The organism is Oerskovia sp. PE-21s (assembly GCF_056158145.1).
In genome coordinates this window covers 114,672-171,572 of the sequence record NZ_JBUXJM010000009.1, presented here as the reverse complement: position 1 = coordinate 171,572, position 56,901 = coordinate 114,672, and the positions used below count along the sequence as shown (strand labels likewise).

The window sequence follows — 56,901 nt, the reverse complement described above, 5'->3', positions numbered from 1 at the left end:
GGAAAAGGAACGAACCGGACGAGCGCGTCAGCGCGCGAGCTCGGCCCGCATCCGACGGGTCGCCCGACGGTTGCGGAAGAACCCTGAGACCAGGGCCCCCGCCCCGCGGAAGAAGTGGCCGTTGACGATCGTGAGCAGGCCCTCGGCCATGTACATGCTCATCGCGCCGTTCGTCATCTTCGCGATCGCCCTGAACGGCATGCCGCGCAGGAACAGGAGGTTCAGGTCCGGGGTGCCCTTGGCCTCGGCCCGCGCGATCCGTCGAGCGAGCTCGCGGTAGGCGAACCGGGCCAGCGGGCTCCGTGCGTGCTCCATGTCCGACAACGGGCTGTTGACGCCGAGCGGCCCGGTCCCTCGGCCTCGCAGGGCGAGCGGACGGCCCAGGAGCGCGGCGAACGCCTCGTCGGACACGTCGGTCACGCGGCCGGTCCGGTACTCCGCGGGCAACGCCGGGACCGCGCTCGCGGCAGTGCCCGCGACGACGTGATCGGCCTCCAGGAGAACGGTCTCCACGTCGGAGGCCACGGCGAGCGTCCAGGCACCCCCCTCGGTCTCCCAGGTGCCCGACGTCGTCGAGAAGTGCCGGAACGTGAACCGGTCGAAGTCGATGCGCACACGTCGGGACTCGCCCGGCGCGAGGTGCACCTTCGCGAAGCCCTTGAGCTCGCGCACGGGACGGTGCACGCCGTCGGCGTCCTGACGCCCGACGTAGAGCTGGGCGACCTCGGCCCCCGCGACGTCACCCGTGTTGGTCAGGGTGAACGTCACGCCGTCGGCGTCGACCGCGAGGTCGGCGTAGTCGAACGTCGTGTAGCTCAGCCCGAACCCGAAGGGGAACGTGACCGGGACGCCGACCGTCGAGTAGTAGCGGTAGCCCACGTAGGGCCCTTCGCGGTACTCGGCGTCGACCCCTTCGCCCGGGTAGTACCGCACGTTGGGGACGTCCTCGAGCCGGACGGGGTACGTCTCCGCGAGACGGCCCGACGGGTTCACGGCCCCCGTGAGGACGCGCACCACCGCCTCTGCGCCGCCCTGACCGCCCAGGTAGCCGTGGACCAGGGCGCCGCACTGCGACAGCCAGGGCACCTCCACGACGGACCCGGCGCTCAGGACGACCACGATCCGGCTCGTGACCGAGGAGAGCCGCGCCAGCAGCTCGACCTGGCTCTGCGGCAGCCGCAGGTGGCTCCGGTCCTGCCCCTCCGACTCGCTGATCTCGTCCAGGCCCAGGTACAGCAGGACCACGTCCGCGGTGCGCGCCGCGTCGACGGCCTCCGCGACGAGCGCGGGGTCCGAGGACCCGCCGCGCGTGAAGCCCTGCGCGGTCGCCACGACCTGCAGGTCCGAGGCGCTCAGGGCATCCAGGGCCGTCGTGAGCCGGGTCGGGTTGACGACCGAGGAGCCGGCGCCCTGGTAGCGGGGCGTCTCGGCGAAGTCTCCGACGACCGCGACCCGGGTCCCCGACGCCAACGGCAGGAGGTGGTCCTCGTTGCGCAGCAGCACCACGCTCTGCTCGGCGACGGTGCGCGCCAGCTCGTGGTGGGCGTCGAGGTCGACCTCACGTCCCGCCCCGCCGATCCGGCTCGCGAGGACCTTCATCTCCTCGACGCGCGCGTCGAGGTCGGCCACGTCCAGGTCGCCGCGCTCGACGGCGGCGACGATCTGCGCCGCCGAGTCCAGGCCCGGCGAGGGCATCTCGAGCGTCCCGCCGCGGCGGACCGCCTCGACCGCGTCGTTGCCGCCGCCCCAGTCCGTCACGACCGCACCGTCGAAGCCCCACTCGTCCCGCAGCACCTGCTGGAGCAGGAACGGGTTCTCGTTGGCGTACGTGCCGTTGATCAGGTTGTAGCTCGACATGATCGAGAAGGGCGAGGACTCACGGACCACGACCTCGAAGCCGGTCAGGTAGATCTCACGCAGCGTCCGCTCGTCCACGACGGAGTCGCTCGTCATGCGGCGCAGCTCCTGGCTGTTCGCCGCGAAGTGCTTGGGGCAGGCCGCGACGCCCCGCGACTGGATGCCCCGCACGTAGCCGGCAGCGAGACGCCCGGACAGAAGCGGGTCCTCGGAGAAGTACTCGAAGTTGCGCCCGCACAGCGGGCTGCGCTTGACGTTGAGACCAGGGCCGAGCAAGACGTCCACACCCTGGTGCGCGGCCTCGGCGCCGAGCGCCTCCCCGACCGACAGCGCCAGCTCGGGGTCCCAGCTGTTCGCGAGCGTGGCCGCCGTCGGGAAGCAGGTCGCGGGCTGCGACGCACCCAGGCCGAGGTGGTCGGCCGAGCCCGTCTGCTTGCGGATGCCGTGCGGACCGTCGGACAGCCACAACGTCCGGATGCCGTGCCGAGGTACCGCCCGCGTCTCCCAGACGCTCTCCCCGCTGAGGAGTGCGGCCTTCTCGAGCGTGGTCAGTTCTTCCGTCATGGTTCTGCTTCCGTTCCCCCACGGAGGTCGTCTCTCATGGGTGCACTGGTGTGGTTCTGCACGCCCGACCGGTACGACGGGCTGCGTTGCTCTGAGGCCAGGTGTCGCGGTCTAGCGCGCCGCCTCGGCGAGGGGCTCGGTCGGCGCGACGGCGACGTCGGCCGGTCCGGCACCCGCACCCCCGTCGGTCCCGGGCGTCTGCCTGAAGATGATCTTGAGGATCGGGAAGTACACGACGACCGAGATCAGCGCGTTGATGATCATCGTGACGAGGTCCGCCCCGACCTCCCCGGTGCTGCCCCAGCGCTCGACCATCCACTGGTAGATCGGTTCCTTGTAGAAGCCCTGCAGCGCTGCGGCCGCGAAGGTGATCACCACGTAGGCGACGAAGTACCAGGCGGCAGCACGCCAGATGTTCGTGTCCGACTTGAACGTGACGTTGCGCTGGAGGAAGAAGTTGATGACCTGGGCGATGAGCAGCGTGACCTGCACCGCGAGGAAGTACGCCAGTCCCCCGCCGCCGCCGGGAAGGGCACCCGCCGCGTAGTCGAAGAGGTAGAACGGCGAGCCGTCCGCGTTCGTGCTCACGGCGAGCGCCTGGAACGTCTGGTCCACGAGGGGCGTCAGGTTGAAGATCCCCTTGAACAACGGCATGAGCGCCAGCTGGAGCACCGTCATCCCTGTGCTCAGGAGCGAGAACATGATGAACTGCGCGACCGTGGGCCGACGCTCGGAGAGATCAGCCCAGAACGAGCGCACGATCGCCTCCCCGGTGTCCTCGGGCCCGCGTCCGCGCGAGCCGGGGGCTCGCCCCGGAGCTCGCCGGGGAGTGGTCGCTGGACACGGCGTCGGCCCCGGGAGGGGCGGGATGCCTGCGTGGGTCCACTGGTGTGTCTCCTTCGACTGTCCACGAGCTGCCGCGTGGTGGGATCGCCCCGCCTACGCCGTCGACCGGGCGGACTCGGGCGACGTCGGAGTCAGTACCCACCTCCGCGGAGGGCTGCGACGTCCAGGTGGCCAGCGACGTTGGTGCCGCTGGTCGGTTGATAACGAACTCATCACAGCGCACACCCGACGGGGCGGGCCGTCGGTTTGCATAACCTGTCGGTTCTGACGCACAACCTGTCGCCGGGCCTGCCCGCGACGTCGCGCGTCGGCCGTCGGCGAACCCGGCCGCGAGCGCACGCCGACCACACCTTTCCACCGCGGGACGGGACCTTGTGCCCTGGCGAGCAGGGCGGGGCAGGTGTGGACTGGAGGGTCCCCCACCCCCTGAGGAGTGCCACACCCATGCCCGACGCCGACCGTCCCGATCACGCTCCTCTCGCTGCGGGCTCACCCGGGGACCTCGGCGCCACGGGGAGCCCGGTACGCACCGTCGTCTACTTCTACTCGTCGGCGTCGGGCATGGTGCGCTCGTTCGCGCACCGCCTGGGCCGCGAGGTCCTCGACCTGGGTGACCGCGAGGTCCGCCGCTCCGTCCCGGACGGGCCCTGGGTGCTGCTCACGCCGTCGTACAAAACGGGGAACGTCGACAACGACACCATCCCCGAACCGGTGCGCCGCTTCCTCGCGAGCCCGCTCACGCGGCGCCGTCTGGTGGGGGTCATGGGGTCGGGCAACAGGAACTTCGGCGAGCACTACCAGGCCGCGTGCCGTCAGATCGCCCGGACGTCGGGGCGCCCCGTGCTCTTCGAGTTCGAGCTGCAGGGGACGACGTGGGACGTCGAGGAGGCCCGGCGCGTCCTCGACGACCTGGACAGGGCGCTCGGCGTCGAGCACGCGAGGCGCGAGGCGGCTGCACAGGCCTAGCCGGGAGCGGTCCGACCGGGGGAAGGCCGCGGGGCAGCACGGCACCGGCGCCCTCCGGGGACCCCCTGCTCCCCCGGAGGCGCCGGGCGGTCGCACTCGGACGGGACGCACGACCCCCAAGGCCTCGACCGTCACGAGCGCGACATCCGTACTCTACTGAGAGCACTGCGACGCGGGAGGCGAAGTTCCCGTAGATGAGAGAGCTCTCATGTGAACTGCACCACACGTGCGCAGGGGCCGCACGATGCCGTCACGAGCGGGCTCCCGCCCACCGCCTCGACGCCGGCCTTCCACCGGACGGTTCGACGCCACGTCCCGCCGTCGAGCCCACCTGGTCCCGCCCGCTACCACCACACCGCTGCTCCTGGGACAATCGACTCGTGACGACACAGGAGACACCCCCGGGCGAGCGGCTCAGCCGCGCGTTCCAGCACCGGCTGAACGAGCTGTTCGCGAACAGGCAGCGCGCCGGACGCGGCGCGACCAACCGCGAGGTCGCGACCTGGATGACCGAGCACGGCTACGCCGTGAAGGAGGCCTACCTGAGCGCGCTGCGCGGTGGCCACCGGACCTCGCCCTCGCTGCGCATCATCGAGGGCCTCGCGGCGTACTTCGGTGTCGAGCCCAAGGACCTGCTCGACACGGGAGAAGACCCCAAGAAGGAGCTGCGCCTCGCCCTCACCGACCACGGCGTCGAGGCCTTCGCGATGCGCGCCGAAGGGCTCTCGGCGGAGAACGTCCGCGCGGTGACCCAGCTCCTCGACCAGATGCGACGCATGCAGTCCCTGCCGGCGGTCGACCCCGACGACGAACCGTGACCGACCATCGCGCCTGGCTCACCGACGCCGGCCTCGACCGCGCACGCAGCATCGACGAGGCGCGCGCGATCGTCGCGACCCGGCGCGGGCGACCCGTCGACGTCGTCGACGGCCCGCTCGGCGAAGGCGTCTCGGGGATGTGGCTCAGCCTGCCGGACGGCGAGAAGATCCTCGTCAGCTCCGAGGCCGCCCTGTCCGCGCGCCACCGCCGGCACATCATCGCCCACGAGCTCGTCCACATCCTCGACGCGTGCGAGGACCCCACGGCCCCGCCCCCCGGCCCGCAGCGGCGCAACCGCTACGAGGACCCCGTCGAGCACCGTGCCGAGTCCCTCGCGAGCGAGCTCATGATGTCGATCGAGGCGACGGGTGGTGTCGCCCACCGGCTCGCCGGCATGGAGCGCTACCGGTGACCTACCTCGCCTTCCTGCTCTTCGCCGGGGCCGCGGTGTGGACCGCCCTGCGGCACCGCTCCCACCTCGACGGCGACCGCGCGCTCACCTGGGGCCTGGGCCTCGTGGCTGCGGCGTCCGCGCTGCGGATCGACGCCGTGGAGTCCTTCGTGCTGACCAGCGCCCCCGCCGGGCTGCACGAGCTCGCCAAGCACGCGCTGCTCGTCGCCGGCTGCCTGTGCATCGCGGCCTGGGTCCAGGGGACCCAGGGCCGGCGTCCTCGTCCCCGCTTCGTCGTCACGGGCGTGGTCGGCGTCGTGAGCGTGCTCGTCGTGGTCTTCGTCCTCAACGGGCCGTGGGAACGACGGGACTTCGACTTCCAGACCGCGGGCAAGCCATGGATGGCCCTCTACTGGGCCGCCTACTACGGCGCGTTCCTGTGGGCCACGGCCACGTTCGGCGTCTCGACCCTCCGGGCCCGGGGCGAGCGACCGCGCGGTGGCCGGTGGGGCATGGACCTGGCCGCGGCCGGCGCGTTCGTCGGCGTCCTGTGGGCGCTGCTCAGCGCCGTCAACATCGTCCTGCAGGAACCCGACGGCGTCGAGCAGTTCCGCGTCCTGGGCATCCGCACCCGGTACCTCATCGCGACGTCGAGCGTCCTGCTCACGATCGGGATCATGGGACACCTGCTCACGGCCGCCCGGACCCGGCGCCGTCGGCGCGCGGACCTCAGCGCGCTGCACGCCCACCTCGTCGACACGGTCGCCGAGTCCCGGCTGCCCGCCGTCCGGCCGGAGGTCGCGGAGTACCACCGCACGATCGAGATCATGGACGCGCTCGCGACCCTCGCCCGGTACTCCGAGCCGCAGGACGCGGCGCGGGTCCGCTCCCTCGTCGGCGAGGCTCCCGAGCCCGTCCTGCGCGCCCTGCAGATCGACGTCGCCGCGACCCGCCGGGGGATGGACGAACGCCCACCTGTCCCCGCCGACTGGAGCGACTGGGTCACCGACGACGACGCGCTGCGAGACCTCGGCCGGGCGTTCCGGGAGCAGACCAGCGAGCGGCGCGAGAGCGTCCTCGTGTCCGTGCTCGGGTACGACGGGCGCGAGGGCTCGCCGCTCCCGCGGAGCAACGAGCGCGACGACCACCACTGACCGCGACCGCACACCGCCCGCACACCGGAGAGCCATGCCCCACCCCGTCCCCACCGCGCCGTCGGCCGAGCCGGCCTCGGACGCCACGGCGCGCGTCCCCCGCTGGGCCGTCCTCGTGACCGAGGTGCTCGCCCCCGGCTACACGGTCGCCGCGCTCGTGCTCGCGACCGCGCTGTACGCCTCCCCCGGCATCTCGGGCCTCCGCCACGTCGCCCTCGCCGTGCTCCTGTGCGGCGGGCTGCCCTACCTGTTCGTCCACGGCCTGGCCCGCCTGCGGGTCCTCGAGTCGCGACACGTGCGTCCCCGCGCCCAGCGCCTGGTCGTCTTCGCCGGGCTGATCGTCATCGAGGTCACCGCGATCCTCGTGCTGCACGCCACCGGGGCGCCTGCTCTGCTGACCCAGCTCCTCACGGCGTACCTCGCGGGGGTCGTCGCGCTCGCCCTCGTGACCCCGGTCGTGCGGGCGTCGGTGCACACGGGCGTCTTCTCCGTGGCGGCGGGCGTGGCGACCGCGCTGTCGTGGTGGCTCACGGCCGGCCTGCTGGTCGTCGCAGCGGTCGTGGGCCTCGCCCGGCTCGGCGTGCGCGACCACTCCCGCGCGGAGGTCGTCACGGGACTCGTGCTCGGCATGCTGGTGGGCGCGGTCGCCGCGGCCCTGCTCGTCGGCTGACGACCGACCCGTCCCTTCACCCGGGGGCGAGCGGCGCCGTCGGGCAGGAGGACGGGACGCCACCGAAGGACGCTTGACGGCCCGGCCCTCAGGGGTGATCCTCGTTCCATGCCGACGACGCCCGCTCCCCGCCCGCACGCCGCTCCCGCGCGACCTGCCCGGCGACAGCAGGGCCTCCCGTCGCGGCGACCTCACCCGGACCGATGACGGCCGCGCTCGTCGCGGGCCTCGTCGCCGGGTACGCGATCGCGATCCCCGTCGGCGCCATCGCGGTCTACCTCGTGACGCTCACGGCGCGCACGCGTTTCACCGTGGGCGCGGCGGCGGGCCTGGGCACGGCGACCGCGGACGGCGTCTACGCGACGATCGCCGTGGTCGCGGGCGCGGTCGTCGCGCCGTTCGTCGCGTCGATCCGCACGCCGCTCACGTGGGCGTCGGTCGCGGTCCTCGGGCTCCTCGCGTGGCGCACGTTCCGCCCTGCTCTCCAGCGCGTCGTGCCCGACGGCGCCACGCCCCGCCCGGCGACCGGCGACACCACGCCGGTGCGCGCCTACGCGACGCTGCTCGGGCTGACCCTCGTCAACCCGGCGACCGTCGTCTACTTCGCCGTGCTCGTCGCGGGCGGGGCTCTCAGTCCCGACGCGACCGGCCCCGAGCGAGCGGTGTTCGTCGTCGCGGCGTTCTTCGCCTCCGCGAGCTGGCAGCTCGTCGTCGCGGGCGGCGGCGCGGTGCTCGGACGCGCGCTGACCGACGACACGGGCCAACGGGTCACCGCGGCCGTCGGCGGGCTCGTGATCCTCGGCCTCGCGGTGCACCTCGCGCTCGGGGCCTGACGGTTCGTGAGCCGCCAGCGCGCGCCGGTCCGCACCGGGCGTACCGCCCGACCGCCCAGGGCGAGCGCCGCGTCGGGCAGGAACGACGAGGCCCCGGTGGCCGGACGCGCGAGGAGCGCGTCCGGCCACCGGGGCCCTGCGTCGACCAGAGGTCAGCGCGGATCAGACGTCCGTGCTGTCACCGATCCGGTGCACGAGGATCGAGTTCGTCGTGCCCGGCTGGCCCACAGGGGCGCCGGAGACGACGACCACGAGGTCGCCCACCTCTGCCAGGCCGTTGGCCTGCAGGGTCGTGTCGACCTGGCCGACCATCGCGTCGGTGTTGTGCACCTCGGGCACCTGGTACGTCTGGGTGCCCCACGTGAGCGACAGGACGTTGCGCACGTGCTCGCGCGGCGTGAACGCGAGCAGCGGGATCGACGAACGCAGACGAGACATGCGGCGAGCCGAGTCCCCCGACTGCGTGAACGTCGCGAGGTACTTCGCCCCGAGGATCTCACCGATCTCCGCAGCGGCGCGCGTGATGGCGCCACCACGCGTGTGCGGCGTCGAGCCGAGCGGAGCCATGCGCTCACGGCCCGCCTCCTCGGTCGCCTCGATGATGCGGGCCATCGTCTCGACCGTGAGGATCGGGAACTCGCCCACGCTCGTCTCGCCCGAGAGCATGACGGCGTCGGCCCCGTCGAGGACGGCGTTCGCGCAGTCCGACGCCTCGGCGCGCGTGGGGCGCGGCGAGTTCGTCATGGACTCGAGCACCTGCGTCGCGACGATGACGGGCTTCGCGTTGCGGCGAGCCATCTCGACGATGCGCTTCTGCACGAGCGGGACCTGCTCGAGCGGGAGCTCGACCGCGAGGTCACCACGAGCGACCATCACGCCGTCGAACGCGTCGACGATCTCGGCGAGGTTCTCGACGGCCTGCGGCTTCTCGATCTTCGCGACGACGGGGACCGTGCGGCCCTCCTCGTCCATGATCGCCTTGACGTCGTCGAAGTCCGCCGCGGAGCGGACGAACGACAGCGCGATGATGTCGGCGCCCAGGCGGAGCGCCCAGCGCAGGTCGTCGCGGTCCTTCTCGGACAGCGCCGGCACGGAGACCGCGACGCCCGGGAGGTTCAGGCCCTTGTTGTTCGACACGGGGCCTGCGACCTCGACGCGCGTCACGACGCGCGGGCCCTCGACGGCGGTGACGCGGACGAGCACCTTGCCGTCGTCGATGAGGATCGGGTCACCGACGCGAGCGTCGCCCGGCAGACCCTTGTGCGTCGTGGAGACGAGCTCCTTGGTGCCGACGACGTCCTCGGTCGTGATGGTGAAGACGTCACCCTCGTTGAGCCAGTGCTTCTCGTCGCCGCCGAAGCGGCCCAGGCGGATCTTGGGGCCCTGCAGGTCGACGAGCACCGCGACCGAACGGCCCGACGCCGCAGCGGCCTCGCGCACGCCGTGGTAGACGGCTGCGTGCTCCTCGGCGCTGCCGTGGCTGCGGTTGATCCGCGCCACGTCCATCCCGGCATCGACGAGCGCCCGGAGCTGCTCCTTCGACTCGGTCGCGGGTCCGATGGTGCAAACGATCTTTGCTCTGCGCATTTCTCCAGCCTCGTTGTTCCTTCGTGTCCGGCGGAACCGGACCGCTTCGGGCCCCTGCCTGGGCCCCGTCTCCACCCCGACGTCCTGACCGGACTCCGGGGCGCGTCTCACTGTCCTGTCATGCTCTCAGCGACACGGTCGACGCGCGCACCGGAGCGGGCAGCTCGCTGCTGCCCTGCAGGTACGCGTCGACCGACGCCGCCGCGGCACGACCCTCGGCGATCGCCCACACGATGAGCGACTGGCCCCGGCCGGCGTCGCCCGCGACGAAGACACCCGGCACGGTGGCCGCGAAGTCGTCGCCGCGCGCCACGAGCCCGCGCGCCGTCAGCTCGATGTCGGACTGCGCCGAGAGCGAGTCCGTCTCCGGCCCCGTGAAGCCCATGGCCACGAGCACGAGATCGGCAGGGATCTCCTTCTCGGTGCCGGCCTTCGGGACACGACGGCCGTCGGGGAGGTACTCGGTCTCGGCGACGACCAGCGCGCGCACCCGACCGTCCTCGTCCGCGAGGAACTCGACGGTCGAGGCCAGGTAGGCGCGCTCACCACCCTCCTCGTGCGAGGACGAGACCTCGAACAGGATCGGGTCGGTCGGCCAGGGCTGGCTCGCGGCCCGCTCGCGCGGCGGCTGCTTGCCGATCGCGAGGGTCGTGACACTCGCTGCGCCCTGCCGGAGCGAGGTGCCCAGGCAGTCGGAACCGGTGTCTCCACCGCCGATGATGATGACGTTCTTGCCCGTCGCGACGATCTGGTCCTCGACCGTCCCGCCCGCGACCACGGTGTTGGCCTGGTGCAGGAACTCCATCGCGAAGTGCACGCCGTCCAGGTCGTTGCCCGGCACCTGGAGCGCGCGCGGGATCGTCGCACCCGTGGCGAGCACGACGGCGTCGAACCGACGCCTCAGCTCGTCCCAGGTGATGTCCACGCCGATCTCCACGCCCGCGCGGAAGCGCGTGCCCTCGGCCTCCATCTGCGCGAGACGGCGGTCGATGTGCGTCTTCTCGAGCTTGAAGTCCGGGATGCCGAACCGCAGCAGGCCGCCGATCGCGGCGTCACGCTCGTACACGACGACCGTGTGGCCGGCGCGCGTGAGCTGCTGCGCCGCGGCGAGCCCCGCCGGCCCCGACCCGACGACGGCGACCGTCGAGCCCGTGAGGCGCTGGGGCACGTGCGGCGTGACGAAGCCTCGAGCGAACGCCTCGTCGATGATCGAGACCTCGACGTTCTTGATCGTCACGGCCGGCTGGTTGATACCCAGCACGCAGCTCGACTCGCACGGAGCCGGGCACACGCGCCCCGTGAACTCCGGGAAGTTGTTCGTCTCGTGCAGCCGCTCGCTGGCCTCGGCCCACTGGTCACGCCACACCAGGTCGTTCCACTCGGGGATGAGGTTCCCGAGCGGGCACCCCTGGTGGCAGAACGGGATGCCGCAGTCCATGCAGCGGCCCGCCTGCTCCTTGAGGAACGGCTGCCCCTCGACACGGTGCTCGTGGACGTCGCGCCAGTCGCGCAGACGGACCTCGACAGGGCGGTTGGGCGGGAGCTCACGCTCCCGCACCTTCAGGAATCCGCGGGGATCAGCCACGGGCCACCTCCAAGATCTGGTCCCACACGCCGGGGGCGGCAGGATCGAGACCGTCGAGCTCGGCCTGCGCGAGCGCCTTGCGCACGCGGGCGAACTCGGCCGGCAGGATGCGCGTGAAGCGAGCGCGGGCCGCGTCGAAGTCCTCGAGCAGCTCGGCCGCGACGGTCGAGCCCGTCTCCTCGAGGTGCGTCCGGACCAGGCCCTCGACGAGCGCGGCGTCCGCGTCGTCGAGCGGGTCGAGCAGCAGCTCGCCCGAGGACACCCCGGTCGTGTTCATCGCCTGCGGGCGCAGGTCGAGCACGTAGGCCGTGCCTCCCGACATCCCCGCGCCGAGGTTGCGCCCGGTCGGACCGAGGATCACGACCGAGCCGCCGGTCATGTACTCCAGGCCGTGGTCGCCCACGCCCTCCACGACGAGCGTGGCACCGGAGTTACGGACCGCGAAGCGCTCGCCCACCAGGCCGCGCAGGAAGATCTGCCCGGACGTGGCGCCGTAGCCGATGACGTTGCCCGCGACGACGTTGCTCGACCCCGTGAGGACCGCGGCACGGTCCGGACGGACGATGATGCGTCCGCCCGACAGCCCCTTTCCGACGTAGTCGTTCGCGTCGCCGAACAGGCGCAGCGTGATGCCTCGCGGCAGGAACGCGCCCATCGACTGACCGGCCGACCCCGTGAGGGAGACGTCGATCGTGTCGTCGGCCAGGCCCTCGCCGCGGTACCGCTTGGTCACCTCGTGACCCAGCATGGTGCCCACGGTGCGGTTGACGTTGCGGATCGGCAGGGCGATGCGCACGGGCTCGCGGTTCTCGAGCGCGTCGGTCGCCAGCGCGATGAGCTGGTTGTCCAGCGCGCGCTCGAGGCCGTGGTCCTGCGTCGTCGTGTTGCGCAGCGACGAGCCCTCGACCGGCTGCGGCTTCTCGAGCACGGGCCCGAGGTCGAGACCCTGGGCCTTCCAGTGCTCGACCGCCTTGCGCGTGTCGAGCGCCTCGACGTGGCCGACGGCCTCCTCGATCGAACGGAACCCGAGGCGGGCCAGGTGCTCCCGCACCTCCTCGGCGATGAACTCGAAGAAGTTCACGACGAACTCCGGCTTGCCCGTGAAGCGGGCCCGCAGCTCGGGGTTCTGCGTCGCGACGCCGACAGGGCACGTGTCCAGGTGGCACACGCGCATCATGACGCAGCCCGAGACGACCATGGGTGCCGTCGCGAAGCCGAACTCCTCGGCGCCGAGCAGCGCACCGATCACGACGTCGCGCCCGGTCTTCATCTGACCGTCGACCTGGACCACGATGCGGTCGCGCAGGTTGTTCAGCACGAGCGTCTGCTGGGTCTCGGCCAGGCCGAGCTCCCACGGGGTGCCCGCGTGCTTGAGCGAGGTCAACGGGCTGGCGCCCGTGCCGCCGTCGTGCCCCGAGATGAGGACGACGTCCGCGTGCGCCTTGGACACACCGGTCGCCACGGTGCCCACGCCGAACTCGCTCACGAGCTTGACGTGCACGCGAGCCGACGGGTTCGCGTTCTTGGCGTCGTGGATGAGCTGCGCCAGGTCCTCGATCGAGTAGATGTCGTGGTGCGGCGGCGGGGAGATGAGCCCGACGCCCGGCGTCGAGTGACGCGTCTTGGCGACCCACGGGTAGACCTTGTGGCCCGGCAGCTGACCGCCCTCGCCGGGCTTGGCGCCCTGGGCGAGCTTGATCTGGATGTCGTCCGCGTTGGTCAGGTACTCGGACGTGACGCCGAAGCGGCCCGACGCGATCTGCTTGACCTTCGAGCGACGCTCCGGGTCGTACAGGCGCTCGGAGTCCTCCCCGCCCTCCCCCGTGTTCGACCGTCCGCCGAGGCGGTTCATCGCGATCGCGAGGGTCTCGTGCGTCTCGGCCGAGATGGAACCGTAGGACATCGCGCCGGTGTTGAAGCGCTTGACGATCTCGCTGACCGGCTCGACCTCGTCGACCGACAGCGCGGGGCGCTGCCCCTCCTGGAACTCCAGGAGCCCGCGCAGCGTCATCAGACGCGTCGACTGGTCGTCGACCCGCTGGGTGTACTGGCGGAAGACGTCGTACCGGCGCTCGCGCGTCGCGTGCTGCAGGCGGAAGACCGTCTCCGGGTCGAAGAGGTGCTCCTCGCCGTCACGGCGCCACTGGTACTCGCCGCCCGTGGTGAGACGGACGTGCGCCTGGTGGTTGCCCGAGGCCGGGTAGGCCTCGGCGTGCCGTGCGGCGACCTCGGCCGCGAGGACGTCGAGGCCGATGCCGCCGAGGCGGCTCGTGGTCCCGGCGAAGTAGTCCGCGACGAGCTCGTGCGAGAGCCCGAGGGCCTCGAAGACCTGCGCACCCCGGTACGAGGAGATGGTCGAGATGCCCATCTTGCTCATGACCTTCAGGACGCCCTTGCCGAGCGCCTTGATGAGGTTCTTCACCGCCTGCTCGGGGCTGACCGTGACGAAGCCCGACTTGGCGAGGTCCTCGACGGTCTCCATCGCGAGGTACGGGTTGACCGCGGCCGCGCCGTAGCCGATCAGGAGGGCCACGTGGTGCACCTCGCGGACGTCACCGGCCTCCACGACGAGCGAGACCTGGGTGCGCGTGTGACGGCGCAGCAGGTGGTGGTGCACCGCGCTCGACAGGAGCAGCGACGGGATCGGCGCGAGCTCCTGGTTCGAGTCACGGTCGGAGAGCACGATGAAGCTCGCGCCCTCGGCCACGTGCTGGTCGACCTCGGCGAAGATCTCCTCGAGGCGCTCCTGGAGCGCCTCGCCGCCGCCGCCGACGGGATAGAGCCCCTTGACGGTCACGGCCCGGAAGATGCCCTCGAGGGCCGGGTCGCGGTCGACGCGCAGGATCTTCGCGAGCTCGTCGTTGTCGAGCACCGGGAACGGCAGGATGAGCTTGCGGGCGTGCAGCGGGCTGTCGTCCAGGAGGTTCGGCTCGGGGCCGATCGCCCCGCCGATCGACGTCACGAGCTCCTCGCGGATCGCGTCGAGCGGCGGGTTCGTGACCTGGGCGAACATCTGCGTGAAGTAGTCGAACAGCAGCCGCGGACGGCTCGACAGCACCGCGATGGGCGTGTCGGTGCCCATGGCGCCGAGCGGCTCGGCGCCCGTGCTCGCCATGGGCGTGAGCAGGATCCGCAGCTCCTCCTCGGTGTACCCGAACGCCCGCTGGCGACGCTGGACCGAGGCGGGGCTGTGCGCGACGTGCTCGCGCTCGGGCATGCGGTCGAGGTAGACCGAGTTGTCGGCGACCCACTGCGCGTACGGACGCTGCGCGGCGAGCTGCCCCTTGATCTCCTCGTCCTCGATGATCCGGCCCTGGCCGGTGTCGACGAGGAACATGCGGCCCGGCTCGAGCCGGCCCTTGCGCACGATCGTGGCGGGGTCGAGGTCCAGGACCCCGGCCTCGGACGCCAGGACGACGAGGCCGTCCTCGGTCACCCAGTACCGCCCCGGGCGCAGCCCGTTGCGGTCCAGCACGGCGCCGATGAGGGTGCCGTCGGTGAAGTTGAGGCACGCGGGGCCGTCCCACGGCTCCATGAGCGTGGAGTGGTACTCGTAGAAGGCCCGACGGTCCGGGTCCATCTCGGTGTGGTTCTCCCACGCCTCGGGGGCCATCATCAGGACGGCGTGCGGCAGCGAGCGGCCCGACAGGTGCAGCAGCTCGAGCACCTCGTCGAAGCTGGCGGAGTCGCTCGAGCCCTCCGAGCAGACCGGCAGCAGCGGACCGAGGTCGCCCAGCTTGTCGCTCGCGAGCATGCCCTGGCGGGCGGCCATCCAGTTGCGGTTGCCCCGCACCGTGTTGATCTCGCCGTTGTGCGCGATCATGCGGAACGGCTGGGCCAGCGGCCACGACGGGAACGTGTTGGTCGAGAAGCGCGAGTGCACCAGGACCAGCTCGCTCGCGTAGCGCGGGTCCGAGAGGTCCGGGAAGAACGGCTCGAGCTGCGCGACGGTCAGCATGCCCTTGTAGGTGAGCGTGCGCGAGGACAGCGACGCGAAGAACAGCCCCAGCTCGTGCTCGGCACGCTTGCGCAGGCGGTACGTCCGACGGTCCAGCTCGAGGCCGGACAGCTCGCGGGTCAGGTCGGCGACCACGAGCTGGCGGAACGTCGGCATCGAGGCGCGCGCGCTCGGCCCGACGAGGTCCGCGGTCACGGGCACGTCGCGCCAGGCGAGGACGACGAGCTTCTCCTCGGCCGCGATGGCCTCGACCTGCCGGACCGCCTCGGCCGCAGCCACGGGGTCCTGCGGCAGGAAGGCCATGCCGATCGCGTAGTGGCCCGCGGGCGGAAGCTCGACGTCGACGACGTCCCGCACGAAGGCGTCGGGGATCTGGGTCAGGATGCCTGCCCCGTCACCGCTGTTCTCCTCGGCGCCGACGGCGCCGCGGTGGTCCAGGTTGAGCAGGGCCGTGAGCCCCGCGTCAACGATGTCGCGTCCGGGTGTGCCGCGGAGCGTCGCCACGAAGGCGACACCGCACGCGTCGTGCTCGGCCACAGGGTCGTACAGGCCCTGTGCCGTAGGCGCAGCAGCCCGGTGCAGCGGCGTGGTCATCAACACCGTCCTCACAGGCGCCCGGCCATGGGCCGGGCTTGGATCCAACTTGGGGGATTGTGGGACTTCATCGGCCCAACGGACATGACTGAACCTGCTGGATGGTTGTCCAGCGGGTTCGCCTATGAAAAGACGGATGCTTCAGCGACCTGGGTCGGGTCTGGCAGCATCTGCCTGCTCGGGCTCCGCAGCATCGAGCGATACTGTCTCTTCGCGCCCTGGGTTTCGGCGCCCGACAACGATAAACGCTATCAACGCACCGACTCCGACCAGGATGGAGGTCCAGACGTTCAGTCGGAGACCGAGCACCAGCTCGGCGTCGTCGATGCGTAGCATCTCGATCCACACGCGGCCAAGCGTGTAGAAGAGAACGTACAGCCAGAATACCCGACCGTGACCCAGCCTGAAGCGACGGTCGAGGTACATGAGCAGGAAGGCCGCCGCGACGTTCCACAGCATCTCGTAGAGGAAGGTCGGGTGGAACAGCGTCCCGGCCCCACAGGTCAGGCCTGCGTTGCTGCACACGTAGTCGGCGATGCTCGGGTCGACCTCGAGCCCCCACGGGAGCGTGGTCGGGCTGCCGAAGAGCTCCTGGTTGAACCAGTTGCCCAGCCGCCCGATCGCCTGGGCGAGCAGGAGGCCCGGGGCGAGCGCGTCCGCGAACGCCGGGAAGCTCACCTTCTGGCGGCGGCACCCGATGTAGGCGCCCACGGCCCCCAGGGCGATCGCGCCCCAGATCCCGAGGCCTCCGTCCCAGATGCGCAGGGCCTTGAGGGGGTCGCCGTCCGGGCCCCAGTACGCGTCGGGAGAGGAGATGACGTGGTACAGGCGCCCGCCCACGATCCCGAAGGGCACGGCCCAGAACGCGATCTCGAGGACGTCGTCGGCGTCGCCACCACGCTCGACCCACCGCTTGCGCGTGAGCCACACCGCGACGGCGATGCCCGCGAGGATGGCGAGCGCGTAGGCGCGCAGCGGGAAGGGGCCGATGTACCAGGTGTGCTCGGAGGGGCTGGGGATCGAGGCGACCACGGGCCCGACGGCGGAGACCAGCCCGTTCACGCCGTCACCTGCCCGGTGGTCCCGTCGGCGGTGCGAGCCGTGCGGACCCCCTCCGCCAGGTCGCGGGTGACAGCGCGCAGGTTCTCGAGGCGCTCGTCCCACGGCTCGTCACCGAGGAGCGGACGGACGAAGGCCGAGCCGACGATCACGCCGTCGGCGTAGCGACCGACCTGCGCGGCCTGCGCGGCCGTCGAGACGCCGAGCCCCACGCACACGTGCTCGCCCCCCGCGGCGCGGGTCGCGGCGACCAGCTCCTCGGCCCTGCTGCCGACCTCGGCGCGGACTCCGGTCACACCCATGGTCGAGGCTGCGTAGACGAAGCCGCGCGACGCGGCCGCCGTCAGGCGCAGGCGCTCGGGGGTCGAGCTCGGCGCGACGAGGAACACCTTGTCGAGGCCGTGCGCGTCCGCGGCGGCGATCCACTCGCCGGCCTCGTCCGGGATGAGGTCGGCCGTGATGAGCCCGGCTCCCCCGGCGGCAGCCAGGTCGCGGGCGAAGGCCTCGACGCCGTAACGCAGCACGGGGTTCCAGTAGGTCATGACGAGCACGGGGACCCCGAGCGCGGCCACGGCCTCGACCGCGGTGAAGACGTCACGCACGCGCGTGCCGCCCGCGAGCGCGTGCTCCACCGCGCGCTGGATGACCGGTCCGTCCATGACGGGGTCCGTGTACGGCAGGCCGAGCTCGATGATGTCGACCCCGGACTCGACCAGCGCCGTGGCGGCCTGGACCGTCCCCTCGACGCTCGGGTAGCCGACCGGCAGGTAGCCGATGAGCGCGGCACGCCCCTCCGCCGCCAGCTCGTCGATCCGCGCCGACGTCGCGTGGGGGGCGCGGACGCCCCCGACGGTCCCGCTCACAGGCTGCTCCCTTCGCCGTCGACCACGGTGTCCGCGTCGATCAGGTCGAACCACCGCGCCGCGGTCGCGACGTCCTTGTCCCCGCGGCCCGAGAGGTTCACCAGGATCACGGTGTCCTCCTTGCCCGCGGCCTGCGCCTCGCGGCCGATCCGCAGCGCACCGGCCAGCGCGTGCGCCGACTCGATCGCGGGGATGATGCCCTCGGTGCGGCACAGGAGGCGGAAGGCCTCCATGGCCTCGACGTCGGTCACGGGCTCGTACGTCGCCCGGCCCAGGTCGTGGAGCCACGAGTGGGCCGGCCCGACGCTCGGGTAGTCGAGCCCTGCGGAGATCGAGTGGCTGGGAAGCGTCTGCCCGTCCTCGTCCTGCATGAGGTAGGAGCGTGCGCCGTGCAGCACGCCCGGGGCGCCACCGCTGAACCGGGCGGCGTGCTTGCCGGTCGGGACGCCCTCTCCCCCGGCCTCGAAGCCGTAGAGCGCGACGTCCTCGTCGTCGAGGAACGCGTTGAACAGGCCCAGCGCGTTCGACCCCCCGCCCACGCACGCGGCGAGCGCGTCGGGCAGGCGACCGATCCGGTCGAGGATCTGTGCGCGCGCCTCCTCACCGATGATGCGGTGGAAGTCGCGGACCATCTCCGGGAACGGGTGCGGCCCGGTGACGGTGCCCAGCAGGTAGTGCGTGGTGTCGACGTTGGCGACCCAGTCGCGCAGCGCCTCGTTGATCGCGTCCTTGAGGGTGCGCGAGCCGATCGTGACCGGGACGACCGTCGCACCGAGCAGGCGCATGCGCGCGACGTTCAGCGCCTGGCGCTCGGTGTCCTCCTCGCCCATGTAGACGACGCACTCGAGGTCCATGAGCGCCGCGGCGGTCGCCGTGGCCACTCCGTGCTGCCCTGCGCCGGTCTCCGCGATGACACGCTTCTTGCCCATGCGCTTGACGAGCAGCGCCTGGCCGAGCACGTTGTTGATCTTGTGCGAGCCGGTGTGGTTGAGGTCCTCGCGCTTGAGGAAGACGCGCGCACCCCCGGCGTGCTCCGCGAAGCGGGGCACCTCCGTGAGGGGGTTGGGGCGCCCGGTGTACTCGCGGTGCAGCCGGGCCAGCTCCTCCTGGAAGGTCGGGTCGACGACGGCCTTGCGGTACTCGGCCTCGAGCTCGTCGAGAGCGGCGATCAGGGCCTCCGGGACGAAGCGTCCGCCGAAGTCCCCGAAGTAGGGGCCCTGCTGGTCCTGCAGGGAACGTGTTGCGTCGGGCACGCGGCCTGACCTCCTCGGTACGGGATCTGGGGGTGTCGGGGGCTTGCTCAGTGTCGGACGGACCACAGGGACGGGTGCGAGCCCGCCGCGACGAGGTCGGCGACCGACGCACGGGGCGCGGCGTCCGTGACGAGGGCCTCGCCCACGAGGACGGCGTGCGCGCCGGAGCGGGCGTAGTCCATGACGTCGTGCGGTCCGCGCACCCCGGACTCCGCGATGCGCACGTACTCGTCGGGGATCGCCGGAGCGAGCCGGGCGAAGGTCGTGCGGTCGACCTCGAGCGTCTTGAGGTCGCGAGCGTTGACGCCGATGACACGGGCACCGGCGTCGATCGCGCGCGAGACCTCGTCGAGCGTGTGCACCTCGACGAGGGCCGTCATGCCGAGCGAGTGGACCCGCTCGACGAGCGACGTCAGGACCGTCTGCTCGAGGGCCGCGACGATGAGCAGGACGAGGTCCGCCCCGTGCGCGCGGGCTTCCCAGACCTGGTAGGGAGTGACGACGAAGTCCTTGCGCAGGACCGGGATATCGACCTTTCCCCGCACGGCGTCGAGGTCCGCGAGGCTGCCGTTGAAGCGCCGCTGCTCGGTGAGCACCGAGATGACGGCAGCGCCGCCCTTCTCGTACTCCGAGGCGAGCGACGCGGGGTCGGCGATCGCCGCCAGGTCGCCCTTGCTGGGGCTCGAACGCTTGACCTCGGCGATCACGGCGACGGCGTCCTCGGCCTTGAGGCGGCTGATGCAGTCGAGCGCCCCGTGCACACGCGAGGCGCGCTCCTTCAGCTCGTCCAGGGTCGTCCTCGCCTGGCGCTCCGCAAGGTCCTCGCGGACTCCCGCGACGATGTCCTCCAGAACCGTCATGTGATATCTCCCCGTGCTCGTCGTCGACTCCGTGCCACCTGAGGCTCGCGCGTGTGCGCGGGGACCGTGACGGGTCACCCGCAGCATCTCTCCGCGAACCATTGACAGGGAGATACCTGCCATCGTAGAGCCGCCCGAGAGTGACCAGGGACACGTGTCACCCCGCGAGACGTGCCCCGCACCCCTGCCAGGACCTCAGACCGGGCCCAGGAACGGTGCCATCACGGGGACGTTCCGCGCGATCCCGAACCCGACGAGGACCACGAGCCCGACGACCCCGACCCACGGCGGGACCGCCCTCGCGGTCGTGCCTCGCCACGCCCGCCGGACCCACAGGGCCCAGGCGACGACGAGGAACGGCACGACCAGCACCCAGAGCGGGTTCATGGCCCACGCCCCCGCGAGGTCTCCCGTCGCGAGGTCGTGCGTCGCGCGCAGGCCCCCGCACGCAGGGCACGCCCACCCGGTGAGGGCGAGCAGCGGGCACAGCGGGTAGCCACCCTGGTGCGGGTCCACGAGAGCGAGGAGGACGGTGCCTGCCGCCACGCCCGCCCCGACCGCGAGGGACGTGCGCAGGGCGCTCCTGCTCGGCCGGCCTGCCTCGGCGAGAGCCGTCGTCGACGGAGCCGGTGACACCGGTGGTCTCGTCATCGCCGCGCTCCCCGCTCGTCCCGCACCGCTCGTCGGTCTCGTCAGTAGTACGTCGAGTCGAACTCGGCGTTCGCCAGCCCGAACGCCAGCGCGATCACGAAGAAGACGATCACGAGCACCGACAGCGCCGACGCGACCCAGCCGAGGATGACACCCGCCTGCGCGAGCCCGCCGTTGTTCGCCTCGCCGGCCTCGACCGCGCGCTTGGCCTTCGTGCCGACGATGATGGCGGGGATGCCCGTGAGGAACCCGCAGGACAGCACGAACGACGCGATGCCCAGCACGAGGGCCCAGATGCCCAGGTCGTTGCGGGGGAAGTAGCCGTAGCCCCCCGGAGCGGGGTACGGCGAGGCTCCGTACGGGGCCTGCGCGGGTGCGCCGTAGGGCGGCTGCACGGGCGGCGGGTACGAGTACCCGCCCTGCTCGCCGCCGGGCACCGGCCCCGGGGCAGGCTGCCCCGTCGGCGTCGCGTAGGGCGACCCGGGCTGCGCAGGCTGCCCGGGGTAGGTCGGGTAGCCGGGGTGCCCGGGAGCCGGTGGGGGCGTCTGCCCCGGGGCGTGCGGCTCCACCGGCTCGCCACCGGGCTGCTCGCCCTCGGGGCGGTAGGGGTCGTTCGGGGGGGTGGGTGGGTAGCTCATGGTGCGACCTGCTCTCTACGAGACGGCTGCGCGGCCCGGGCGATGCCGGGTCTGCTGCCGGTGGTACGGCACGCGCCACGCACCGGAGATGGTGCGCGGCGCGTGGAGGCACGTCCGGGCTCTCGCCCGGGGGTCAGTGCTGCGTCGTCGTCCGGGGCGCGACCCCGGGCTTCGGCTGGCCGTACCCCATGTTGCGCAGCACGCCACCGCCGACGAGGGCGAGGGCGACGACGACCATGCCGACCCAGAAGAGCCACACCTGGGCCATCGCGACGGCGACACCTGCGACGACCGCGCCCACGATGATGCCGATCATGGTGAACCAGGCCGCGACGGTGTGCCCGTGGTTCGTGGGAGGTGCCGACGGCGGCAGGTAGGAGATCTCGGTGGTCTGCGGCTTCTCGGCCATGGGGATGTGCCTTTCGTCAAGATGTGCGCCCAGCCTATCGGACGCGGGTCGGTCTGTTCCTGCTGGCAGGACGTGATGTTCAGCGGTCGGTGGGGTCCTCGCCGCGGGTCAGCGAGTCCCACGTCTCCTGCTCGTCCGGCTCGTCACCCTCCGAGGGGTCGGCGGCGTCGTCCGCCGTGGCGCCCGCAGACGCGGTCGACGAAGCCTCCGGGCGGTCCGTCGTGCCCGACGACGCGCTCCCGGGGCGGACGATCTCGTGGCGGTTGGAGACACGCCCCCACGACGGCGACGAGACGGCGGTCCAGAGGGCCACCAGGACCACGAGCACGCCCACCGCGCAGGCGACGTAGGGCCACGGCGTCAGGACGATGTCGCTCGTCATGTCCGTCACGCCGGTCGCCTCGGCGACCGCCGTCCGGGCGGCCTGCGTGGGGTCGCGCAGGATCGCGGCGGCCGACGCCGCGACGACGACCCCGCTCGCTGCGGTGACCAGGAGCACGAGCCAGCGACCGATCCGACCGACGAGACCGAGGGCCAGCGCGCTGGCCACGACGACCAGCGCCCCCGCGCCGACGCCCGGCGCGGCCGAGGTGCCGGCGACGTGGACCAGGACGTCAGGGTCCAGGGGCGTGGCCCCCGTGGTGCGCAGCCAGGTGGGTGCGGCGGCCGCGAGGGCGCCGCCGCCGAGCACGAGCAGCAGGAGGATCGCGCTGCGACGCGCCAGGCGCCACGAACGCGGCTGCCGGGCGGCCGCGGAGGGACCACCGGTCCCGGCTCCTGCTCCTCCTGCGGCCCCGGACGCCGCGGTCACGACAGGCTCCGCAGGCGCGCGGCGAGCTGGACGGCGCGCACCGCGGCGGCCGCCTTGTTGCGCGACTCCTCGTACTCCAGCGCAGGCACCGAGTCGGCGACGATCCCGCCGCCCGCCTGGACGCTCGCGCGTCCGTCGCGGATCAGGGCCGTGCGGATCGCGATGGCCATGTCCATGTTGCCGTCGAAGTCGAAGTAGCCCACGGTCCCGCCGTAGATGCCGCGCGAGGCGGGTTCCAGCTCGTCGATCAGGGCGATCGCGCGCGGCTTGGGCGCTCCCGAGAGCGTGCCCGCGGGGAACGTGGCGCGGAGCACGTCGAGCGCCCGTGCGCCCTCGCGCAGCGTCCCGACGACGGTCGAGCACAGGTGCATGATGTGGCTGAACCGCTTGGTGGCCATGAACTCGACGACCTCGACCGAGGCCGGGTCGCAGACCTTCACGAGGTCGTTGCGCGAGAGGTCGACGAGCATGATGTGCTCGGCCCGCTCCTTGGGGTCGGCCAGCAGCTCCTCCCCCAGCGCGACGTCCTGCTCGGGCGTCGTGCCACGCGGCCGCGATCCCGCGATGGGGAACGTGACCACGTGCCCGTCGTCGACCTTGACGAGCGTCTCGGGGCTCGACCCGACCACGGCGAAGTCCGCCCCGTCGGCGTCCGTGAGCTGGAAGTAGTACATGTACGGGCTCGGGTTGATGGTCCGCAGGGCCCGGTAGACGTCGAGCGGTGGGGCCGGGCAGTCGAGGTCGAGCCGCTGGGAGATGACGATCTGGAAGACCTCGCCCTCGCGGATCGCTTCCTTGCCCGCGAGCACGGCGTCCTCGAACTCCTCGCGCGTCGAGCGGAACTCGAGCTCGGGCTCGGGGACGTCCGCCACGACCGCGGTCGTGGACCCGCGGCCGGTGCCGGCGACGAGCTCGCCCTGCATCCGGTCGAGGCGCGCCACGGCGTCGGCGTAGGCCTCGTCGACGCGCTCGTCGGTGTCGTCGAAGTTGATGGCGTTGGCCACGAGCCACACGCTGCCCTCGCGGTGGTCCACGACCGCGAGGTCGGTCGCGAGGCACAGCGTGACCTCGGGGACGCCCAGCTCGTCGGGCGCGTTCGCGGGCAACGTGGGCTCCCAGTGGCGGACGACGTCCCACCCCAGGGCGCCCGCGAGCCCACCCGTGAGGGGCGGCAGACCGTCGATCGCGGGGGTGCGCAGCGCGTCGAGCGTCCGTTCGAGCACGTCGACGACGTCCCCGGACGTCGGGACGCCCGCGGGGACGTCGCCCGTCCACACGGCCTGGCCGTCGCGCGCGGTCAGGGTCGCGCGCGAGGCCACGCCCACGAACGAGTAGCGCGCCCAGGACCCGTCGACCTCGGCGGACTCCAGGACGAACGTGCCCGGGCGTCCCTGCGCGAGGGTGCGGTACAGGCCCACGGGCGTGACGTCGTCGGCCAGGAGGCGGCGGACCACCGGGACCACGCGGCGCGACGACGCGAGCGCGCGGAACCCCTCGACCGTGGGCCAGGTCTCGCCCCACGGCAGGCCCGCGGCGGGCACCACGGGGACGGGCGGGCTGGTCACGGGGGTCGGTCCGGTCACTGCGTCTTCTCCTCGGAGGTCTCGGTCTCGGGGCGGGTCCCGACGACGGCGCCCAGGTCCCCGCCCGCCTCGAAGCAGGTGCGGGCACCCGTGTGGCACGCTGCGCCGACCTGGTCCGCGCGGACGAGCAGCGCGTCGCCGTCGCAGTCGATCGCGACGGACTTGACCCACTGCGCGTGGCCCGACGTGTCGCCCTTGCGCCAGTACTCCTGCCGGGAGCGCGACCAGAACGTGACCCGGCCCGACGTCAGGGTGCGACGCAGCGCCTCGTCGTCCATCCAGCCGAGCATGAGCACCTCACCGGTGTCGTGCTGCTGGACGATCGCCGCGACGAGGCCGTCGACGTCGCGCTTGAGGCGCGCGGCGAGGGTCGCGGGCAGCGCAGCGGGAGCGGCGGCGGACGTCTCGCCGGAGATCTTGTCCGCAGGGACGGGTTGGTCTGCGGTCGGGGCTGCGTTCTGGGGCACCCGAGAATCCTGCCAGATCCCCCGGGTCCCCTCGTCCGCGGTCCGCGCCTCGGCCGTCCCACCGACCTCCCCGGTGCTCATCGGGTCTGCGCGACCCAGGACGCGTGCATCGACGCGTAGACGCCGCCCGCGGCCGCGAGCTCGGCGTGCGGGCCGACCTCGACCACGTGCCCCGCGTCGACCACGACCACGAGGTCGGCGGCCTCGGCGGTCGAGAGCCGGTGCGCGATCGTGATGGTGCTGCGACCGGCCGTGAGCGAGTCGAGGGCGCGCGCGATGCGCACCTCGGTCGCGGGGTCCACGGCCGAGGTCGCCTCGTCCAGCACGAGCAGGTCGGCCTCGGCCAGGTAGGCGCGCGTGATCGCGACGAGCTGCCGCTCCCCCGCGGACAGCGCCTCACCCCGCTGCCCGACGGCGGAGCCCAGCCCGTGCGGAAGGTCCGCGACCCAGTCGGTCAGGCCGAGCTCGGCGACCGCCGCGTCGATGCGCCCGGCGTGCCGGGTGGCGGCCTGCGCGGAGGCCTCCCCCGTCGGCCGGCCTCCGGGCTCGGACGCGTCCCGCACGCCGTACGCGATGTTCTCGGCGAGCGTCCCGTCGAACAGGAAGCCCTCCTGGGGCACGAGGACCACGCGCTCGCGCAGGCTCGCGGCCGACAGGTCGCGCAGGTCCACGCCGTCGAGCCGGACGGCGCCCGACGTCGGGTCCATGAGGCGCGTCACGAGCTTGGCGATCGTGGTCTTGCCCGACCCCGTGGCGCCGACGACCGCGACGGACGTGCGGGCCGGGAAGTCCAGGTCCACGCCGTGCAGGACCTCGGGGCCGTCCGGGTAGGCGAAGCGCACGTCCTCCAGGGTCACGTGGGCCGGCCCGCGCGGCGAGCGCACGCCCTGCTCCCCCTTGTCGACGACCTGGATCGGGGTCTCGACGACCGCGAGGACCCGGCGCCAGCCCGCGACCGCGTTCTGAAGCTCGTTGAGGATCTCGGTCGCCATCTGCACGGGCCCCGTGAAGAGCTGGACGAGGAACAGGAACGCGAGGAGCTTGCCCGCGGTGATCGACCCGTCGATGCCCAGGAGGGTGCCCACGACCACGACGACGGCCAGGACCAGGTTCGCCACGAGCACGCCGCTCGAGAAGACCGTCGAGACGAGCTTCTGCGCTCGGACCATGCCCGTGCGCGTGCTCTCGACGGCCACGTCGACGCGACGCCCGGTACGCTCCCCGACGCCGTACGCGCGGATCGTCTCGGCGCCCACGACCGACTCCGAGATGGCGCCGAGCATCGCGCCGACCCGCTCGCGCAGCGCGGTGTACGCGGCGTTCACGTGCTTCTGGGCGGGACGCAGGATCAGGAAGAGCGGCACGAAGCACGCCCACACGAGCAGCGTGAGCTGCCACGAGTAGAACGCCATGAGGATCGTGGCGGCACCGATCTGCAGCACCGAGACGAGCAGCATGATGCCGCCCCACTGGACGAACAGCGAGATGGTGTCGACGTCGCTCGTGACGCGCGAGACCAGGGCCCCGCGCCGCTCGGTGCTCTGCGTGAGGACCGACAGGTCGTGCACGTGCCGGAACGCGCGCACGCGCAGGCTCGCGAGCCCGGCCTCGGTCGAACGGAACAGGCGCACGTTGACGAGCGCCGAGCACAGGCCCGCGACCACCAGGACGAGGGCCGCGAGCCCCACGAGCAGCGTCACGCGGTTCGTGTCGGGTCCGCCAGGGGCCATGATGCCGCTGTCGACGGTCTGCTGGACCGCGATCGGGACGACGATGCGCCCCAGCGCTGCCGCGACGGCCAGGAGCAGGGTGATCCACACGCCCTGGAGGATCTCCGGGGACATCTGGACGCCCTTGCGCAGCGTCGCGAACACGCCCAGCGAGCTCGCCGAGGCGATCCGTGCGCCGGTCGCGTCCTCGACGACGACCTCGGGCTTCGTGGTGCGGCCCCGGCGGCGACGCTCGCGGGGCTCGGTGGTGGTCGCGGTGCTCACTCGGTCACCGTCCCTTCCTCGGCGTGACGCACGATCTCGTCGGTCTCCTCCTGCTCGCAGCGTTCGATCTCCTCGCGCTGCTCGTCCCCCCGGTCGTGCTCCTCGCGCCCGACCGGCAGGTCGCCGTCGAGCTCGTCGGCCTCCGCGCGGCGCTCGGCCTCGCGCTGGTAGGCCATGGCCAGGTCGCGGTAGCCGGCGTCGCGAGCGAGCAGCTCGTCGTGCGTCCCGACGTCGACGACCCGGCCCGACTCGACGTGGACCACCTGGTCCGCGAGCGCGACGCTCGACATGCGGTAGGCGACCATGACGACCGTGGGGTGCTCCGCCGTCGGGCCTGCCGTGGCCGCGCCCGTCGGGCCGTCGCCCCGCAGCCCGGCGAGGATCTGCTGCTCGACGCGCGGGTCGACGGCGGAGGTCGCGTCGTCGAGGACCAGCAGTCGCGGGGACCGCACCAGGGCGCGCGCGATCGCTAGCCGCTGGCGCTGCCCGCCCGACAGGTTCGAGCCCCGCTCGCCCAGCGGCGAGTCGAGGCCGCCGGGCAGGCGCGAGACGACGTCGTCGACCTTGGCCAGGCGCAGCGCGTCCCACACCTGCTCGTCGGTCGGGCCGACGCCCTCGTCCGCGAGCGTCACGTTGGAGCGGACCGTGTCCTCGAAGATGAACGTGGACTGCGCGACGAGAGCGACCTGACGCGTGAGGTCGGCCGCGAGCGCGCCGCGCACGTCGACACCGTCGATCAGGACCCGGCCACGCGTGGGGTCCGAGAGGCGGGCGAGCAGGGACACCAGCGTGGTCTTGCCAGCGCCCGTCGGTCCGACGACCGCGATCGTGCGCCCGGGCGCCAGGTCGAGCTCGACGCCGTCGAGCAGGGTCACGTCACGACCACCCGCGCGGACGTCGACGCCCACGTCCTCGAAGCGCACGTGCGCGCCCCGCGTCGCGGCAGGCAGGCGCTGCGCGCCCGCGACCGGGATACCCGGGGCGTCGAGCACGCTCGCGATGCGCTCGTAGCCGACGAGCGCGCGCGGCAGCTCACCCAGGACCCACCCGAACGCACGGACCGGGACGGCCATGATCGTCAGCAGGTACGCCGCCGTCACGATCTCGCCCGTGTCGACCGCGCCGGCCGACACGCGGGCGGCTCCGACCCCCAGGACCAGGAGCGTGCCGAGCGAGGGCAGGAGCTCGATGACCGGGTCGAAGAACGCGCGGACCACGCCCACGCGGACGTTGGCAGCGCGCAGTTCGTCGGTGCGCGCCGCGAAGCGCCGCTCCTCGCGTGCCTCGGTGCCCAGCGACTTGACCAGCAGCGCGGCCTCGAAGCTCTCGTGCGCGACGTCGGAGACCTCGGCACGCAGCTGTTGCGCGTGCGTGATCGCGGGCGACATGTACTTCTGGAAGACGACGTTGACCGCGACCGCGACCGGGATGACGATCAGCGCGGCGCACGCGAGCCACACGTCGATACGGAACAGCATGACCGCGGACACACCGATCATCACGACGACGCCCAGGGCGAAGGGCAACGGGTTGAACACACCCGTCGCGGCCTCGACGTCCGAGTTGGCGTTCGACAGGAGCTGCCCGGCCGGATGGCTCCGGTGCCACGACATGGGCAGGCGCAGGTACTGGTGCGTGACGGCCGTGCGGTGCCTCGCCTGGATGTTCGCGTAGCCGTAGCCCGCGAAGATGCGCCGCCCCGCGACCGTGAGCGCGAGCGTCACGGCGATGCCCACCAGCACGAGCCCCGCGAGCCACAGGTCGCCCCTGGCGTCGGTGTCCCCCGCGAGGGCCGGGACGACGACCTCGTCGGTGACCCGGCCGACCGCGAGGCTGATGCCCACGGTCGTCGCCCCGAACAGCGCGGAGGCCCCGATCGCGAGGATGTAGATGCGCCACTCGGACCGCATGCCGCGCCCCATGAGCTGGAGCGAGCGTCGCGTGCGCGACCCGGTCAGGGCGTGGCGGCGCGTGCTCGACGCCGACGACGGTGCGGGCGCAGGGGACGCTGCCTGCCCGGTTGACCCTGCGGGTGCGCCGGAGTGCGGGTGGGTGGGCTCCGACCGGCCGGGCGCAGCGTCGGTGCGCGCGTCCTGGGGCCGGGGCGTGGTGTTCGTGGGGGTGCTCCGTCGCGCGGACACGGACGATCCTCGTCTTTCGTGGGGGTTGGCACGATCTTCTCACACGGGACACGGCGTGCTCGTGCGAGCATGGCCGGATGCAGCCCACCGCCTGGCACGCCCACGAGCGAGCCGCTCTCGTCCACGCCCTCACCCAGGCAGGCCCCGACGCCCCGACCCTCTGCGAGGGATGGCGCACGCGCCACCTCGCGGCACACATGATCCTGCGCGAGCACCAGCCCTGGACGCAGGCCGGTGCGAACGGCGGGCCGCTGCACGGCTGGTCCGATCGCCACCTCCAGGAGCTCGCCGCGACCGCGCTCGAGCCCGGCGGGTACGCAGCGCTCCTGGCCCGCGTCGAGCAGCCGCCCGCCGCCTGGAGCCCGTGGTCCTGGGCCGGGGACCTCGTCAACCTCGCCGAGTACTTCGTGCACACCGAGGACGCGCGACGCGGCACGTGGGACGCGGGGCCGGGTGACTCCGGGACGGACGCCAGCGGCACGAACCCCTCGGACGGGCGCGCCCGCGACCTGCCGCCCGGCCTGCGGGACGCGCTCTGGACCCAGCTCCGCCGCGCGGCGCCGCTGTTCTTCCGCCGATCCCCCGTGGGGGTCGTGCTCGTCGTCCCCGGCGGGCAGCGCCTGGCGGTCAAGGCGCCCCCGTCGCGTCCGGCCGAGGACGGCCGCCTCCACGGCACCGTCGTCGTGACGGGCCAGGTGGGCGAGCTCGTGCTCCACGCGTTCGGCCGCGGGCGCCACGCCGGGGTCACGTTCCAGGGCGACGCGGCCGACGTCGAGGCGCTCGGCACGGCGGTGCCCGGGCCGCGCTGAGGCGCGCGCCGCCGTCGGGCAACGCTGAGGCGCGCGCCGCCGTCGGGCAACGCTCAGGAAGTCACGGTCTCAGCGGACCAGCAGGCCGGCCTCGCGCATGTGCGCCTTGACGTCACCGATCGTCAGGGTCCGGAAGTGGAACACGCTCGCGGCCAGGACGGCGTCCGCGCCGGCGTGCGCGGCCTGCGCGAAGTGCTCCGGGGTGCCCGCTCCACCGCTCGCGACGAGCGGGACCGTCACCTCCGAACGCACCGCGCCGAACATCTCCAGGTCGAAGCCGCCGGTCGTGCCGTCGGCGTCCATCGAGTTCAGCAGGATCTCGCCCGCGCCCAGCTCCGCCGCGCGCACGGCCCACTCGACAGCGTCGATCCCGGTCCCCCGGCGCCCGCCGTGCGTCGTGACCTCGAAGCCCGACGGCGTCCGCACCTCGCCGGTGACGCGCCGCGCGTCGACCGAGAGCACCAGGACCTGGCTGCCGAACCGGTCGGCGATCTCCGCGACGAGCTCGGGGCGCGCGATCGCCGCGGTGTTGACCCCGACCTTGTCCGCCCCCGCACGCAGCAGCTTGTCGACGTCGTCGGTCGTGCGCACGCCCCCGCCGACCGTGAGCGGCACGAAGACCTGCTCCGCCGTGCGGCGCACCACGTCGTAGGTGGTCTCCCGGTTGCCCGACGAGGCCGAGACGTCGAGGAACGTGATCTCGTCGGCCCCCTCCGCGTCGTAGCGCGCCGCGAGCTCGACCGGGTCGCCCGCGTCGCGCAGGTTCTCGAAGTTGACGCCCTTCACGACGCGTCCTGCGTCGACGTCCAGGCAAGGGATGACACGGACCGTGACCGACATGAGCTACTGACCTTCCGTTTCTTGGCCCGGCGTCTCGTCGATGACCGGGAAGTGCGCGTCCAGGATGTCCACCACGTACACGAGCGTCTCGTCCGCGTAGGCCCGCCCCGTCCCCGCGTAGGCGAGCTCGGGCGGGACGACGAGCAGGACCTGGCTGCCGACGCTCTGCTCCAGGAGCCCGCGCTCCCACCCCTCGATGATCTGCCCGATGCCGATCATGGTCGACGCCGGCTTGGTGCCCTCGACCCAGTTCGAGTCGAAGACCTCGCCCGACGACCAGGCGACCCCCGTGAAGCGGACCGTGATCACCTGCCCGGCCTCGACCTGGACCCCGCCGCCCCGGACCAGCGGCTGGACGACCAGGTCCCCCGGAGGGGCGGTGTCCGCGGGGATCGTCACCGTGGGCGCGCCGTCCTCGTCGAGCACCACCCCGGGCAGCCCCTCGACCGCGGGGATCTCCTCGCCAGAGGCACGGGTCGGGAGCACGTCGATGACGAGGACCAGGGGGACGTCGTTCGCCTCCTCGAGGTACATCACGCGCGCCCCGACGCGCTGCCCGACCAGGAGGTCGACGATCTCCGACCCGGCCTCCGCGTCCGTCAGGACCAGGGAGGTCGGGGCGTCGGTGTAGGTGTTCTGGAGCACGGTCGCGTCGCGCCCGTCGAGCGCGTACATGTTGAGCAGGACGTCCTGTCCCTCGACGATCTCCGCGCCCGTCCCCGGGACGACGACCACGCCGCGCTCCTCGGGGACGCTCAGGGGCTGCTGGAACTCGACGACGGGCGGGTCCCCGATCATGCCGGAAACCGTGACCTCGGTGTTCGCGGACGACTCGCGGCGCTCCGGCAGCTCCGAGCAGGCCGTGGTGGTCAGTGCGAGCACCACGGCGACGACGACGGACGACCAGTGGTGCTGGCGGCGCACGGAACTCCTCAGGCGAGCGGGGACGGGGTGCCCCCACCCTAACGGTGGCAGTTCCCCGTCCCCGCTCGTGTCCGGTCCGCGAGCGGCACGCGCAGCCGGTCCTGGTCGGTGCGCCGCGGCGCGCTCGTCGCGCCGCGGCGGGCCGACGTCACATGGACTCGATGAGCCGCTCGACCCTCTCGTCGACGTTCTGGAACGGGTCCTTGCACAGCACGGTCCGCTGCGCCTGGTCGTTGAGCTTGAGGTGCACCCAGTCGACCGTGTAGTCGCGCCTGGCCTCCTGGGCCTTGCGCACGAAGTCTCCGCGCAGCTTGGCCCGGGTGGTCTGCGGCGGGATCGCGGTCGACTCGAAGACCTCGAGGTCCGTCGTGATGCGCTCGACCATGCCGCGCGCCGCGAGCATGTTGTACAGCCCGTCGGTCCGCGAGATGTCGTGGTAGGCCAGGTCCAGGCGCGCGATGCGCGGGTCGTCGAGCTCGAGGCCGTGCTTCTCCTGGTAGCGGCGCAGGATCTTGAGCTTGATGACCCAGTCCAGCTCTCGGTCCACGAGCGACAGGTCGTCGGTCTCCAGGGCGCGCAGCCCGCGCTCCCACAGGTCCAGGACCTGCTTCACGACCGGCGTGGGGGTCCCGTTCGCGTCGACGAACTCCTTGACCCGCTGCAGGTACTCGCCCTGCAGGTCCACGGCGGTGACCGTGCGCCCGTTCGCCATCTGCACGGGGTGCTTGCCGGTCATGTCGTGGCTGATCTCGCGGATGGCACGGATCGGGTTCTCGAGGGCCATGTCCCGCATCGGGACCCCTGCCTCGATCATGCGCAGGATCAGGTCCGTCGCCCCGACCTTGAGCATCGTCGTGGTCTCCGCCATCGACGAGTCTCCGACGATGACGTGCAGGCGCCGGTAGGACTCGGCGTCGGCGTGCGGCTCGTCGCGCGTGTTGATGATGGGGCGCGAGCGCGTGGTCGCGCTCGAGACGGCCTCCCAGATGTGGTCCGCGCGCTGCGACAGGGCGTAGATCGCGCCACGTGGTGTCGAGAGGATCTTCCCGGCCCCCGTGAGCACCTGACGCGTGATGAGGAACGGCACCAGCACGTCCGACAGGCGAGCGAAGTCGCCCTGGCGCCGCACGAGGTAGTTCTCGTGGCACCCGTAGGAGTTGCCCGCCGAGTCGGTGTTGTTCTTGAACAGGTGGATGCGTCCCGGCAGGCCCTCGTGCTCGAGCCGCTCCTGGGCGTCGGCCACGAGGCCCTCCAGGATGCGCTCGCCGCCGCGGTCGTACGCCACGAGCTGGCGGACGTCGTCGCACTCGGCCGTCGCGTACTCGGGGTGGGAGCCGACGTCGAGGTAGAGGCGCGAGCCGTTGCGCAGGAAGACGTTCGACGACCGGCCCCACGCCACGACCTTGCGGAACAGGTAGCGCGCGACCTCGTCCGCGGACAGGCCGCGGCCGTCGTCCGAGGCGCAGGTCACGCCGTACTCGGTCTCGAGACCGAAGATCCTACGGTCCATCCGGAGCCTCCTCGGGCTTGTCCTCGAGCAACCCGGCCAGCACCGGGCCGGTCAGGCGGCGGAACGCGCGGCGGGGGCGGGTGCGGTCGAGGACCGCGACCTCGAGCTGGCTGGGGGGAATCGCTTCCGCCCCTTCGAGCGCGTCGCGGGCGTCGTGGGCTCCCGCGCCGCCGAGCGTCGCGACCGCGAGGCGCAGCACCTCGGGGAGCGTCATGCCGGGGTGCCAGGCCTCGCCCAGGTCCCGGCCCAGCTGCTCCGCCTGACCGCCCATGACGACGAAGCCGGTCTCGTCCGCGACGGACCCGTCGTAGGACAGGCGGTAGATCTGGTCCTGGGACGGGCTCGGCCCGACCTCGGCCACGACCAGCTCGACCTCGAGCGGCTTGGACTCGGTCGTGAAGACCGTGCCGAGCGTCTGCGCGTACGCGTTCGCGAGTCCGCGCGCGTTCACGTCGGACCGGTCGTACGAGTAGCCGCGCAGGTCCGCGTACCGCACGCCCGCGACGCGCAGGTTCTCGAACTCGTTGTACTTGCCGACCGCCGCGAACGCGATGCGGTCGTAGATCTCGGAGATCTTGTGCAACGACCGGGACGGGTTGTGCGTCGCGAACGCGATGCCCTCGTCGTACGCGAGCACGACGACCGAACGACCCCGGCCGATGCCCTTGCGCGCGAAGTCGGCCCGGTCCTTCATGAGCTGCTCGGGCGAGACGTAGAACGGCATGCTCATCGTGCGTCACCTCCCCCGTGCGCCTGGTCGGTCGGGTCCGGCAGGTCGGGCGGGACGCCCGGCGGCTCCTGGGCGAGGCCGGCGGTGGGGCGCGCGATGCGCACGCGCGCCGCACGGTTCCCGTCGGCCGCCTCGGTGCGCTCCGCGACGATCCGCGCCGCGACCGCCGCGAGCTCGTCGTCCGGGACCCGGCGGTACCCCTCAGCGGTCACGGTGACCACGACGGGCCAGATCTGACGGACCGCGTCCGGGCCTCCGGTGGCCGAGTCGTCGTCGGCCGCGTCGTACAGGGCCTCGACGGCCACGTGGACCGCGTCGGCGGGCTCGAGCCCCGGGTGCCAGCGCTTCTTGAGCGACCCGCGCGCGAAGACCGAGCCCGACCCCACGCTGTGGTGGTCGCGCTCCTCGTACCGTCCGCCCGTGACGTCGTAGGAGAAGATGCGCCCCAACCCGCGGTCCAGGTCGTAACCCGCGAACAGCGGGACGACGGCCAGGCCCTGCATGGCCAGGCCGAGGTTCGCCCGGATCATGGTCGAGAGCCGGTTCGCCTTGCCGTCGAGCGACAGCAGCGCGCCCTCGATCTTCTCGTAGTGCTCGAGCTCGAGCTGGAAGAGTCGCACGAGCTCGACCGCGATGCCCGCGGTCCCCGCGATGCCCACCGCGGAGAACTCGTCGGCCGGGAAGACCTTCTCGATCTCGCGGTTGGCGATCATCGAACCCATCGTGGCGCGGCGGTCGCCCGCCATGACGACCCCCGCCCCCAGCGACCCGGGGTTCCCGAAGGTCAGCGCGACGATCGTCGTGGCGTGCGGGGCGAGCTGCGCGCCGACAGCGCCGTGGCCGGCGGCGGCGGAGCCCGCGGCAGCGGCCCGCGCGGACGGCAGGAGGTCGGGGGCGTGGCTCGCGAGGAACTCCACGAAGGAGGACGAGCCCGGCGTGGTGAAGGCGTGCGGCAGACGCCCGGAGAAGTCCATGGTCATCAGCTCCTGGCCGGTCCGGCTACTCGCCGCCCTTCTGGACGAACCCTCGGACGAACGACTCGGCGTTGGACTCGAGCACCTCGTCGATCTCCTCCAGGAGCGAGTCGACCTCGGCGTCCCGGTTCTGGGCCTGCGGGGCGACGGGCGCGGGGGTGGCCGCGTCGTCGTCGGGACGTCGGTCCTCGTGCGATGCGCTGGTGCGTTCCTGGGCCATCTTCGCCTCCTGGGTGTGCGTGCTGTCCTGCTGATCCGTGGGCGGCCCTGCGCGAGGCCCGCGTCTTCTTGAAGCCTAGGCTCTTGCGTGCAGTTCGCGAGGTGCGACGAGCCGCGAGCGCACGGCGGGGTACCTCATCGGCTGCCCGCGAGACCCTCGAGGAGCGCGCCCGCGTCCGTGCTCGCGTCGAGCAGCGCGCCGATGTGCGCCCGTGTGCCGCGCAACGGGTCGAGCATGGGCACGCGCTGGAGCGAAGGGGCGCCCACGACGTCGAAGATCACCGAGTCCCAGCTCGCGGCCGAGACCTGGTCGCCGAACCGGGCCATGACCTCGCCCCGGAAGTACGCGCGCGTGTCCTCGGGCGCGTGGTGCACGGCCTGGGAGACCGCGCGCTCGTCGACGACGCGCTCGGCCGCGCCCGCGGCGAGCAACCGGTGGTAGATGCTGCGCTCGGGGCGCACGTCCGACCACTGGAGGTCCATCGCGGCCAGGCGCGGGTGGTCCCAGTCGAGGTGGTCGCGCTGGCGCAGCCGGTCCAGCAGGCGCAGCTTCGCGACCCACTCGACCTCCTTGGCGCACGAGGAGGGGTCCGTCCCGAGGCGTTCGAGGACCGAGTCCCAGCGGTCCAGGACCGACCGGGTCTCGTCGTCGAGCGTGCCCAGGTGCTCGGCCGCGCGGCGTGCCACGTCGGCGTACGCGCGCTGGACGTCGAGGGCCGTGAGCCAGCGCCCGTCGGCGAGCAGGAGCGGCGCGGTCAGGTCGAGGTCGCGGCTGACCTTCTGGACGTCCGTCACCGGGTCGTGCAGGCGCAGGGCCGCGAGCTCGGCGCGCAGCGAGGCCCCGGACGCCCCCTCGACGGTCGCGAGCGCGTCGAGCTGCTCGATCACGAACAGGACGAGCGAGGTGGTGCCGAGCTTGAGGTAGGTCGCGACCTCGAACAGGTTCGCGTCCCCGATGATCAGGTGCAGGCGCCGCCAGCGCTGACGGTCGGCGTGCGGCTCGTCGCGCGTGTTGACGATGGGGCGGCGCAGCGTGGTCTCGAGGCCGACCTCGGCCTCCATGTAGTCCGCGCGCTGCGAGAGCTGGAAGCCCGGCTCCTGCCCCACGGCGCCGAGGCCCACGCGCCCCGAGCCCGTGAAGACCTGGCGCGTGACGAGGAACGGCGTGAGCAGCTCGACGATGGTCGTGAACGGTACCTCTCGGTCGACGAGGTAGTTCTCGTGCGTGCCGTACGAGGCGCCCTTGCCGTCGACGTTGTTCTTGTAGAGCACGACCTCCGAGCCCGGCACGGCGCTCAGCTCGCGCGAGGCAGCGAGCATGATGCGCTCGCCCGCGACGTCCCAGCACACCGCGTCGGCCGGGTTCGTGACCTCGGGCGACGAGTACTCCGGGTGCGCGTGGTCGACGTACAGCCGCGCACCGTTCGTCAGGATGACGTTCGCGGCGCTCGGGTCGTCGTACTCCTCGTGCGTGGGGCGCGCGACCTCCTGGAGGGAGGTCGCCACGCCGGGGCGCTGCGCCACGGGGCCCGACGGCGCAGGCCGGGTCGGGTCGTCCGTCAGCAGCGAGGGGTGGGCCGCGGCGCGCTGGAGGTGGAAACCCCGGGCGTCCTGCAACGGGTCCTCGTCGTCGTAGTCCCAGCGGGCCTTGCCGCGAGCGCCGTCGGCACGGGCCGCGAGCGCCCGGTAGGTCGTCACGACCTGGCTCGACATGAGCATCGGGTTCGCGAGCGGCCGCCCGGGCTGCAGCACGCCGTACTCGGTCTCGATCCCCATCACGCGTCGCACGGTCACGAGCACCACCCTATGCCGGGGCCGTGACGGCGGGGCGGGCTGTCCACGGAGAGGACCGTCACGACGCACCTGCCCGACCCGTCCCCGACGCGAGCCGGGCCCGGCGGCGGGGTGCGCCGTCGGGCCCGGCCGTGCGGCGCGGCGCCGCGCGTCGACACCTGCGCCTGCAGGTGCCTGCAGGTGCCTACAGGTACTGACCCGTGTTGGTCACGGTGTCGATCGTGCGCGCCGTGGCACCCGCCCCGTCGCCCTTCTTCTGGACGATCGTGCGGATGAAGACGATGCGCTCGCCCTTCTTGCCGGAGATCCGCGCCCAGTCGTCGGGGTTGGTCGTGTTCGGCAGGTCCTCGTTCTCCTTGAACTCGTCGACGCACGCCGCGAGCAGGTGCTCGACCCGGATGCCGCGCTGACCGGTCGCCAGGAAGTCCTTGATGGCGGACTTCTTGGCGCGGTCCACGACGTTCTGGATCATGGCGCCCGAGTTGAAGTCCTTGAAGAACAGGACCTCCTTGTCGCCGCTCGCGTACGTGACCTCGAGGAACTGGTTCTCGTCCTCCTCGGAGTACATGCGCTCGACGACGCTCGTGATCATCGCGTCGAGGGCCTCCTGCGGGCTCCCGCCGTGCTCGGCCAGGTCCTCCGCGTGGATCGGCAGGTCCGTGGTCAGGTACTTCGCGAAGATCTCCTTGGCCCCCTCGGCGTCGGGGCGCTCGATCTTGATCTTCACGTCGAGCCGCCCGGGGCGCAGGATCGCCGGGTCGATCATGTCCTCGCGGTTGGAGGCGCCGATGACGATGACGTTGTCGAGACGCTCGACGCCGTCGATCTCGCTCAGGAGCTGCGGGACGATCGTCGTCTCCACGTCTGACGACAGGCCCGTGCCGCGCGTGCGGAACAGCGACTCCATCTCGTCGAAGAACACCACGACCGGGGTGCCCTGCGAGGCCTTCTCCCGGGCGCGGGCGAAGATGAGCCGGATGTGGCGCTCGGTCTCCCCCACGTACTTGTTGAGGAGCTCGGGCCCCTTGACGTTGAGGAAGTAGCTCTTGGCACCCTCAGGGTCCGAGACGACCGTCTCCCCCGCGAGCTCGCCCGCCGCGGCGCGCGCCTTGGCGACGGTGTGCGCGAGCGAGTTCGCGACGGCCTTGGCGATGAGCGTCTTGCCGCACCCGGGAGGCCCGTACAGCAGGACGCCCTTGGGCGGGCGCAGCCCGTGCTCGCGGAACAGGTCGGGATGGCTGAACGGCAGCTCGACCGCGTCGCGGATCTGCTCGATCTGCGGCCCCAGGCCACCGATGTCGGAGTAGTCGATGTCGGGGACCTCTTCGAGGACGAGCTCCTCGACCTCGGACTTGGGCACGATCTCGAACACGAACCCGCTGCGCGTGTCGATCGTCAGGGAGTCCCCGACGCGCAGCGGCGAGTCGGCGAGCGAGCCCGCGAGCCGCACGACGCGCTCCTCGTCCGAGCGCCCCACGACGAGCGCCCGGTCGGAGCCCAGGAGCTCCTTGACCGTCACGAGCTCGCCGACCTGCTCGTACCCGCCAGCGGCCACGACCGTCATGGCCTCGTTGAGCTTGACCTCCTGGCCCGGTGCCAGCCGCGACACGTCGAGGCCCGGGCTCGCCCCGACGTGCATCTTGCGGCCCGCCGCGGACACGTCCACGGTGCCGTCGGGGTGCGCACCGAGGAACAGCGCGTAGGTGCCCGGCGGCTTGGCGAGCTCGTCGATCTGCCGCTTGAGGTCGATGATCTGGTCCCGCGCGGCCCGCAGGGCCTCGGCGAGCCGCTCGTTCTTCGCGGACAGGATCGCCTGCTGGCGCTCCGCGTCACGGCTCGGGGTCGGTCCAGGTGTCAGTCCAGGTGTGTCGGTCATCCGGCTTCTCCCTCTCGCAGGCACCGTCAGGAGGTCGTGCGGTCGACCCCGTCACCGGCGCGTCACCGACCCCCGGCAACCCGGTGATCGAGGCACGACCTTACGCACAAGTCTCCCGCAGGCGCTCCAGGAACACCTGGGCTGAGACGGCCGTTCCTCAATCGTTGTCGACTGCGCCCGAATCGTCCCGGGTGTCCTCGACCGAGGACGCGGGGTCCGCCAGGGGCTCGTCGACGCCGTCCACGGTGTCGACCGGCTCGAGCGGCTGGCCCGTGCGCGGGTCCAGCTGAGGACCCTGGCCGACGTCGCGGCGCACGCGGCGCACGCGCTTGTCGGAGACCGACCGCTCGCCGAGGTCCTCGGGCGTCCACTCCTCGGCCACCGGGTAGGACCCCTTCGCGGGGCGACGCTTGCGCAGGGGCGCGACCGTGCCGTCCGCGAGGCGGCGCGCCGTGAGCAGGAAGCCCGTGTGCCCGACCATGCGGTGCTGCGGGCGCACCGCGAGCCCCTCGAGGTGCCAGCCGCGCACGAGAGACTCCCACGCCGAGGGCTCGGCGTACCGGCCGTCGGAGCGCAGGTCCTCGGCGAGGCGCGAGAGCTGGGTCGCGGTCGCGACGTAGCAGATGAGGACCCCGCCGGGGGCGAGCGCGTCGGCCACGGCGTCGAGGTTCTCCCACGGCGCGAGCATGTCGAGCACGACGCGGTCGATCGAGCCCTTCTCCGCGACCTGCGGCAGGACGTCGGACAGGTCGCCGACCGACAGCTCCCACGCGGGGTGCTCCCCACCGAAGAACAGCTCGACGTTCCCGCGCGCGATCGCCGCGAAGTCCTCACGACGCTCGATTGAGTGGACCGTGCCCTGGTCGCCGACGGCGCGCAGCAGCGACATGGTCAGCGCACCCGAGCCCACGCCCGCCTCGACGACGCGCGCGCCGGGGTAGATGTCGGCCATCGCGACGATCTGGCCGGCGTCCTTGGGATAGACCACGGCCGCGCCGCGCGGCATCGAGAGCACGTAGTCGGCGAGCAGGGGGCGCAGCGCGAGGTACTCGATGCCCGCGGTGTTGCGCACGACCGACCCCTCGGGCAGCCCCACGAGGTCCTCGTGCGCGAGGTAGCCGCGGTGCGTGTGGAACGTGGCGCCCGTCGCGAGCGTGATGGTGTGCAGGCGGCCGCGCGGGTCGGTGAGCTGGACCTTGTCCCCCAGACGCAGCGGTCCGCGCCGCACGTCGGCGCCGGTCGGCGTGGGGGCCCGCGTGGCGGCGTCGTCGGCCGGGACGGGCAGGGCGGAGGCGTCGTGCGCGGGGTCGTGGGTCACGGGCGACCATCCTAGTCGGGCGCGGCGGCGTGGCCCGCCCTCACTTCCGACGCGGCCCGGTGACGGGTCAGCGCCCGCGGGTCCCCTTGAGCGCCGCGACGACGCGCGAGACGTCCAGGAGCCCGACGACGCGACCGCCGTCGGTCACGACGACCACGGGGGCGTCGCGCGTCACCGCGGCCACGGCGTCGAGCATGGCCTGGCCGCGCAGGTGCACGTCGACCCACGCGGTCGGAGGCAGCCCGACGGCGACCGCCCCGACCGGGGTCAGCGCCGCCTGTGCCGGGGGCACCGCGGCGACGGCCGCAGGGTCCGCGAAGGCCACGGGGTGACCGTCAGTCTCGACGAGCACGACGTGGCCTGCGCCGGCACGCTGGGCCGACGCGACGGCGTCGGCCACCGTGCTGGTCACGGGCACCGCGACGGCCGGGTATGCGAGCGCCGCGACCGACAGGTCCGCGACTGCCGCGCGCGTGCGGCCGTTCTTGATCGCGGCGCCCGCACCGGACCACAGGAAGGCGCCGATCAGGGCGGCCCACGCGACCGTGAACAAGGACACCTGATACCCGTTGAGCGGTGGCCATGCGAGCGCCCACAGCACGACCCCGACGGCCACGACGCGCCCGACCCAGCCGGCGACGATCGTGCCCGTGGTCCGCGAGCCGGTCGCGGCCCAGACCGCGGACTCGAGGATCTGGCCGCCGTCGAGCGGCAGGCCGGGCAGGAGGTTGAAGATCCCCACGAACGCGTTCGAGAACGCCGCCGCGTACAGCAGCAGGGCGGGGATCGTCATGGTCGGCTGCACCTGGAAGACGAGCCAGCACACCGCTGCGAGGAGAAGGTTCGTGAGCGGGCCGACGACCGAGACGAGGATGCCGTCGAGCGGACGCCTCGACGCACCCGAGTACGCGGTGTGGCCGCCCCACAGCGTCACGGCGAGCTCCGTGACCTGGTGCCTCCGGGCCTTGGCGACCACGGCGTGCGCGACCTCGTGCAGGAACACCGAGACGAACAGCAGCAGCACGAAGACGAACGAGACCAGGTAGACCTCGCTGCTGCCGAGGTGCGGCGCGAAGCTGCGCACCGTGGGGACGAACAGGAACGTCAGCACGGCCGCGGCCAGGAACCAGGACGGGGTCAGGATGACGGGGGCGCCCGACACCCGACCGATGGTCCAGCCCTTCGTGAGCTGCGGGTCTCGGGGGGCGCGACGTGCCGGTGCCGGGGTGGTCTCCACGTCGACACCCTATGTCGGGCACCTGGGCCGGACCTGGGCTGTGGAGCATGGCGAGCGTGTGGGCGTCGACACGTAGGCTCGACGCATGACGTCCCTCGCCCCCGACCTCACCGGCTCTGGCACCACTCCTGGCGAGCCCGGCGGCCCCGTCGTGCCGGGTGGGCCTGCCGTGCCGGGTGGGCCTGCAGACGCCGCGGAGCCGCTCGAGTCCGTCGAGACCGCCGAGCTCCTGGGCCGTGCGCCCCGCGAGCGCCGTCGGCCCGCCCTGTCGCCGTCACGGGCGAACGACTTCATGCAGTGCCCGCTGCTCTTCCGCTTCCGCGTGGTCGACAAGCTGCCCGAGCCCCCCAGCTCGGCCGCCGCACGCGGCACCCTGGTGCACTCGGTGCTCGAGCGCCTGTACGACGCCCCGCTGGGCGAGCGCACCCTCGCGGCCGCGCAGGCCATGCTGCCCGGCGAGTGGGAGCGGCTGCAGCAGGCCGAGCCGCGGTACGCGGAGCTGTTCGCCGGAGGCGCTGCTGGGGTCGACGGCGGGGTGCAGGCCTGGCTCGACGGCGCGGGGAACCTCCTGGGGACGTACTTCACGCTCGAGGACCCCAACCGCCTCGAGCCCGCCGAGCGCGAGATGTTCGTCGAGACCCAGCTCGAGGACGGCCCGCTGCTGCGCGGCATCGTCGACCGGCTCGACGTCGCCCCGAACGGCGCGATGCGGGTCGTCGACTACAAGACGGGCAAGTCGCCTCGCCCGCAGTACCAGGGCTCGGCCCTGTTCCAGATGCGCTTCTACGGCCTCGTCCTGTGGCGCGAGCGGGGCGAGATCCCCAAGATGCTCCAGCTCGTCTACCTGGGCGACGGCCAGGTGCTACGCGCCGAGCCGCAGGAGGCGGACCTCCTCGCGGTCGAGGAGCAGGTGCGCACGCTCTGGTCGACCATCACGCAGGCCGCACGTACCGGGCAGTGGACCCCACGCAGGACCCCGCTGTGCGGGTGGTGCGCGTACCAGGCCGTCTGCCCGCAGTTCGGCGGGACGCCCCCGGAGATCCCCGAGGGTGCGGTCGAGCTCGCGCTCGGCATCGCGCCGGAGGCCGTGGCGTCGTAGGACGCGTCGAGCGGTCGGGCCGAACTGGCTCGGGCCGTGCACGAGGGGAGCCCGGCGGGAGCACTGGCACCCCGGCCACGGCGCGGACGAAGCCCTGAGCGTCTGGACCCCAGGGTCTGTGTTCTGCGGAGCACCAACAATTGTTGGCGCTCCGCAGAACACACATCCAGGCCGGAGTGGCCCCCGTACGTACCGGTGCCACACGTCCGGACCGTGCGGTGTGCGCCCGGATCGACGCCGAGCGCGCCTCAGTCCTCGATGAGGTCGACCACGTCACCTGCGAGGATGCGCGCGAGCGTGTCGACGTCCACGAGGGCGAGCGACGGCGTCCGGCTCAGCCCGGGCAGGACCGGCACGGGGACGACGGCCTCGACGCCCAGCGTCGCGGCCCCTGCCGCGCGGGCGGACCCGATGCCCGTGGGCGAGTCCTCGATCGCGACGCAGCGCGTGACGTCGACGCCCAGGCGCTCGGCCGCCACGAGGTAGGGCTCGGGGTGGGGCTTGCCGTGCGTGACCTCGTCCCCGCACACGAGCGTCTCGAACGACCCGGGCGGGGTCATCCCGACGACGGGCTCGGCGAGCGAGCGGTACGACATCGTGACCAGCGCGCACGGCACCCCGCGCTCGCGCAGCTCGGCCAGCAGCTCGCGCGCGCCGGGCTGCCACGGGACCTCGACCTCGACCTGCGCGATCACGCGCGAGATGAGGAAGTCGATGATCTGCTCGGCCGGCAGGTCGACGCCCTCGGCCTGGAGGATCCTGGCCGACTCGATGAGCGGGTTGCCGACCATCTGCATCGCCTGCTCGTGCGACCAGGTCCCGCCGTGCGCCTCGACGAGCTCGTGCTCGGCGGCGATCCAGTAGGGCTCGGTGTCGACCAGGGTGCCGTCCATGTCCCACAGGACGGCCTGCGGCAGGACGAGCGCCTCACGGGAGGCGGCGTCGGGGCGTGCGAGATCGGGTGATTCCAGGGGGTTCAACGAGTACTCCATGCTTCGGGGAACGGTTCGTGGCCGTCCTGCCACCCTAGCTGGCGGTCCTGCTGCGGCCCACGCACGCCTCCCGGCAGCGACGGGCGACGAGCGCACCGGGCCGCCGCGTCAGCCGCCGGACCTCCGGCGTCCTAGGCTGGGACGATGAACGAGACCAGGGAACCGCTCGACCCGGCCGACCTGCCCGAGCCGACACTCCCGGCCGAGCCGGCCGAGCACCGCCAGACGGTCATGCTCGCCGCATTCGAGGGATGGAACGATGCCGGCAGCGCCGCGACCGCGGCGCTCCTGCACCTGCACGACCTCTGGGACGCCCAGGACCTCGCGGAGCTGGACCCCGAGGAGTACCACGACTTCCAGGTGATCCGTCCGGTCGTCACGACCGGGGAGGACGGCCGCCGCGAGATCAGCTGGCCCGCGACCAAGATCGTCGCGGCCACGGCCCCGGGCAGCGGGCGCCGCGTCCTGCTGGTCCACGGCATCGAGCCGTCGATGCGCTGGCGCCGGTACTGCCGCGAGCTGCTCGACCTCGCCGAGCGCGAGGGGGTCACGACGGTCGTGACGTTGGGGGCGCTGCTCGCCGACGTGCCCCACACCCGCCCCATCCCCATGACCGCGACGTCCGAGAGCGCCGGCCTGCGCGCGGTCCTCGACGTCGAGCCCAACTCGTACGAGGGGCCGACGGGGATCGTGGGCGTCCTCCAGCACGCCGCCGCGGAGCGAGGCATGCAGTCCGTGTCGTTGTGGGCCGCGGTGCCGCACTACGTCGCGAACCCGCCCTCGCCCAAGGCGACCATCGCGATCCTGTCCCGGGTCGAGGAGCTGCTGTCCGACCCGATCCCGCTGGGCGACCTCCCGGAGGAGGCCGAGGCGTGGCAGCACGGCGTCGACGAGCTCGCCGCGGAGGACGAGGAGATCGCGGAGTACGTCCACCAGCTCGAGGAGGCCAAGGACACTGCCGAGCTGCCCGAGGCGAGCGGCGAGGCCATCGCGCGCGAGTTCGAGCGCTACCTCAAGCGCCGGGACGACGGCACGGGCGGCCCGCTCGCCTGAGCACGGCCCCGTCCGCCCGGCACGCACGCCCCGCACGACGAACGGCCCGTGGCTCCCCAGGGGGAGCCACGGGCCGTCGTCACGCACGGAGCGGTGACGCGCAGGGACTAGAGCCGCACGCCGAGCAGCGCGTTGACCGCGCGCGAGATCACGCCGGGCGCGCCCTCGGTGTCGGCCGAGGTGTCGCGCCCGTCGGCGAGCGAGACGTCGGCCCACGCGTCGACCGCGGCGAGCGCGGTGGGGGCGTCGAGGTCGTCCGCGAGCGCCGCCCGGACGGCCGCGAGCGTCGCGTCGGCGTCGGGGCCACCGTTGCCCGAGACCGCTGAGCGCCACCGCTCGAGGCGCTCGACGGCGGCGGGGAGGTCGGTGTCGGTCCACTCCCACTCGGAGCGGTAGTGGTGCGCGAGCAGGGCCAGGCGGATGGCCATGGGGTCGACGCCCGTGGCGCGCAGCCGCGAGACGAACACGAGGTTCCCGCGCGACTTGCTCATCTTCTCGCCCTGGTAGGCGACGAGGCCCGCGTGGACGTGGTTGCGCGCCCCGAACCCGTGGTCGAGCAGGCGGTCGTGCGAGGTCGACATCTCGTGGTGGGGGAAGAGCAGGTCCGCTCCCCCGCCCTGGATGTCGAAGGGCAGGCCCAGTCCGTCGCGCGCGATGACGGCGCACTCGATGTGCCAGCCGGGGCGCCCGGTGCCGAGGCTCGCGCCGTCCCAGGTGGGCTCGCCCGCACGCTCGCGTCGCCAGAGCAGCGGGTCGAGCGGGTCCTTCTTGCCGTCGCGCTCGGGGTCTCCGCCGCGCTCGCCGAACAGGCGCAGCATGTCCTCACGGCTGAACCGCGACACGGCGCCGAAACGCGCGTCGGCGCTGAGGTCGGCGTACACGTCCCCGAGATCGGGACGGTCACCGCCTGCACCGGGCTCGACGGGCACGCGGTACGCGAAGCCGTCCTCGATGAGGGCCTCGACGGCCTGCACGACGTCCGGGATGGCCTCGACCGCGCCCCGGTACACGTCGGGGGGCACGACGCCGAGCGCCGTCATGTCCTCGGCGAGCAGGGCGGTCTGCTCGACGGCGAGGTCCCACCAGTCGACGCCTGTCGCGGTCGCGCGTTCGAGCAGGGGGTCGTCGACGTCGGTCACGTTGGACGCGTAGGTGACCTCGTGCCCGGCGTCGCGCCAGGCGCGGTTCAGGAGGTCGAACGCGACGTAGGTCGCGGCGTGCCCGATGTGGGTCGCGTCGTACGGGGTGATCCCGCAGACGTACATGGTCGCGGTGTCCCCCTGCGCGGCGACGACGAGCTCCCCGGTGGTGCTGTCGTGCACCCGGATCGGGAGTCCTCGACCGGGCAGGGACGGGATCTGAGGCATGGGCCAGCTGTGCACGCGACAACCTTAGCCGCGAACGGCCCCGGGCTCCTCGACGGTCGTCGTGCGTGGGCGCCCCAGCCTGCCCGACGGCGCCGCGAGCCCGTCCTGGGTGGCGTGCCTGCGGCGTCGGGCAAGAATGCAGGGGTGACCGAACCCACACGCCCCGCCGACCCCCGACCCACCGAGCCGGACGCCCACGAGAAGCCGCGTTCGGAGCCGACGCGCTACAAGGAACTGTGGGTCGAGGGGGCCGACGGGCGCGTGCGGCCCGCCCAGGGGCGCACGGGACCGGGTGGTACCGCGGACGCACCCGAGCCGGGGGCGGCCGACCAGGAGGCCGGTGCGCGCTGGTACGAGGTACGCACGCTCGACGACTTCGTGGAGGCCGCAGAGGCCCTCGGCGTGGGCCTGAGCACGCAGTGGGGGCGCGGGCACCTGCCCGTGCACGTGCGGCACGTCAAGCACCCCCTGGCGCACGTCGAGCACATCGGCATGGACTGGCTGCTCGTCGTGACCCCGACCGTGGCCTTCTCGGAGGAGGACCGGCAGGTCAGCACAGGCAGCTTCTGCATCCTCGTGGGGCCGGACGTCGTGGTGACGGTCGAGAATGGCGCCGGGGGCGTCCACGACCGGATGCGCGAGCACCTGACGGGCCCGTCGCACGGGCGCGGCAAGGGCGTCCAGCACCTCGCGGGCGAGGCTCTGTTCGCGCTCGTGGCGACCGCCTCCGACGTCGAGCTCGCCCTGGGCGACGCGGTCGCCGAGGTCGAGAAGATCGTGTTCGAGCCCCGGCGGCACGCCGACCCCGTCCTGCCCATCTACGACCTCAAGCGCGAGATCACCGAGGCCCGGCGGGCGCTGCTGCCCATCACGGCAGAGCTGCCCGAGCTCGTGTCGGGCAGCGCACGGTCGCGTATCACGTTCGACAAGCGGCTCATGGACCGCCTGGTCTCGACGGTCGAGCGCATCGACCGCCACCTCGACGCGCACGACGACCTGCTGTCCGACATGCTCTCGGTGCACCTGTCGCAGGTCTCGGTGCGCCAGAACGAGGACATGCGCAAGATCAGCGCCTGGGCCGCGATCCTCGTGTTCCCGACGATCGTCGGCGGCATCTACGGCATGAACTTCGACCACATCCCCGAGCTACACTGGTCGCTCGGCTACCCGATGGCGCTCGCGATCATGGTGGTCGGGTGCTGCGGACTGTACGGGGCGTTCAAGAAGGTCGGCTGGATGTAGCGGGCACGACCCACCGGGTCGGCGGGCGCGGGTCAGGCGAGCGGCTGCAGGACACCGAACGTGAGCAGCAGGACCACGACTCCCGCGAGCACGAGCCGGTAGATCACGAACGGCGTGTAGCTGAAGGTCGAGACGATCTTCAGGAACGCGATGATCACGAGGTAGCCGACGACGAACGCCACGAGCGTCGCGATCAGGGTCGCCCCGAAGCCCGGCGAGCCGGGCACGGGGTCCGCCGCGACCGACTTCGCGAGCTGGTAGAACCCCGAGCCGAGGACCGCGGGGATCGCGAGCAGGAACGAGTAGCGTGCGGCCGCCTCCCGTGTGAAGCCCATGAGCAGGCCCGCGGTGATGGTGCCGCCGGACCGGGAGACGCCGGGGACCAGGGCGAGCGCCTGCGCCAGCCCGAACCCGACGGCCTGGCGCGGGGTCAGCTCGTCGAGCGTCCTCCGCTTGGCCCCGACCCGGTCCGCGAGCCCGAGCAGCAGCGCGAACGCGGCGAGCATGAACGCCGTGATGTACAGGTTGCGCAGCGAGGCCTCGATCGCGTCCTGGAACAGCAGGCCGAGGACCACGATCGGGACCGAGCCCAGTGCGATGAACCACGCCATGGCGGCGTGGTGGTCGCCCTTGCCCATCCGGGCACGCCAGTCGGTGCCGTTCTCGCCCCGCACCGCACGCCACCAGGCTCGGCAGATCGTCGCGATGTCCCGCCGGAAGTACAGCAGGACCGCGGTCTCGGTACCGATCTGCGTGATCGCCGTGAACGCCGCCCCCGGGTCCGACGAGCCGATCAGCTCACCCACGATGCGCAGGTGCGCGCTCGAGGAGACGGGCAAGAACTCGGTCAGGCCCTGGACGAGGCCGAGAAGGACGGCATCCCACGCATTCACGAGGGGCACGATACCGGCGCCACGAGCCCTGGCCCGGCCGGACAGGCCGGATCGGGGAACGCGTTGCCGGAGCGTCGTCCGGTGGACACCCCACGGCCCCGCGCAAGACACCGACCGGTCACCTGAGACCCGCGCGCGCGGGCCAGAGCGACGGACCTCACCCTCCCGGCAGCGCCCTGTCTCCGGGCATCGCGACCTCTTCGCCGGTAACCTGCCGCGCATGGAACTTCGTCAGCTCGGCCGCACCGGCCTTCGCGTCTCGCCGCTGGGTCTCGGGACCATGGCGTGGGGTCGGGACACCGACGAGATCGATGCGGCCGAGCAGCTCCGGGACTTCGTCGACGCAGGCGGCAACCTGGTGGACACCGCGGCCTCGTACGGCGGGGGCGCGAGCGAGTCGATGATCGGCTCGCTGCTCGCGGCGGGCAAGGTCGACCGGGGCGACGTGCTGCTGTGCACCAAGGCCGGGATCCGCACGACCGCGGACGGCAACACCGTCGACGCGTCCCGGGGCGCGCTCCTCGACTCGCTCGACGCCTCGCTCGCGCGCCTCGGGACGGATCACGTGGACCTGTTCCTGGTGCACACCCCGGACCCCCGGACGCCTTTCGACGAGACGCTCTCGGCCCTGCGCCTGGCCGTGACGACCGGGCGAGCCCGCTACGTGGGTCTGTCCAACCACCCCGGGTGGGCCGCCGCGCGGGCCGCCGCGACGCTCGAGGCGCGCGGCGACGTCGGGCTCAGTGCCGTGGAGCTCGAGTACTCGCTGCTGCAGCGCGGGATCGAGCGCGACGTCGTGCCCGCCGCGACCGAGATGGGCTTCGGGGTCCTCGCGTGGTCCCCCCTGGGTCGCGGCGTGCTCACGGGCAAGTACCGCACCTCGTTGCCCGCGGACTCTCGCGGGGCGTCCTCGCACCTGGCCGGGTTCGTCCAGCCCTACCTGGACGGCCCGTCGTCGGGCATCGTCGAGGCCGTCGTGACGGCCGCGAACGGACTGGGGCGCGCACCGCTCGACGTCGCCCTGGCCTGGCTCCTGGAGCGCCCCGGCGTCTCGAGCGCGATCGTCGGGGCGCGGACCCCGTCGCAGCTCCGCGCCTCGCTCGCGGCGAGCGACCTCGAGCTGCCCGACGCCGTCCACCACGCGCTCGACGACGTCAGTGCGCTCTCGTTCGGCTACCCCGAGCGCTGGTAGCCCCTCCCGTCGGGGCCGGTCAGCGGCTGGCGCCGTCGTGGAGGTCGACCTCGTCGAACTCCTCGTCGAGCCGGTGGTCGTCCGGGTCCCCGTCCCTCTCGTCGTCCGAGTCCTCGTCGTCCTCGTCGTCGTTCGAGTCGTCGTCGTCCTCGTCGTCGTCCTCCGCGAGGTAGAACGGCGTGGCCTCGCCGTGGACCTGCGCGAGCGACTCGTCGTACACCTCGTACGCGTCCGCGAGCACGTAGTAGGCGTCGTCGACCGCGGGATCGTCCTCGCCTCGGCGCGCGGCGACAGCGTTGTAGTGGGCCTCGAGGGCCGCGATGAATCGGTCGAGCGCGGCGCGCGGGTCAGCGGTCATACCCTGACGGTAGCCCTGCCCGAGGCACAATGGCACTCGGAATCCCGGCGCGGGAGAGTGAGGTACGGCTCACGGCTCCCCCGCTCACGACCGACCCGAGGACGGTGGAACATGGCGAGCACTCCTCCCCCGCAGCGCGTGGCCCGCGCCGAGCCCAGCAGCCAGTACGAGTACCGGGTGCTCACGATCGACAGGTCCGTGAGCCGCCACGACGCCGTCCGCCTCCTGACGGAGGAGGCCGAGTACGGACGATGGGAGCTCGACCGCACCCGGCTCTACGTGGGCGGCGAGCGCCGCGTGTGGCTGCGCCGCAAGATCATCCGGGTGCGCTCGACGCTCTGACGCGTCGAGCGCCAGGTCAGCAGGTCCGCAGGAGCCGGTCCAGGACGCGCACGCCGAACTTCAGGGACTCGACGGGGACGCGCTCGTCGACGCCGTGGAACATCCCGGAGAAGTCCAGGTCCGCGGGAAGCTGGAGCGGGGCGAAGCCGTAGCCCGTGATGCCCAGGCGCGCGAGCGACTTGTTGTCGGTGCCACCGGAGAGCGTGTACGGCAGGACCGTCGCGCCGGGGTCCTCGGCGTGCAGGGACGCGATCATGGCGTCCACCAGGTCGCCCTCGAAGGGCACCTCGAGCGAGATGTCGCGGTGGATGGGCTCGATGCGCACGTGCTCGCCCACGAGGCCCTCGATGACCGCGAAGCCCTCGTCCTCGTGGCCCGGCAGCAGGCGCGCGTCGATCGCGGCCTCGGCCCGGCCGGGGATCACGTTGGCCTTGTAGCCCGCGTCGAGCTGGGTCGGGTTGGACGTGTGGCGCACGGTCGCGCCGACGAACCGCGAGGCGGGACCGAGGGCCGCGACGAGCGCGTCGATGCTCGCCTCGTCGCGGGGGTCGTACGGCAGGTCCGTGAGCTCGGCGACGCCGCGCAGCAGCGCGTCGACGGTCGGGGTGATCGTGTAGGGCCACTGGTAGGCGCCGATGCGCGCGACCGCGGCCGCGAGGTGCGTCACGGCGTTGTCGGTGTTGACCTGCGAGCCGTGCCCGGCACGGCCGTCGGCGACGAGCTTCAGCCAGGCGATGCCCTTCTCCGCGGTCTGGAGGAGGTAGGCACGCTTGCCGTCGATGTCGACCGAGAAGCCGCCGACCTCGCTGATGGCCTCGGTCGCACCCTCGAAGATCTCGGGGCGGTGGTCGACGGCCCAGCTCGCGCCGTACGTGCCGCCGGCCTCCTCGTCGGCGAAGAACGCGACGACGACGTCACGGGCGGGCTTGCGTCCCTCGCGGACCATCTGGCGCACGACCGCGAGGATCATCGCGTCCATGTCCTTCATGTCGACCGCGCCGCGCCCCCACAGGAGCCCGTCCTTCTCCTCGCCCGCGAACGGGTCGACCGACCAGTCGGAGGCTTGGGCGGGCACGACGTCGAGGTGCCCGTGCAGGACGAGCGCGGGCCGTGTGGGGTCCTGCCCCGCCAGGCGCACGACGACGCTCGCGCGCCCCGGCGCGGACTCGAACAGCTCGGGGCTCAGCCCGACCTCGTGGAGCGAGGCCATGACGTACTCCGCGGCGGCGCGCTCACCGGGCCCCGACCCGTCCCCGAAGTTGGAGGTGTCGATGCGCAGCAGCTCCTGGCAGATGCGGGCGACCTCCTGCTCGGCGGTCGGGTGGGTCTGCGGCGGGTTCGCGGGGTGGGCGTGGCTCGTCATGGCCACACGGTACCCGCTGTCGCGGCACGCTCCGGGGCATTCCCGGGGTGTCTCGCCCCGCGGGCACCCGCCCGACCGGGCTGTGGTCGGACCTCAACCGTGGTCGCGGGTGGAGTGGCCCACGCTCCCCTGGGCCGGGAGCCGCGGACCGCTCCCGCCCCGCGGCGCTGCGTCCGTGTGCCCGTCCTCGTGCCCGACGTCGTCGCTCGCCCCGGGCAGCAGGTCGCCCGGGGCGGGGCGTCCCGCCGTACCCGCGACTGCCGAGGGGTCGACGACCACGAACTGCCCCATCATCCCCTGGTCCTCGTGGCGGAGCAGGTGGCAGTGGAACATGTAGGGGCTGTCGGCGTCGGGGGTCGCGCCGAACGTGACCAGGAGCCGGGTGACCTTGCCCGGGCGGACGTAGACGGTGTCCTGCCAGCCCTGGAGCTCGAGGGGCGGAGGGGCTCCCGAGACGTCGAGCACCTGGAACTGCGCGTCGTGGACGTGGAAGTTGTGCGGGGTGTCGTCGAGTCCCGTGACCTCCCAGACCTCGGTCGCGCCGGCGTCGACGACCTCGTCGATGCGGCGAAGGTCCATGTCCTGGTCGTTGATCGAGGTTCCCGAGAGCTCGAAGCGGCGCGTGACGGTCGAGGCGTCCTCGTCCGCGACGGGCAGGACCCCCAGCACGGCCGGCACGGGGGCCGACGGTGCCAGCTCGGCTGCGGCCCGCAGCTCGAGGACGTCGAGCGTGTCGTCGCCGCCCGAGAACCGCGCGGTGAACGGGTTCACGCCGAGCGTCTGCGGGAAGCTGCGCAGCACGGCCCGCTCTCCCGGCGAGACCTCGACCACGACCTCGGCGCGGTCCCCCGGGGAGAGCTGGAGACGGTCGCTCGTGACGGGGGCGTCGAGGAGACCCCCGTCCGAGCCGACGACCTGGAAGTCGCGACCGTCGTCGAACCCGAAGTCGTAGACCCGCGCGTTCGACCCGTTGAGGATCCGCAGCCGGATCCGCTCGGTCGTGACGTCGAGGAAGGGGTTCGCGGTGCCGTTCACCAGGACGACCGCACCGCGCACCCCCGTGCTCGACAGGAACGGGTCGGCGTCGTCGAGCCGGCCGTCGGCGTGGAACTTCTTGTCCTGCACGACCAGCGGGACGTCGTCGACGCCGTACTCGTGCGGCAGGGCGTCCTGGACCGCGGCCTCGGGCGACCCCGCGGGCTCGTCGAGCAGGAAGAGCCCGGCCAGACCGCGGTACACGTGGTCGGCGGTTCGTCCGTGCAGGTGCGGGTGGTACCAGAGCGTCGCGGCGGGCTGGTCGATAGTCCAGGTCGGGGACCACGTCTGCCCCGGTTCGACCTGCTGGTGCGGGCCGCCGTCCATGACCGCGGGCAGCTTCATGCCGTGCCAGTGCAGCGTGCTGGTCTCGGCCATCGAGTTCGTGACGTCGATCCGGACCTGCTCGCCGCGCGCCGCGCGCACCGTCGGGCCCAGGAACGAGCCGTTGACGCCGAGGGTCGGGGTGGGACCGCCCTGGCCCAGGTCCGTCTCGCCCTCTTGCAGGTCGAGCGTGAAGACCCGGACCCCGTCCTCTACGGTCGAGGTCGCGAGCGGCGGGATCGCGAGGGGCCGTGTGAACTCGACCTCGCCGGCCGTCGAGGTCGCACCGCGCGAGAAGGCCACGGCGACGCCGCCGGCGATCCCACCGGCGACGAGGGCGACGAGCACCCCCACGACGACCACCCAGCGGCGCCGACGGCGGGGCACAGGCCCGACGGGACCGTCCGCCTCGGCGGTGGTCGCAGAGGCGACGGCGTCGTCGTCGGGGGTGGCGGTCATGTCGGTGCGATGCTCCCAAGGTGGCTGTGGTGCCGCGGTGAGCGGGTCGCTGTCGTGCGGACGCCCGGTGCGGCTCACCCCAGGCTAGGCAGGGCCGGCCGTCGGGCACATCGGGGGTGTCCCCCACCTGGCCCCTGAACCGACCCTGGCGCGGACGGCCGAGCGCCGAGGTCGACCGGGGGCCACCTCGGCGCTCGGGAGCGCGATGGAGCGGGGACTACGCGTCGAGCCCGCGACGCGTCAGGAGCGGCGCGATCTCCGGGTCGCGGCCACGCAGGTCCGCGAACGCGACCATGGGGTCGACCGAGCCGCCGCGTGCGAGCAGCTTCTTGCGGAACGCGTCGCCGTTGGCCCGGTTCAGGCCACCGTTCTCCTCGAACCAGGTCACGGTGTCGGCGTCGAGGACCTCGGACCAGATGTAGGAGTAGTAGCCGGCCGAGTAGCCACCTCCGAACACGTGGTTGAAGTACGTCGTGCGGTAGCGGGGCGGCACGGGAGCGAAGGCGACCCCGGCCGCGTCGAGCGCCGCGGCCTCGAACGGCAGGACCTCGTCGACGGTCGTGGGGACCTGCTCGGGGGCGAGCTGGTGCCAGGCCTGGTCGAGCAGCGCGGCCGCGAGGTACTCGGTCGTCCCGAAGCCCTCGTTGAACAGGCGCGAGGCGAGCATGGTCTCCACCCACGCGGCAGGCATGGGCTCGCCCGTGACGTGGTGGACCGCGTAGGACGTGAGGATCGTGGGCTCCCAGGCCCACATCTCGTTGACCTGCGAGGGGTACTCCACGAAGTCGCGAGGCACCTCGGTGCCCGACTGCGACGGGTAGCGCACGTCCGAGAACAGGCCGTGCAGCGCGTGGCCGAACTCGTGGAAGAGCGTGATGACCTCGTCCCACACGAGCAGCGTCGGCTCGCCCGCCGGGGGCTTGACGATGTTGAGGTTGTTCACGACGACGGGCGGCTGGTCGAGCAGGTGGTTCTGGTCGACGAGGTTGTTCATCCACGCTCCGCCCCGCTTGGACTCGCGCGTGTAGAAGTCGGCGAGGAACAGCCCGAGGCCTTGGTCGCGCTCTCCGACCGGGCCGTCGAAGACCTCGAACACGCGGACGTCGGGGTGGTAGCCCACGAGGTCGGTGCGCTCGGCGAACGAGATGCCGTAGAGCAGGTTCGCGGCCTTGAACACGCCGTCGGTCACGACCCGGTCGAGCTCGAGGTAGGGACGCAGCGCGGCGTCGTCGAGCGAGTAGCGCTCCTTGCGGACCTGCTCGGCGAGGTACGCCCAGTCCGAGGCGCGCAGCTCGGCGTCGTCGCCGGCCTCGCGGGCGAGCGCGACCTCGAGGTCCCCGGCCTCACGGCGGGCGTTCGCGACCGCGGCAGGCGCGAGGCGCGAGAGCATCGCGTTGACGGCGTCGGTCGTCTTGGCCGTCGCGTCCTCGGCGATGTACGACGCGTGGTGGTCGTACCCGAGGAGCCGCGCGTGCTCGGCGCGCAGGCGCGCGAGGTCGAGCACGATCTGGCGCGTGTCGTTGTCGTCGGCCGTGGCACCACGCGTCATGGACGCCTGCTGGACGCGCTCGCGGGTCTCGCGGCGAGCGAGCGATGCGATGACGCCCTGCTGCGTAGGCAGCTGCATCTCCAGGAGGTACTTGCCCTCGTGACCGCGCGTCGCGGCCGCGGCGGCCGCGGCCGCGATCGCGTCCTCGGGCAGGCCCTCGAGCTCGGCGGCGTCGTCGACCAGGACGCTCGCGGCGTTGGCGCCCGCGAGCAGCTTGCGACCGAACGCGGCCTCGAGCGAGGTCAGCTTCCCGTTGAGCTCGCGCAGGCGGTCCTGGTCGGCGGCGTCGAGCTCGATGCCCGAGCGGCGGAAGTCGACCAGCAGCGTGTGCAGGAGCCAGGCCGTGTCCGCCTCGAGCGTGAGCTCACCGGCGTCGACGGCGTCCTGGAGGGCGCGGACGCGCCCGTAGAGACGTGCGTCCATGTAGATCGCGTCGTGGTGCGCCGACAGCTCGGGCGCGACGGTCTCCTCGATGTCCTCGAGTCCCGGCGTCGAGTCGGCGCTCGCGACGTTGTAGAAGACCGTGACCGCGCGGGTCAGGAGCTGGCCCGCGGACTCGAGGGCCTCGAGCGTGTTGGCGACCGTGGGCGCCTCGGGGTTGGTGACGATCTCCTCGACCTCCGCGCGCTCGGCCTCCATGCCGGCGCGGAGGGCGGGGAGGTAGTGCTCCTCGCGGATCGTCGTGAAGTCGGGGAGCTGGTACGGGAGGGTGGACACCGCGGCGAACGGGTTGGCCGGGTCGAGGGTGCTCGTCATGCGTCCTATCTTCACCCGGCGGGCGCCCGGCTCACGACATCATTCCCGGCGAGGTCAGCGTGCCCGCGTCTGGCCCACGTGGTCCCCTGCCTCGGCGGACGGCCACGGCTCGACCGGTTCGCGCGGGTCGCCGGCGAGCAACGTCCCGATCCACGCGTCCCGACGTGCGCCCCGCTGGATGCCGAAGCCCCGCACCGTGCCCTCGACCCGGAAACCGAGCCGCCACGCGACGCGGCGCGAGGCCCAGTTGCCGGTGTACGCGGTCCAGACGATGCGCGAGAGCCCCAGGCCCTCGGGGTCGAACGCCCAGTCGACCACGAGGCGGGCGGCCTCCGACATGAGTCCCTCGCCCCGCGCCTCGGGCGCGAGCCAGTACCCGATCTCGGCCGATCGTTCGCGCGTGGGCGCGGGGTCCAGGGTGATCCCGACCATGCCCAGGACGGGAGCGTCCGGGGCGTCCGGGCGGCGGATCGCCCACGTGCTCCCCCGCCCCGTGCGCCATGCCTCGGGCACGATCTCCTCGATGAAGGACGCTGCGTCGGCGCGCGTGTACGGGCTGGGCACGGTGGTCCACGCGGCGATCTCCGCTCCCTGGCAGAGCTCGGTGATGCGGTCGACGTCCGTCGCGGTGGGCATGGCGAGGTGGACGCGTTCGTTGGCGAGGACGAAAGGTTCCATCCGGACAGCATGCCACCACGCCATGGGGGCCGACAGGGCATTTCGGGAAGCGACCGGCGCTAGTCCCCCAGGACGTCCTCGGCGCGCGTCCAGGACAGGCCGAGCGCGGCACCCACCTGCTCGTTGACCAGGGTCCTGGACACGGTCGTCAGCCCGTTGCGCAACAGCGGGACGCTGCGCAGCGCGCTCGTCCCGCCGTCCGCGAGCTGCGCGAGGTAGGGCAGGGTCGCGCTCGTCAGGGCGTGCGTGCTCGTCACGGGCACCGCTCCGGGCATGTTCGCGACGCAGTAGAACGTCGAGCCGTGCACCCGGAAGGTGGGCTCGTCGTGCGTGGTGGGGCGGGTGTCCTCGAAACACCCGCCCTGGTCGACGGCGATGTCGACGAGGACCGACCCGGGCTTCATGCGGGACACGAGGTCGTTCGTGACGAGGCGCGGCGCCCTGGCCCCCGCGACGAGCACCGCACCGATCACCAGGTCGGCTGTGAGCACCTCCTGCTCGATCGCGTACGCGCTCGACGCGACGGTCCGCACGTGGCCCGCGAACTCCTGGTCGAGCGCGCGCAGCACGGGCAGCGACAGGTCGAGGATCGTGACCTCGGCGCGCATCCCGACGGCGATCTCGGCCGCGTGCCGGCCGGCGGTCCCGCCACCGAGGATCACGACGCGTCCCGGCCTGCTGCCGGGGACGCCGCCGAGCAGCACGCCCGACCCGCCCGCGGGTCGCATGAGGTGGTAGGCCCCGACCTGGGTCGCCATGCGCCCGGCCACCTCGCTCATGGGCGCGAGGAGCGGGAGGGAACCGTCGGGCGCCTGGGCGGTCTCGTAGGCGACCGCGGTGGTCCCGGCGTCGAGCAGCGCGGCCGTGCCGAGGGGATCGGCGGCCAGGTGGAGGTAGGCGAACAGCAGCAGGTCGTCGCGCAGCAACGGGTACTCGCTCGGCACGGGTTCCTTGACCTTGCAGACGAGCTCGGCGCGCCCCCAGACCTCCTCGGGCGTGCCCAGGACCTGCGCGCCCGCGAACGTGAAGTCCTCGTCGGAGATGGCCGAGCCTGTCCCGGCCCCCGCCTGGACCAGGACCTCGTGCCCCGCCGCGACCAGGTGATGGGCGCCCGCGGGGGTCAGCGCGACGCGGAACTCGTTGTTCTTGACCTCGGCAGGTATCCCGATCTTCATGCCGTCAGCGTGTCGCGTGCACACCGATCGCGCGCGTCGAGCGCCCGGAAGCGCACCACCCGTCGGATGGTGCGCTCCGCCGTCGGGCCAGGTCCCGGTGCCGAGAACGGTTGAGGCCGTTTCCGACCCGGAGACGACCTCAACCCCGTTCTCGGCACCCCAGGGCGACAGGTCAGTCGCCCTTGACGTTGACGATCTGCCGCAGCGTGTGGCGGACCTCGACGAGGTCCGCCGCGTCCT

The 56,901-nt window shown here is 72.6% G+C and carries 49 protein-coding genes (1 of these 49 cut by a window edge); 12 read left to right on the top strand and 37 right to left on the bottom strand.

What is annotated here, in order from left to right; translation table 11 throughout:
• Positions 1-27 precede the first annotated feature (27 nt).
• Positions 28-2,421 (bottom strand): glycoside hydrolase family 3 C-terminal domain-containing protein, encoded by a 2,394-nt coding sequence (locus ACZDYF_RS16930; protein WP_475059999.1) that lies wholly within the window; start codon positions 2,419-2,421, stop codon positions 28-30.
• A gap of 111 nt (positions 2,422-2,532) precedes the next feature.
• Positions 2,533-3,180 (bottom strand): hypothetical protein, encoded by a 648-nt coding sequence (locus ACZDYF_RS16925; protein ID WP_400274979.1) that lies wholly within the window; start codon positions 3,178-3,180, stop codon positions 2,533-2,535.
• A gap of 531 nt (positions 3,181-3,711) precedes the next feature.
• Here ACZDYF_RS16925 and nrdI point away from each other — a divergent pair.
• From nrdI to ACZDYF_RS16895, 6 genes are all read left to right on the top strand, one after another.
• The gene (gene nrdI / locus ACZDYF_RS16920) at positions 3,712-4,233 is read left to right on the top strand and encodes a class Ib ribonucleoside-diphosphate reductase assembly flavoprotein NrdI (protein ID WP_191791273.1); all 522 of its coding nucleotides are present in this window, start codon (positions 3,712-3,714) and stop codon (positions 4,231-4,233) included.
• Between the two features lie 380 nt (positions 4,234-4,613).
• Entirely contained in the window at positions 4,614-5,051 is a 438-nt protein-coding gene (locus ACZDYF_RS16915; RefSeq protein WP_191791274.1) for an XRE family transcriptional regulator, read from the top strand.
• On the top strand, positions 5,048-5,464 hold the full coding sequence (locus tag ACZDYF_RS16910; RefSeq protein WP_191791275.1) for an ImmA/IrrE family metallo-endopeptidase: 417 nt from the start codon (positions 5,048-5,050) through the stop codon (positions 5,462-5,464). Before ACZDYF_RS16915 ends, ACZDYF_RS16910 begins: the two co-directional genes overlap by 4 nt.
• Entirely contained in the window at positions 5,461-6,597 is a 1,137-nt protein-coding gene (locus ACZDYF_RS16905; protein ID WP_191791276.1) for a DUF6545 domain-containing protein, read from the top strand. The genes ACZDYF_RS16910 and ACZDYF_RS16905 overlap by 4 nt, the downstream gene beginning before the upstream one ends.
• A 34-nt stretch (positions 6,598-6,631) precedes the next feature.
• Positions 6,632-7,267, top strand: a complete 636-nt coding sequence (locus ACZDYF_RS16900; protein WP_475059991.1) for a hypothetical protein — start codon at positions 6,632-6,634, stop codon at positions 7,265-7,267.
• 203 nt (positions 7,268-7,470) lie between these two features.
• Positions 7,471-8,100 (top strand): LysE family transporter, encoded by a 630-nt coding sequence (locus ACZDYF_RS16895; RefSeq protein WP_475059985.1) that lies wholly within the window; start codon positions 7,471-7,473, stop codon positions 8,098-8,100.
• Positions 8,101-8,262: 162 nt separating this feature from the next.
• Here ACZDYF_RS16895 and pyk read toward each other — a convergent pair whose 3' ends face one another.
• The 15 genes from pyk to ACZDYF_RS16820 form a co-directional block, all read right to left on the bottom strand.
• Positions 8,263-9,687, bottom strand: a complete 1,425-nt coding sequence (gene pyk, locus ACZDYF_RS16890; protein ID WP_191791279.1) for a pyruvate kinase — start codon at positions 9,685-9,687, stop codon at positions 8,263-8,265.
• Positions 9,688-9,805: 118 nt separating this feature from the next.
• Complete coding sequence (locus tag ACZDYF_RS16885; protein WP_191791280.1) at positions 9,806-11,272, bottom strand: glutamate synthase subunit beta; 1,467 nt, start codon at positions 11,270-11,272, stop codon at positions 9,806-9,808.
• Entirely contained in the window at positions 11,265-15,824 is a 4,560-nt protein-coding gene (gene gltB / locus ACZDYF_RS16880; RefSeq protein WP_191791281.1) for a glutamate synthase large subunit, read from the bottom strand. Before gltB ends, ACZDYF_RS16885 begins: the two co-directional genes overlap by 8 nt.
• Before the next feature lie 141 nt (positions 15,825-15,965).
• The gene (lgt, locus tag ACZDYF_RS16875) at positions 15,966-16,877 is read right to left on the bottom strand and encodes a prolipoprotein diacylglyceryl transferase (RefSeq protein WP_225227231.1); all 912 of its coding nucleotides are present in this window, start codon (positions 16,875-16,877) and stop codon (positions 15,966-15,968) included.
• Between the two features lie 5 nt (positions 16,878-16,882).
• Positions 16,883-17,746 carry a tryptophan synthase subunit alpha gene (gene trpA, locus ACZDYF_RS16870; protein ID WP_475059971.1) on the bottom strand — a complete coding sequence of 288 codons (864 nt, stop codon included), beginning with the start codon at positions 17,744-17,746 and terminating at the stop codon, positions 16,883-16,885.
• Positions 17,743-18,999, bottom strand: a complete 1,257-nt coding sequence (gene trpB, locus ACZDYF_RS16865; protein WP_191791284.1) for a tryptophan synthase subunit beta — start codon at positions 18,997-18,999, stop codon at positions 17,743-17,745. Before trpB ends, trpA begins: the two co-directional genes overlap by 4 nt.
• Before the next feature lie 47 nt (positions 19,000-19,046).
• Positions 19,047-19,859 carry an indole-3-glycerol phosphate synthase TrpC gene (gene trpC / locus ACZDYF_RS16860; protein WP_191791285.1) on the bottom strand — a complete coding sequence of 271 codons (813 nt, stop codon included), beginning with the start codon at positions 19,857-19,859 and terminating at the stop codon, positions 19,047-19,049.
• Between the two features lie 195 nt (positions 19,860-20,054).
• On the bottom strand, positions 20,055-20,510 hold the full coding sequence (locus ACZDYF_RS16855; RefSeq protein WP_191791286.1) for a DUF2752 domain-containing protein: 456 nt from the start codon (positions 20,508-20,510) through the stop codon (positions 20,055-20,057).
• Positions 20,511-20,551: 41 nt separating this feature from the next.
• Positions 20,552-21,148 carry a DUF4190 domain-containing protein gene (locus ACZDYF_RS16850; RefSeq protein WP_191791287.1) on the bottom strand — a complete coding sequence of 199 codons (597 nt, stop codon included), beginning with the start codon at positions 21,146-21,148 and terminating at the stop codon, positions 20,552-20,554.
• 133 nt (positions 21,149-21,281) lie between these two features.
• On the bottom strand, positions 21,282-21,557 hold the full coding sequence (locus tag ACZDYF_RS16845) for an HGxxPAAW family protein (RefSeq protein ID WP_191791288.1): 276 nt from the start codon (positions 21,555-21,557) through the stop codon (positions 21,282-21,284).
• 79 nt (positions 21,558-21,636) lie between these two features.
• Positions 21,637-22,368 (bottom strand): Trp biosynthesis-associated membrane protein, encoded by a 732-nt coding sequence (locus ACZDYF_RS16840; protein WP_475059962.1) that lies wholly within the window; start codon positions 22,366-22,368, stop codon positions 21,637-21,639.
• On the bottom strand, positions 22,365-23,933 hold the full coding sequence (locus ACZDYF_RS16835; RefSeq protein WP_475060048.1) for an anthranilate synthase component I: 1,569 nt from the start codon (positions 23,931-23,933) through the stop codon (positions 22,365-22,367). Before ACZDYF_RS16835 ends, ACZDYF_RS16840 begins: the two co-directional genes overlap by 4 nt.
• A 14-nt stretch (positions 23,934-23,947) precedes the next feature.
• A complete protein-coding gene (gene hisI / locus ACZDYF_RS16830) occupies positions 23,948-24,367 on the bottom strand; it encodes a phosphoribosyl-AMP cyclohydrolase (protein ID WP_475060040.1) in 420 nt (139 codons plus the stop codon).
• Between the two features lie 128 nt (positions 24,368-24,495).
• A complete protein-coding gene (locus ACZDYF_RS16825) occupies positions 24,496-26,262 on the bottom strand; it encodes an ABC transporter ATP-binding protein (RefSeq protein WP_475060034.1) in 1,767 nt (588 codons plus the stop codon).
• Between the two features lie 146 nt (positions 26,263-26,408).
• Entirely contained in the window at positions 26,409-28,334 is a 1,926-nt protein-coding gene (locus ACZDYF_RS16820) for an ABC transporter ATP-binding protein (protein WP_475060031.1), read from the bottom strand.
• Positions 28,335-28,630: 296 nt separating this feature from the next.
• On the opposite strand from ACZDYF_RS16820, the gene ACZDYF_RS16815 reads away from it, so the two are divergent.
• Positions 28,631-29,362, top strand: a complete 732-nt coding sequence (locus ACZDYF_RS16815) for a TIGR03085 family metal-binding protein (RefSeq protein WP_475059958.1) — start codon at positions 28,631-28,633, stop codon at positions 29,360-29,362.
• A gap of 69 nt (positions 29,363-29,431) precedes the next feature.
• Here ACZDYF_RS16815 and hisF read toward each other — a convergent pair whose 3' ends face one another.
• The 10 genes from hisF to ACZDYF_RS16765 form a co-directional block, all read right to left on the bottom strand.
• On the bottom strand, positions 29,432-30,202 hold the full coding sequence (gene hisF, locus ACZDYF_RS16810) for an imidazole glycerol phosphate synthase subunit HisF (protein ID WP_191791291.1): 771 nt from the start codon (positions 30,200-30,202) through the stop codon (positions 29,432-29,434).
• A 3-nt stretch (positions 30,203-30,205) separates the two neighbouring features.
• The gene (locus ACZDYF_RS16805) at positions 30,206-31,126 is read right to left on the bottom strand and encodes an FKBP-type peptidyl-prolyl cis-trans isomerase (protein ID WP_475059952.1); all 921 of its coding nucleotides are present in this window, start codon (positions 31,124-31,126) and stop codon (positions 30,206-30,208) included.
• A 148-nt stretch (positions 31,127-31,274) separates the two neighbouring features.
• Positions 31,275-32,636, bottom strand: a complete 1,362-nt coding sequence (gene pafA, locus ACZDYF_RS16800) for a Pup--protein ligase (RefSeq protein ID WP_475059946.1) — start codon at positions 32,634-32,636, stop codon at positions 31,275-31,277.
• Positions 32,626-33,366: a proteasome subunit alpha gene (prcA, locus tag ACZDYF_RS16795; RefSeq protein WP_475059941.1), complete on the bottom strand. Its 741-nt coding sequence runs from the start codon at positions 33,364-33,366 to the stop codon at positions 32,626-32,628. The genes pafA and prcA overlap by 11 nt, the downstream gene beginning before the upstream one ends.
• A complete protein-coding gene (gene prcB, locus ACZDYF_RS16790) occupies positions 33,363-34,346 on the bottom strand; it encodes a proteasome subunit beta (RefSeq protein WP_475059938.1) in 984 nt (327 codons plus the stop codon). The genes prcA and prcB overlap by 4 nt, the downstream gene beginning before the upstream one ends.
• 19 nt (positions 34,347-34,365) lie before the next feature.
• Entirely contained in the window at positions 34,366-34,560 is a 195-nt protein-coding gene (locus ACZDYF_RS16785; RefSeq protein WP_030152318.1) for a ubiquitin-like protein Pup, read from the bottom strand.
• A 134-nt stretch (positions 34,561-34,694) separates the two neighbouring features.
• Positions 34,695-36,335 carry a depupylase/deamidase Dop gene (dop, locus tag ACZDYF_RS16780; RefSeq protein ID WP_475060027.1) on the bottom strand — a complete coding sequence of 547 codons (1,641 nt, stop codon included), beginning with the start codon at positions 36,333-36,335 and terminating at the stop codon, positions 34,695-34,697.
• Between the two features lie 202 nt (positions 36,336-36,537).
• Positions 36,538-38,229 (bottom strand): proteasome ATPase, encoded by a 1,692-nt coding sequence (arc, locus tag ACZDYF_RS16775; protein WP_475059933.1) that lies wholly within the window; start codon positions 38,227-38,229, stop codon positions 36,538-36,540.
• A gap of 157 nt (positions 38,230-38,386) precedes the next feature.
• On the bottom strand, positions 38,387-39,547 hold the full coding sequence (locus tag ACZDYF_RS16770; RefSeq protein ID WP_475059928.1) for a tRNA (adenine-N1)-methyltransferase: 1,161 nt from the start codon (positions 39,545-39,547) through the stop codon (positions 38,387-38,389).
• Between the two features lie 67 nt (positions 39,548-39,614).
• The gene (locus tag ACZDYF_RS16765) at positions 39,615-40,784 is read right to left on the bottom strand and encodes a site-2 protease family protein (RefSeq protein WP_475059923.1); all 1,170 of its coding nucleotides are present in this window, start codon (positions 40,782-40,784) and stop codon (positions 39,615-39,617) included.
• Between the two features lie 85 nt (positions 40,785-40,869).
• Between ACZDYF_RS16765 and ACZDYF_RS16760 the strand changes: the two genes are divergently transcribed.
• The gene (locus ACZDYF_RS16760) at positions 40,870-41,883 is read left to right on the top strand and encodes a RecB family exonuclease (RefSeq protein ID WP_475059918.1); all 1,014 of its coding nucleotides are present in this window, start codon (positions 40,870-40,872) and stop codon (positions 41,881-41,883) included.
• Between the two features lie 248 nt (positions 41,884-42,131).
• Here ACZDYF_RS16760 and ACZDYF_RS16755 read toward each other — a convergent pair whose 3' ends face one another.
• On the bottom strand, positions 42,132-42,875 hold the full coding sequence (locus ACZDYF_RS16755; protein WP_204808769.1) for an HAD family hydrolase: 744 nt from the start codon (positions 42,873-42,875) through the stop codon (positions 42,132-42,134).
• A gap of 144 nt (positions 42,876-43,019) precedes the next feature.
• Between ACZDYF_RS16755 and ACZDYF_RS16750 the strand changes: the two genes are divergently transcribed.
• Positions 43,020-43,928: a PAC2 family protein gene (locus tag ACZDYF_RS16750; RefSeq protein WP_191791300.1), complete on the top strand. Its 909-nt coding sequence runs from the start codon at positions 43,020-43,022 to the stop codon at positions 43,926-43,928.
• Positions 43,929-44,035: 107 nt separating this feature from the next.
• Here ACZDYF_RS16750 and mshC read toward each other — a convergent pair whose 3' ends face one another.
• Complete coding sequence (gene mshC / locus ACZDYF_RS16745; RefSeq protein ID WP_475059904.1) at positions 44,036-45,310, bottom strand: cysteine--1-D-myo-inosityl 2-amino-2-deoxy-alpha-D-glucopyranoside ligase; 1,275 nt, start codon at positions 45,308-45,310, stop codon at positions 44,036-44,038.
• Between the two features lie 129 nt (positions 45,311-45,439).
• Between mshC and ACZDYF_RS16740 the strand changes: the two genes are divergently transcribed.
• Positions 45,440-46,537: a CorA family divalent cation transporter gene (locus ACZDYF_RS16740; protein WP_475059897.1), complete on the top strand. Its 1,098-nt coding sequence runs from the start codon at positions 45,440-45,442 to the stop codon at positions 46,535-46,537.
• A gap of 32 nt (positions 46,538-46,569) precedes the next feature.
• On the opposite strand, the gene ACZDYF_RS16735 is transcribed toward ACZDYF_RS16740, so the two are convergent.
• Positions 46,570-47,430, bottom strand: coding sequence for an undecaprenyl-diphosphate phosphatase (locus ACZDYF_RS16735; protein ID WP_191791303.1), 861 nt, complete (start codon positions 47,428-47,430; stop codon positions 46,570-46,572).
• Between the two features lie 220 nt (positions 47,431-47,650).
• Between ACZDYF_RS16735 and ACZDYF_RS16730 the strand changes: the two genes are divergently transcribed.
• Entirely contained in the window at positions 47,651-48,622 is a 972-nt protein-coding gene (locus tag ACZDYF_RS16730; protein WP_475059890.1) for an aldo/keto reductase, read from the top strand.
• Between the two features lie 19 nt (positions 48,623-48,641).
• Here ACZDYF_RS16730 and ACZDYF_RS16725 read toward each other — a convergent pair whose 3' ends face one another.
• The gene (locus tag ACZDYF_RS16725; RefSeq protein WP_475059885.1) at positions 48,642-48,980 is read right to left on the bottom strand and encodes a primosomal protein; all 339 of its coding nucleotides are present in this window, start codon (positions 48,978-48,980) and stop codon (positions 48,642-48,644) included.
• Positions 48,981-49,091: 111 nt separating this feature from the next.
• On the opposite strand from ACZDYF_RS16725, the gene ACZDYF_RS16720 reads away from it, so the two are divergent.
• Complete coding sequence (locus ACZDYF_RS16720) at positions 49,092-49,322, top strand: DUF5703 family protein (RefSeq protein WP_191791306.1); 231 nt, start codon at positions 49,092-49,094, stop codon at positions 49,320-49,322.
• A gap of 16 nt (positions 49,323-49,338) precedes the next feature.
• Here ACZDYF_RS16720 and ACZDYF_RS16715 read toward each other — a convergent pair whose 3' ends face one another.
• From ACZDYF_RS16715 to ACZDYF_RS16690, 6 genes are all read right to left on the bottom strand, one after another.
• On the bottom strand, positions 49,339-50,685 hold the full coding sequence (locus ACZDYF_RS16715; protein WP_475059882.1) for a M20/M25/M40 family metallo-hydrolase: 1,347 nt from the start codon (positions 50,683-50,685) through the stop codon (positions 49,339-49,341).
• 93 nt (positions 50,686-50,778) lie between these two features.
• Entirely contained in the window at positions 50,779-52,503 is a 1,725-nt protein-coding gene (locus ACZDYF_RS16710; RefSeq protein ID WP_475059878.1) for a multicopper oxidase family protein, read from the bottom strand.
• 217 nt (positions 52,504-52,720) lie between these two features.
• The gene (locus ACZDYF_RS16705; RefSeq protein ID WP_475059875.1) at positions 52,721-54,808 is read right to left on the bottom strand and encodes a M3 family metallopeptidase; all 2,088 of its coding nucleotides are present in this window, start codon (positions 54,806-54,808) and stop codon (positions 52,721-52,723) included.
• 54 nt (positions 54,809-54,862) lie between these two features.
• A complete protein-coding gene (locus ACZDYF_RS16700; RefSeq protein WP_475059870.1) occupies positions 54,863-55,486 on the bottom strand; it encodes a GNAT family N-acetyltransferase in 624 nt (207 codons plus the stop codon).
• A gap of 59 nt (positions 55,487-55,545) precedes the next feature.
• A complete protein-coding gene (ald, locus tag ACZDYF_RS16695) occupies positions 55,546-56,661 on the bottom strand; it encodes an alanine dehydrogenase (RefSeq protein WP_475059865.1) in 1,116 nt (371 codons plus the stop codon).
• Positions 56,662-56,833: 172 nt separating this feature from the next.
• A protein-coding gene (locus tag ACZDYF_RS16690) for an RtcB family protein (protein ID WP_475059862.1) crosses the window boundary here: on the bottom strand, positions 56,834-56,901 show its final stretch. It continues 1,132 nt past the right edge of the window; 68 of the gene's 1,200 nt are visible here — the last part of the coding sequence; the start codon falls outside the window, past its right edge; it ends in the stop codon at positions 56,834-56,836.

Bases quoted from the DNA above. Each gene is read 5' to 3' on its own strand.
- ACZDYF_RS16930 (WP_475059999.1), bottom strand. From the start codon at position 2,421: ATGACGGAAGAACTGACCACGCTCGAGAAGGCCGCACTCCTCAGCGGG.
- nrdI (WP_191791273.1), top strand. From the start codon at position 3,712: ATGCCCGACGCCGACCGTCCCGATCACGCTCCTCTCGCTGCGGGCTCA.
- ACZDYF_RS16900 (WP_475059991.1), top strand. From the start codon at position 6,632: ATGCCCCACCCCGTCCCCACCGCGCCGTCGGCCGAGCCGGCCTCGGAC.
- ACZDYF_RS16895 (WP_475059985.1), top strand. From the start codon at position 7,471: ATGACGGCCGCGCTCGTCGCGGGCCTCGTCGCCGGGTACGCGATCGCG.
- pyk (WP_191791279.1), bottom strand. From the start codon at position 9,687: ATGCGCAGAGCAAAGATCGTTTGCACCATCGGACCCGCGACCGAGTCG.
- gltB (WP_191791281.1), bottom strand. From the start codon at position 15,824: ATGACCACGCCGCTGCACCGGGCTGCTGCGCCTACGGCACAGGGCCTG.
- trpC (WP_191791285.1), bottom strand. From the start codon at position 19,859: ATGACGGTTCTGGAGGACATCGTCGCGGGAGTCCGCGAGGACCTTGCG.
- ACZDYF_RS16855 (WP_191791286.1), bottom strand. From the start codon at position 20,510: ATGACGAGACCACCGGTGTCACCGGCTCCGTCGACGACGGCTCTCGCC.
- ACZDYF_RS16850 (WP_191791287.1), bottom strand. From the start codon at position 21,148: ATGAGCTACCCACCCACCCCCCCGAACGACCCCTACCGCCCCGAGGGC.
- ACZDYF_RS16845 (WP_191791288.1), bottom strand. From the start codon at position 21,557: ATGGCCGAGAAGCCGCAGACCACCGAGATCTCCTACCTGCCGCCGTCG.
- ACZDYF_RS16825 (WP_475060034.1), bottom strand. From the start codon at position 26,262: ATGTCCCCGGAGATCCTCCAGGGCGTGTGGATCACCCTGCTCCTGGCC.
- ACZDYF_RS16820 (WP_475060031.1), bottom strand. From the start codon at position 28,334: ATGGGGCGCGGCATGCGGTCCGAGTGGCGCATCTACATCCTCGCGATC.
- ACZDYF_RS16815 (WP_475059958.1), top strand. From the start codon at position 28,631: ATGCAGCCCACCGCCTGGCACGCCCACGAGCGAGCCGCTCTCGTCCAC.
- hisF (WP_191791291.1), bottom strand. From the start codon at position 30,202: ATGTCGGTCACGGTCCGTGTCATCCCTTGCCTGGACGTCGACGCAGGA.
- pafA (WP_475059946.1), bottom strand. From the start codon at position 32,636: ATGGACCGTAGGATCTTCGGTCTCGAGACCGAGTACGGCGTGACCTGC.
- prcA (WP_475059941.1), bottom strand. From the start codon at position 33,366: ATGAGCATGCCGTTCTACGTCTCGCCCGAGCAGCTCATGAAGGACCGG.
- prcB (WP_475059938.1), bottom strand. From the start codon at position 34,346: ATGACCATGGACTTCTCCGGGCGTCTGCCGCACGCCTTCACCACGCCG.
- ACZDYF_RS16785 (WP_030152318.1), bottom strand. From the start codon at position 34,560: ATGGCCCAGGAACGCACCAGCGCATCGCACGAGGACCGACGTCCCGAC.
- dop (WP_475060027.1), bottom strand. From the start codon at position 36,335: ATGGGGATCGAGACCGAGTACGGCGTGCTGCAGCCCGGGCGGCCGCTC.
- arc (WP_475059933.1), bottom strand. From the start codon at position 38,229: ATGACCGACACACCTGGACTGACACCTGGACCGACCCCGAGCCGTGAC.
- ACZDYF_RS16760 (WP_475059918.1), top strand. From the start codon at position 40,870: ATGACGTCCCTCGCCCCCGACCTCACCGGCTCTGGCACCACTCCTGGC.
- ACZDYF_RS16755 (WP_204808769.1), bottom strand. From the start codon at position 42,875: ATGGAGTACTCGTTGAACCCCCTGGAATCACCCGATCTCGCACGCCCC.
- ACZDYF_RS16750 (WP_191791300.1), top strand. From the start codon at position 43,020: ATGAACGAGACCAGGGAACCGCTCGACCCGGCCGACCTGCCCGAGCCG.
- ACZDYF_RS16730 (WP_475059890.1), top strand. From the start codon at position 47,651: ATGGAACTTCGTCAGCTCGGCCGCACCGGCCTTCGCGTCTCGCCGCTG.
- ACZDYF_RS16725 (WP_475059885.1), bottom strand. From the start codon at position 48,980: ATGACCGCTGACCCGCGCGCCGCGCTCGACCGATTCATCGCGGCCCTC.
- ACZDYF_RS16720 (WP_191791306.1), top strand. From the start codon at position 49,092: ATGGCGAGCACTCCTCCCCCGCAGCGCGTGGCCCGCGCCGAGCCCAGC.
- ACZDYF_RS16715 (WP_475059882.1), bottom strand. From the start codon at position 50,685: ATGACGAGCCACGCCCACCCCGCGAACCCGCCGCAGACCCACCCGACC.
- ACZDYF_RS16710 (WP_475059878.1), bottom strand. From the start codon at position 52,503: ATGACCGCCACCCCCGACGACGACGCCGTCGCCTCTGCGACCACCGCC.
- ACZDYF_RS16705 (WP_475059875.1), bottom strand. From the start codon at position 54,808: ATGACGAGCACCCTCGACCCGGCCAACCCGTTCGCCGCGGTGTCCACC.
- ACZDYF_RS16700 (WP_475059870.1), bottom strand. From the start codon at position 55,486: ATGGAACCTTTCGTCCTCGCCAACGAACGCGTCCACCTCGCCATGCCC.
- ald (WP_475059865.1), bottom strand. From the start codon at position 56,661: ATGAAGATCGGGATACCTGCCGAGGTCAAGAACAACGAGTTCCGCGTC.